This is a genomic window from Ekhidna sp. (assembly GCF_964218185.1).
GTDB lineage: Bacteria > Bacteroidota > Bacteroidia > Cytophagales > Cyclobacteriaceae > Ekhidna.
This window is the reverse complement of sequence record NZ_CAXPLV010000005.1, coordinates 921,641-979,311: the sequence shown is the minus strand read 5'-3', so window position 1 is coordinate 979,311 and position 57,671 is coordinate 921,641. Positions and strand designations below refer to the sequence as shown.

General features: G+C 40.3%; 42 protein-coding genes (2 of these 42 running past the window's edge). 16 read left to right on the top strand and 26 right to left on the bottom strand.

Going from position 1 to position 57,671, the window contains the following annotated elements; genetic code table 11:
* The 10 genes from ACEQZT_RS09900 to ACEQZT_RS09855 form a co-directional block, all read right to left on the bottom strand.
* Window positions 1-119, bottom strand: the start of a protein-coding gene (locus ACEQZT_RS09900; protein ID WP_370089275.1) for a hypothetical protein. 772 nt of this gene lie to the left of the window's left edge; the window shows 119 of its 891 coding nt (coding positions 1-119); the start codon lies at window positions 117-119; its stop codon lies beyond the left edge, outside the window.
* Between the two features lie 175 nt (window positions 120-294).
* Window positions 295-798, bottom strand: a complete 504-nt coding sequence (locus ACEQZT_RS09895; RefSeq protein ID WP_370089274.1) for a transposase — start codon at window positions 796-798, stop codon at window positions 295-297.
* Between the two features lie 360 nt (window positions 799-1,158).
* Window positions 1,159-1,392: a hypothetical protein gene (locus ACEQZT_RS09890; protein WP_370089273.1), complete on the bottom strand. Its 234-nt coding sequence runs from the start codon at window positions 1,390-1,392 to the stop codon at window positions 1,159-1,161.
* Complete coding sequence (locus ACEQZT_RS09885; protein ID WP_370089272.1) at window positions 1,389-4,835, bottom strand: ADP-ribosyltransferase; 3,447 nt, start codon at window positions 4,833-4,835, stop codon at window positions 1,389-1,391. Before ACEQZT_RS09885 ends, ACEQZT_RS09890 begins: the two co-directional genes overlap by 4 nt.
* A complete protein-coding gene (locus ACEQZT_RS09880) occupies window positions 4,835-9,754 on the bottom strand; it encodes a hypothetical protein (protein ID WP_372530152.1) in 4,920 nt (1,639 codons plus the stop codon). The genes ACEQZT_RS09885 and ACEQZT_RS09880 overlap by 1 nt, the downstream gene beginning before the upstream one ends.
* A gap of 104 nt (window positions 9,755-9,858) precedes the next feature.
* Window positions 9,859-11,535, bottom strand: a complete 1,677-nt coding sequence (locus tag ACEQZT_RS09875) for a hypothetical protein (RefSeq protein WP_370089270.1) — start codon at window positions 11,533-11,535, stop codon at window positions 9,859-9,861.
* 4 nt (window positions 11,536-11,539) lie between these two features.
* Window positions 11,540-12,937, bottom strand: a complete 1,398-nt coding sequence (locus ACEQZT_RS09870) for a PorP/SprF family type IX secretion system membrane protein (RefSeq protein ID WP_370089269.1) — start codon at window positions 12,935-12,937, stop codon at window positions 11,540-11,542.
* 8 nt (window positions 12,938-12,945) lie between these two features.
* Window positions 12,946-16,203, bottom strand: a complete 3,258-nt coding sequence (locus tag ACEQZT_RS09865) for a PKD domain-containing protein (RefSeq protein WP_370089268.1) — start codon at window positions 16,201-16,203, stop codon at window positions 12,946-12,948.
* Complete coding sequence (locus tag ACEQZT_RS09860; protein WP_370089267.1) at window positions 16,200-17,297, bottom strand: zinc-dependent metalloprotease; 1,098 nt, start codon at window positions 17,295-17,297, stop codon at window positions 16,200-16,202. The genes ACEQZT_RS09865 and ACEQZT_RS09860 overlap by 4 nt, the downstream gene beginning before the upstream one ends.
* On the bottom strand, window positions 17,294-21,751 hold the full coding sequence (locus tag ACEQZT_RS09855) for a PKD domain-containing protein (protein ID WP_372530151.1): 4,458 nt from the start codon (window positions 21,749-21,751) through the stop codon (window positions 17,294-17,296). The genes ACEQZT_RS09860 and ACEQZT_RS09855 overlap by 4 nt, the downstream gene beginning before the upstream one ends.
* Window positions 21,752-22,092: 341 nt before the next feature.
* Between ACEQZT_RS09855 and ACEQZT_RS09850 the strand changes: the two genes are divergently transcribed.
* Entirely contained in the window at window positions 22,093-24,072 is a 1,980-nt protein-coding gene (locus ACEQZT_RS09850; protein ID WP_370089265.1) for a fibronectin type III domain-containing protein, read from the top strand.
* 2 nt (window positions 24,073-24,074) lie between these two features.
* Here ACEQZT_RS09850 and nadD read toward each other — a convergent pair whose 3' ends face one another.
* From nadD to ACEQZT_RS09820, 6 genes are all read right to left on the bottom strand, one after another.
* Window positions 24,075-24,647, bottom strand: coding sequence for a nicotinate (nicotinamide) nucleotide adenylyltransferase (nadD, locus tag ACEQZT_RS09845; protein WP_370089264.1), 573 nt, complete (start codon window positions 24,645-24,647; stop codon window positions 24,075-24,077).
* On the bottom strand, window positions 24,647-25,213 hold the full coding sequence (gmk, locus tag ACEQZT_RS09840; protein WP_370089263.1) for a guanylate kinase: 567 nt from the start codon (window positions 25,211-25,213) through the stop codon (window positions 24,647-24,649). Before gmk ends, nadD begins: the two co-directional genes overlap by 1 nt.
* Before the next feature lie 56 nt (window positions 25,214-25,269).
* The gene (locus tag ACEQZT_RS09835) at window positions 25,270-25,518 is read right to left on the bottom strand and encodes an anti-sigma factor (RefSeq protein ID WP_370089262.1); all 249 of its coding nucleotides are present in this window, start codon (window positions 25,516-25,518) and stop codon (window positions 25,270-25,272) included.
* A gap of 62 nt (window positions 25,519-25,580) precedes the next feature.
* Window positions 25,581-26,171 (bottom strand): sigma-70 family RNA polymerase sigma factor, encoded by a 591-nt coding sequence (locus ACEQZT_RS09830; protein WP_370089261.1) that lies wholly within the window; start codon window positions 26,169-26,171, stop codon window positions 25,581-25,583.
* Window positions 26,172-26,442: 271 nt separating this feature from the next.
* Window positions 26,443-27,750, bottom strand: a complete 1,308-nt coding sequence (gene ahcY / locus ACEQZT_RS09825) for an adenosylhomocysteinase (RefSeq protein WP_370089260.1) — start codon at window positions 27,748-27,750, stop codon at window positions 26,443-26,445.
* A gap of 101 nt (window positions 27,751-27,851) precedes the next feature.
* Window positions 27,852-28,568, bottom strand: coding sequence for a biotin--[acetyl-CoA-carboxylase] ligase (locus tag ACEQZT_RS09820; RefSeq protein ID WP_372530157.1), 717 nt, complete (start codon window positions 28,566-28,568; stop codon window positions 27,852-27,854).
* Window positions 28,569-28,654: 86 nt separating this feature from the next.
* On the opposite strand from ACEQZT_RS09820, the gene rsfS reads away from it, so the two are divergent.
* The 5 genes from rsfS to ACEQZT_RS09795 are packed head-to-tail and all read left to right on the top strand — an operon-like array spanning window position 28,655 to window position 33,721.
* Window positions 28,655-29,032, top strand: coding sequence for a ribosome silencing factor (rsfS, locus tag ACEQZT_RS09815; protein ID WP_370089258.1), 378 nt, complete (start codon window positions 28,655-28,657; stop codon window positions 29,030-29,032).
* Window positions 29,033-29,083: 51 nt separating this feature from the next.
* Window positions 29,084-31,132, top strand: coding sequence for an ATP-dependent zinc metalloprotease FtsH (ftsH, locus tag ACEQZT_RS09810; protein ID WP_370089257.1), 2,049 nt, complete (start codon window positions 29,084-29,086; stop codon window positions 31,130-31,132).
* A 12-nt stretch (window positions 31,133-31,144) separates the two neighbouring features.
* Window positions 31,145-31,924 (top strand): UDP-2,3-diacylglucosamine diphosphatase, encoded by a 780-nt coding sequence (locus ACEQZT_RS09805; RefSeq protein WP_372530150.1) that lies wholly within the window; start codon window positions 31,145-31,147, stop codon window positions 31,922-31,924.
* Window positions 31,887-32,696 (top strand): hypothetical protein, encoded by an 810-nt coding sequence (locus ACEQZT_RS09800; RefSeq protein ID WP_370089255.1) that lies wholly within the window; start codon window positions 31,887-31,889, stop codon window positions 32,694-32,696. Before ACEQZT_RS09805 ends, ACEQZT_RS09800 begins: the two co-directional genes overlap by 38 nt.
* A 5-nt stretch (window positions 32,697-32,701) precedes the next feature.
* Window positions 32,702-33,721 (top strand): bestrophin family protein, encoded by a 1,020-nt coding sequence (locus ACEQZT_RS09795; RefSeq protein ID WP_370089254.1) that lies wholly within the window; start codon window positions 32,702-32,704, stop codon window positions 33,719-33,721.
* Here ACEQZT_RS09795 and ACEQZT_RS09790 read toward each other — a convergent pair whose 3' ends face one another.
* From ACEQZT_RS09790 to ACEQZT_RS09780, 3 genes are all read right to left on the bottom strand, one after another.
* The gene (locus ACEQZT_RS09790) at window positions 33,722-35,059 is read right to left on the bottom strand and encodes a TolC family protein (RefSeq protein ID WP_370089253.1); all 1,338 of its coding nucleotides are present in this window, start codon (window positions 35,057-35,059) and stop codon (window positions 33,722-33,724) included.
* Between the two features lie 96 nt (window positions 35,060-35,155).
* Window positions 35,156-35,866, bottom strand: coding sequence for an ABC transporter ATP-binding protein (locus tag ACEQZT_RS09785; RefSeq protein ID WP_370089252.1), 711 nt, complete (start codon window positions 35,864-35,866; stop codon window positions 35,156-35,158).
* A 55-nt stretch (window positions 35,867-35,921) separates the two neighbouring features.
* Window positions 35,922-37,169 (bottom strand): efflux RND transporter periplasmic adaptor subunit, encoded by a 1,248-nt coding sequence (locus ACEQZT_RS09780; RefSeq protein ID WP_370089251.1) that lies wholly within the window; start codon window positions 37,167-37,169, stop codon window positions 35,922-35,924.
* A gap of 380 nt (window positions 37,170-37,549) precedes the next feature.
* Here ACEQZT_RS09780 and ACEQZT_RS09775 point away from each other — a divergent pair, with 380 nt between their 5' ends.
* The 9 genes from ACEQZT_RS09775 to ACEQZT_RS09735 all read left to right on the top strand — a co-directional run bounded on the left by ACEQZT_RS09775 (window position 37,550) and on the right by ACEQZT_RS09735 (window position 48,572).
* On the top strand, window positions 37,550-38,227 hold the full coding sequence (locus ACEQZT_RS09775; RefSeq protein WP_370089250.1) for a TetR/AcrR family transcriptional regulator: 678 nt from the start codon (window positions 37,550-37,552) through the stop codon (window positions 38,225-38,227).
* The gene (locus ACEQZT_RS09770; RefSeq protein ID WP_370089249.1) at window positions 38,224-40,386 is read left to right on the top strand and encodes a peptidase domain-containing ABC transporter; all 2,163 of its coding nucleotides are present in this window, start codon (window positions 38,224-38,226) and stop codon (window positions 40,384-40,386) included. The genes ACEQZT_RS09775 and ACEQZT_RS09770 overlap by 4 nt, the downstream gene beginning before the upstream one ends.
* Window positions 40,386-41,720, top strand: a complete 1,335-nt coding sequence (locus ACEQZT_RS09765; protein WP_370089248.1) for an HlyD family secretion protein — start codon at window positions 40,386-40,388, stop codon at window positions 41,718-41,720. Before ACEQZT_RS09770 ends, ACEQZT_RS09765 begins: the two co-directional genes overlap by 1 nt.
* The gene (locus ACEQZT_RS09760) at window positions 41,717-43,171 is read left to right on the top strand and encodes a TolC family protein (protein ID WP_370089247.1); all 1,455 of its coding nucleotides are present in this window, start codon (window positions 41,717-41,719) and stop codon (window positions 43,169-43,171) included. The genes ACEQZT_RS09765 and ACEQZT_RS09760 overlap by 4 nt, the downstream gene beginning before the upstream one ends.
* Window positions 43,172-43,357: 186 nt before the next feature.
* Window positions 43,358-44,671 carry a sigma-54-dependent transcriptional regulator gene (locus tag ACEQZT_RS09755; RefSeq protein WP_370089543.1) on the top strand — a complete coding sequence of 438 codons (1,314 nt, stop codon included), beginning with the start codon at window positions 43,358-43,360 and terminating at the stop codon, window positions 44,669-44,671.
* Window positions 44,672-44,846: 175 nt separating this feature from the next.
* Window positions 44,847-46,025: a PAS domain-containing sensor histidine kinase gene (locus ACEQZT_RS09750; protein ID WP_370089246.1), complete on the top strand. Its 1,179-nt coding sequence runs from the start codon at window positions 44,847-44,849 to the stop codon at window positions 46,023-46,025.
* 32 nt (window positions 46,026-46,057) lie between these two features.
* A complete protein-coding gene (locus ACEQZT_RS09745; protein ID WP_370089245.1) occupies window positions 46,058-46,414 on the top strand; it encodes a four helix bundle protein in 357 nt (118 codons plus the stop codon).
* Between the two features lie 16 nt (window positions 46,415-46,430).
* The gene (locus tag ACEQZT_RS09740) at window positions 46,431-47,510 is read left to right on the top strand and encodes a glycosyltransferase family protein (RefSeq protein WP_370089244.1); all 1,080 of its coding nucleotides are present in this window, start codon (window positions 46,431-46,433) and stop codon (window positions 47,508-47,510) included.
* Between the two features lie 18 nt (window positions 47,511-47,528).
* A complete protein-coding gene (locus ACEQZT_RS09735; protein WP_370089243.1) occupies window positions 47,529-48,572 on the top strand; it encodes a hypothetical protein in 1,044 nt (347 codons plus the stop codon).
* On the opposite strand, the gene ACEQZT_RS09730 is transcribed toward ACEQZT_RS09735, so the two are convergent.
* From ACEQZT_RS09730 to ACEQZT_RS09710, 5 genes are all read right to left on the bottom strand, one after another.
* Window positions 48,569-49,057 (bottom strand): phosphoribosyltransferase family protein, encoded by a 489-nt coding sequence (locus tag ACEQZT_RS09730; protein WP_370089242.1) that lies wholly within the window; start codon window positions 49,055-49,057, stop codon window positions 48,569-48,571. The genes ACEQZT_RS09735 and ACEQZT_RS09730 overlap by 4 nt on opposite strands.
* Complete coding sequence (locus ACEQZT_RS09725) at window positions 49,050-49,541, bottom strand: Lrp/AsnC family transcriptional regulator (RefSeq protein WP_370089241.1); 492 nt, start codon at window positions 49,539-49,541, stop codon at window positions 49,050-49,052. The genes ACEQZT_RS09730 and ACEQZT_RS09725 overlap by 8 nt, the downstream gene beginning before the upstream one ends.
* 195 nt (window positions 49,542-49,736) lie before the next feature.
* On the bottom strand, window positions 49,737-53,234 hold the full coding sequence (locus tag ACEQZT_RS09720; RefSeq protein ID WP_370089240.1) for a PKD domain-containing protein: 3,498 nt from the start codon (window positions 53,232-53,234) through the stop codon (window positions 49,737-49,739).
* A gap of 137 nt (window positions 53,235-53,371) precedes the next feature.
* Complete coding sequence (locus ACEQZT_RS09715; RefSeq protein WP_370089239.1) at window positions 53,372-54,154, bottom strand: FkbM family methyltransferase; 783 nt, start codon at window positions 54,152-54,154, stop codon at window positions 53,372-53,374.
* 1 nt (window position 54,155) lies between these two features.
* Window positions 54,156-54,950: a glycosyltransferase family 2 protein gene (locus ACEQZT_RS09710; RefSeq protein ID WP_370089238.1), complete on the bottom strand. Its 795-nt coding sequence runs from the start codon at window positions 54,948-54,950 to the stop codon at window positions 54,156-54,158.
* Between the two features lie 211 nt (window positions 54,951-55,161).
* Here ACEQZT_RS09710 and ACEQZT_RS09705 point away from each other — a divergent pair, with 211 nt between their 5' ends.
* Complete coding sequence (locus ACEQZT_RS09705) at window positions 55,162-56,076, top strand: sulfotransferase domain-containing protein (protein WP_370089237.1); 915 nt, start codon at window positions 55,162-55,164, stop codon at window positions 56,074-56,076.
* A gap of 155 nt (window positions 56,077-56,231) precedes the next feature.
* On the opposite strand, the gene ACEQZT_RS09700 is transcribed toward ACEQZT_RS09705, so the two are convergent.
* Both ACEQZT_RS09700 and ACEQZT_RS09695 read right to left on the bottom strand, forming a co-directional pair.
* Window positions 56,232-57,461: a hypothetical protein gene (locus ACEQZT_RS09700; protein ID WP_370089236.1), complete on the bottom strand. Its 1,230-nt coding sequence runs from the start codon at window positions 57,459-57,461 to the stop codon at window positions 56,232-56,234.
* Window positions 57,462-57,469: 8 nt separating this feature from the next.
* Window positions 57,470-57,671 carry the final stretch of a glycosyltransferase family 2 protein gene (locus ACEQZT_RS09695; protein WP_370089235.1) on the bottom strand. The gene runs 629 nt beyond the window's last position, so the window shows 202 of its 831 coding nt (coding positions 630-831); its start codon lies beyond the right edge, outside the window — the gene reads right to left on this strand; its stop codon occupies window positions 57,470-57,472.

Sequence of the window (57,671 nt, the reverse complement as noted above, 5' to 3'; positions counted from 1 at the left end):
GCATCTACGTGTAGAATGGCACTTTCATCAGGTGCGGTGATACCTATGCCTACTCCGTCCTGAGCGATAGAAAAATGAACGAAAGCAACTATAAAAGCAGAAAAAAAGAAGTTTTTCATGGAAGGAGTTTAAACCGTTCAAAGATACTATTTCCACCCATAGAACCAGTATCTATCAAGGTATTTTTGGATTCCGAATTCACTTGATTGCACTCGTTACAAAACGAGCGCTAGCTGGGTTTGCGCAATGGGCCACTAGGTTCATCCCCTACCTGGCGCAAGTGTCCGCTTGTGCCTATTCTATAAACATAATTTCCAACAATCCTTTGCCGCCTACATAATCAACCGCACTGCTGTATTTCCAATGTTCCGGTTCATTGACAAATCCTGAAACCACAGGGTTCATATGTAGATAATTCAACCTTTCAGACATCATATCATTATTGCTCAACGCTATAGGTTGATTGTGCTGTTGCCAGAGCTGCCATCCGTTATTATTTCCATTTTGCTTGCCAGCTCTTTCCATCATCCAGATTATCCATTCTTTTCGGCTTTCACCAGGATGAGTTGAAATCTCTTGCCTTAACTCTTTGGAAGTAAAACTTTTGAAATCCCTAAGTATATCTTGCATCGGTTTATCCGTTGTGCCTATAATTAAATGGATATGACTTGGCATAAAGCACCATGCATAAACTTCTAAGCCTTTCTCTTTTTGGCAATGCCTTAGACTAGACAATAATACCTCTGAATACTCTGGCCTTATGAACAAATCTACCCAGTATACTGTGGCAAAACTCACAAAATACAGCTTAGATTGATCCCTGAATTTGTATTTGCGGCTCACACCATTAAAGTAATGCAACAATTAGTAAAGCACAAGCGGACGCTTGCGCTAGTGGGGGCAGAAAAAAAGAAGTTTTTCATGGAAGGAATTTAATCCGTTCAAAGATACTATTTGTACCCATAGAACCAGTATCTATCAAGGTATTTTTGGATTCCGAATACTTGATTGCACTCGTTACAAACGAGCGCTAGCGGGGGTGATCACGCATATGAAAGTAACCCGAGAGAGCGTTTACCTGCTCTCCATCTATGACAAGTCCGGACAGGAACACATCTCTGACAAGGAACTGAAAGGACTGCTCAAAGAGATACCGGGTCAGGATTTGCTCTCTGTACCGTCATTCTTATCGTCCTTAAAAACATCTTCCTTCTTTTCGTCTGGATGCTTATCATAACCCTGCATTTCAACTCTGACTTTACGAGCATGACGTTTCCGAGCTTGCTGCAAAGCCTCTCTTTCTTCAGGTGTCATATTTTTCACTCGCTCGTCAGATTCTTCGAACATTTTCTTTACTCTGTCTGAAAATTCTTTATTTGATTCCCCCATCATTCTACAAGTTTTATTGATATAAATTTCTCTCCATTTGGTAAAACATCTTCTACGTAATTTTCAACTTTAAATTTTGATCCGCTTTTGAATAAAATTTCTGACTCACTATAGCTTGGGTCAAATGAAGGCCCATATGCGGAGATATCTTCAATATCAACTCCATTTTTACCATTTATCTCTAAAAAGACCTTTGTCTCTCCTGTCTGGGCAAAATCATCCGCAAAAGATTTCGCAACGTCCAGATCTTTGCTTGTGGACATGAAAGCATCTTCGATAACCTCGCTTCCATTATCAAAAGCGTTCTTGTATTTAGCCAACACAGATTCTGGTAAAACAGTGCCTCTGTATACAGGTTGAGAATATTTAGGCAGCTTATCCATTGATTTATTCAAAGCTTTATTAAATGCATCAAACTGTTCCGTCATTGGATCAAGCCCTCTCAAAGCCCTGTTTAAGTCATAGTAAGCATCTGTCGTATAGTGATAAATCGAGGTAAGTTCTTCCACCGACATATCCGGAAACTTGCTCTTGATATTCGCTTCATCTACAACCCTGCGAGCATTGACAACATCGGCATTATCAAAGAATTTCAGGAAGTCAATGTCGGTTCTGTTAGGGCTATTGGAGATAACCTTCCACGCCTCTACCAGTTCTGGATTGCTATTGAACGAAGATTTTAAATGCACTAAATCGTCATCTAGTTTCAATAAATCCTCATCGCTCCATTTGACTATTTTGCTCCATAATGCATCAGATAGATCATCAAAATTTTTGAGTCCAAGTGATCTAATTCTCTGAATAGCTCTGGCTAGGTCATCAAGCTTACTTTTGCTTAATGCTTTGATTCCATCCAAAATCTTTTCAACTCTTTTCCACTTGCTCAGTTGACCAACTGCGGGAATAAATGTACTTCCTACGGGTATTAAGAGCTTTCCCTGCTCATACCTTGCAATATTATCAGTTCCTGAAAGTGTTCCCCAATACTCTTTTAAGCTGACCCACAGTTGCTCGTAGGTTTCTCCTTTGGTTATTAGGTTAAAAAACTCATTGACTGGCTCTATTGTCTCATATGCTTCCTCACATTCATCCCATACGCCTTCTATCCATTCTTTTTCTTTCGTGTAGTACTTTTCCTTTAGCCAGCTTATAGCTCCACCTTCTTGTTCTTCTTCTACTAAACGATTAATGATGTATTTATACCTTGCCTTAGTAAGATTGATTGTGCCTGGCTGGCATGAAATATACCAGTAAGAATATGCGTAAGCTAAATCTCCAATCGCTTCAGGTACCTCTTTTATCATCTCAATCAAGTCGAGAATTCCTTTAATCTCCTGGTAACCACCATCAATAACTCCCGACCACATTGGAGCATCTACAACCGAATACTTATAATCATCATCTAAATTCCAATCGCGCCAAAAGCAGTAAGGTATTATTCCCTCTCCTTTATAACTGGCGAAATTTTCTTCGTTGCACTCCTCTAACCATTCGACAATTTTTTGAAGTTTTTCAACAAATTCATTTATTGCGCCCTCTTCACCGTATTCACCTTTAACATCAAGATATAACGCTTCTAGGACTGCATAATACTCGCCATCCATAATTGAGTTGGCCACTTCTTCATCTCCTTCAATAAAAATGGCCTCCTCTACACTCCCCGGAATATTCACATAGTTGATCACCACATAGTCTTGTCCGGCAGCCAGTCCTTTTGGAGCGCCGGTGGGTGTGCGGGCCAAGTAGCTCTCCATGCTTACATCCTGGCTGTAGTTAATCACTACAAAGGTTGGTATCTCCTGTCCGGCCTGGTAGGTTTCTATGTTTGCTATGATCTGCGCCCGGTCTTCCAGCGGTACAAGCGGGCTTATGTAGTAGTTTGCTCCTTGCTGATAATCCGGCGGAAAGGTCTGGGGCGGGTCAATGGACTCAAGAAAAGTGGCAAAGGCACTTTCACCGGTGGTGCCAGCCAGTTCACCCAGGTTGTTGTCCAGGAAAGTAGCCACTATGTCTTTCATGGCTGTGCTGTCTTCCCTGCTAAGGCCAGTTATGACAAACTGGGCCAGCAGCTCTCCGCTGTTTTCTACCAAGGCATCTACCAGGTCTTTTACTTCCTGATCATTTTCATTTAATACTTTATCTATATAGGAAACCAGCTGATAGGCTTTTTGCAATCGACCCACAATGTTTTTCTGCCTCCTCAATGATGTGAAAGTCTTAGTGCGCACTTCACTCTGGTAGAACAAGCTGGTGTCCGTGAGTGCGGTGGGTTCCTTCAGCACGCTGAGCTGCCCACCCGATCCTTCCAGCGGGAAGTTGCCATCCTCCACTTCTTCCAGGTTTGAGGTGAGTTCAGAAGTAATTCGTGTGGAGTCAGACTTTAAGTTGGCGCGGTTTTGCATGGCTGTTTCCAACCGTGGTGCCAATTCCTCTAGCAATAACTTCTTGAGTAGATCTCTAAGGTCCTGCCCCAGGCCTTTCACGCTCAGGGTAATGTTCACTTCATCACTGCCTGCTCTGGCCTGGATGGCATAGTCACCTCCTACATCTATCGGAAAAACCAACCGGTTGCCATCAATGCTTGCCTTGGTGGTTTGTTCATTTTGCGGACTTATGGTCCACTCCACCTGCCTGGAAGGGGTGTTTTGCTCATCATCGATGGCCACAAGGGTGACGGTGGCGTCTTTGAGTACGGCCGTTTCTATCGTTTCACCGCTCTTGTAGAATTTATCCTGGTAGCTGATCAGCAAAGGTGGCAGGTAATTTTCTTTCACCACCTCCTGCAGCGTGTTTAAGCCGGCCAGCATGGCATCCCTTATCTGCCTTCCGGCATCATTTCTTTTGGTCGCCGAAGTGGTGAGGGATGCTAAAAACGGGTTGGAGCTGTCCGTTTTATCCAGGTTGTATTTGCCGGCTTTTATTTCATTGCTATATCGCACTGAAGTGGCAATGGAATATCCGGCATCATTGTCCCCACTTAGCTTATTGGTGACGATGATGTATGGAGCTGTTGTGTTTTCAATCTTGGCTCGTAGAGAGTTGTTTAAATGGCTGAAAATCGGTTCAAACCTTGGGTCCGCTTTTGAGACATCCATCTCACCCACGAAATAGACTCTGATCCCGGTGGATTGAAAAAAGAGCTCCGCATTTGTTCCCAGCTCACTGGTATTGAAGGTATTGAGAATCTCACGCAGGATTGCATTGTCAGCATAATCCTTGACAAAAGCATTGAAAATGTTATCAACATCCGCAGCATTTTCACCCGAACGATGAATGTGTGAGAGCATCACCCAGTCTGTGAAGTAGGAAAAGAACCGCTTGGTATCCTCTCCCGCTTTTTTATTGGCATCTTCCAGGTCTTGCGCAGGTGTAGATACACTGGTGCTAAGAAGTACCATTGCCAGCAACAGGCGTCCGATATATTTCAAATGATCGTTTATCTTCATCAGATTTCTTTGCTAAAGCTTGCGTTAATTGATTTACTGAAGAACAGCACCTGGACTCTTCCTCGAAGGCTACCTTCAAGGGTTGTGGGCTTAGGTATGAAATAAAGTATAAGATCTCCGCTGAGAGATATATCTACCAGTGTTGTAGACTTCCATTTAGGGCGTATACCTATAACCTTCTTGTATTCCATTACAAGTCTTGCATACACATCTGCCCATATTCCGAGTTTTGCGAGTGCCAGATCCGGGGTATACTGAACAGCAGCCAGTATACCAAAGGCAAAGCCTGCTTCAGCCGCAAAACGAACTTTCCAGATAATCACCGGAATGGTAGGTGTCTGTGCTCTTACAGACCACTCTACCCCAAGCCCCAGCTCTGCCTGGTTTTGGTTGATATCCAACCAGCCCGTAGGTGACCAGCCCACACAGCCCGGCACAAACCTAAGTCGATCATCACGGCTTCCAAGAGCCACCCTCCACTCGCCAGGCTTCACATCTACCAGGATGCTACCTTCAGCACACAATACATTTGGCTCATAAAGCTCTACAGAAGCATAGCCGAAGAAGTGCTTCTCTGCGGAGTTGTACTTGATCAGAACGACTCCCTGTATAGCCGCATTTTCATCTATACGGACGACATCAGGAGCCTTATTTCTCATCTGAATGTCTCCATCAAACTCAAGTGTATAATCGCCGTTCTCTTTTGTGTTGATTTCCCCAGCCACTGCCAGTCTCAGGTTATTCCCTCCCTTGGTATCGAAGAATACCACATTCATGAATGCTCCAAATCGCATTTCAGGATCAGGGACTATGCCTCCATTGTCTGTCTCTGCCATGTGATGGTATAAGCGACCGGAAACGCCCACCAGATTTGCAATCCCCATATTAACAGGGTTTTTGAGTGGCTTCACCGTTCGGTCTATCGGGTCGCCCAGCTTATATGGCTTGCTCTCCCCATCACCCTCATCATCATTACCTCTTATTTCTACAAACCAGTAAGAGTTATCACCCTTAAGACCATTGATGTAGGTAGCATTGAGAACGAAAGGCTTTGGCACTTTTACCTTCATATCAATATCTCCACTCCATACATTACCATAAGTTGGGTCGCTCGGCCTATACTCCACCCATCCCTCAAGATCTACTACCGGTGTTCGCATTTTCAACGGCAGAGGATCTACGGGAAGAGCATCCTTAATAGCTCCGGCGTAATCTCCATCGGCCAGCTTACTACCTATACCGGCAAAATCAATCGGATTTTCACCAGCAAGAAACGGAGGCAGACCAGCCTCTGCTAAGTATTCTTGTGCCAAATCTGCCGCTTTATCTTTGGCTAGTTGTTCTAGCGACTTGAGAATAATGTCCTTAGATCTTCCACTGATTTCAGAAGCGACACCTTTCATATCAATGCCCTGAACAAAATCAGAAGCCAGTCCTTCAATCGTAGATTGAAGATTTTCGGGACTTATAAAATTCGCTACATCTTTGGTTGTTTCGGTAGCCAACTCCATTAGCCCGTCAGCATATTTGCTTGCAATGTCTCCACCGTCAGCATTGCCCTTGAGAGTTGCGTAGATAGCCTCTGTACTATTCTCAATCAAGTATGCATATACCCGCTGCATGAATTGATCTATGAGAAGCGTCTTTACTGGATCTGTCACATTGTTTTTGACAGATTGATCCAGCGAGCTTGTGATTTCATTTTTAATAGCCTGCTTTGTTGCAATCCCAATCTCATTAACGATTGGTGCTACATCAATTTGGCTGTTTTGGAGGGAGTTAATCAGCTGCTGAGTAACCTGATCTACCAGATTATCTACTGATCGGTTAACAAATGATTTAGCTTTATCCGTTTCCTTTAGAACTGCCTCCTCAACCTTTTGGTTGAGGTCATTCATCGTCTGATCCAGCGGCTCCAGATAATGTGATGCCAGCACAGTCACAAATCCTTCTACAACCGGATATAGCTTATCTTTTTTCTGCTTATTGTTAGCTTCGGAGGCTTGGTCACCATTTTTAACAATGTCATCAGGAGCGTATATTTCTGTTCCCGAAGCGAGGCTTTGCTTATACGCTTCTGCCTCCTCTTGTAGCTCTCTCGAACCTTCGTTAAGTTTTGCCAGTAAGCTTTCTTCATAGGCTGCAATCTCTGATTCTACCTGAGCTACGACCTCCTCATAAGAAGGCCCCTCATCAGGGAGTGATGCAATGGAACCATTCGCTGAAGTAGGAACAAATGGATTTTCCACCGAGCTGTATACATTGACTGTTGGTTCGGCATCCGGCCCACTCACATCTTCACCAAGAACTATATCTGCTGTTGTGGCAAAGAAATACCTACCATCATAGCTTCCAGCTCCAATTACATCTATTGTAACCGGATATTTTTGGGCACTCATCAATGCATTTTTCCTCTCCTCAAGAGCTACAGTTCCATTTTTTGCTGAAAACCCTACCGAATAGTCTCCCCATACTTTGAAATCCCTTAGGCCTTTAAGCTTGACATCCATCCCCGGCCAATCCATGTCTATGTTCATGGTAATCCGTTCATTCCCTGAAAGAACAGCCCGATTAATTTTGACATAGATCTCTTGCTCCAGGGCTCCTTTATTGAAGTAAAAATCAAAGCCTTCAACATCGAGCAAAAAGCCCTTTTCAAACCCCAGGTTGTTGATTGGGATTTCGTATCCGAACCGATTGTCAAGACTCACAAAAGGTATCAGGAAATCACCTCGCAGTTTGCATTTATCGCTGACTACATTCTTCTCAATTTCAAGATCAAGCGAAAGTGGATTTGATGGAAATGTCTGAAACTTCAGTCCATCTTCAAGGTCATTATAGTCTGTATGTAGCTTAAGTGTTAATCCATCAGCATTTATGTAAGCAAATCGCTCACCACCATCCTGTGTATAAGACTGTCTGAAAGGTACATCAAAGTTTAGCTGACCTTTATGATCTGGAGACTTTTCGTAGGTCAATGAATAATCAACCAAATCTATGCCTTTCCACTCCAGATTTCCCTCATGAATTCCGGGAGACTGTTTGTCTGAAAAATCAATTACATAATTTGACGACCTAAGCCAATACAGCGTGTTTTGTATTGGCTGTATGGCATTGACAAATGCGTCAGGATTTCCATAGATATAGAAAAGATCGGGAGCATTATCAAACCTAAAGGAAGCTCTGGTATCCTCCATTCGTCGGACAACATCGGGTACGTACACATCACCGTCAAATTCTAACTTGAATTGGTCATCATTGATAAAAACCAGAGAGGATTGCTTTAGATCAATGGTGAAATCATACGGATCTAACAAATCAAACCTGTTAGCATTTTCAGGTAGATTGATAACCGTATTGACTTTAAAGTTGTTGAAGTTTGCCCATTGTTCTATTGAGTGAACAACAGGTTTTTCTGATGATAGAGTAGCAAATGGGAGATCCCAGAAAAATGTCCCGAAAGCAAACAATCCCTCGCGGTTGAGCTTGTACTTTTGAATTTCAAAAGTACCATCCTGGTTATCCTCATATCGTGGCTTGATAGTAATATTTCTTGGTTGAGGTATATCGAATTCGATAGTGCCACTCTCTAATACCCAGAAGCCTCCATTGTCTACCAATGAAATATTTTTGAATGTCAGGTTTGTCCATTGATCGACAGCAGGTGTAACTCTTACCGCTCCACCCCCTGAAATATTGGTTACATCTTTTCCGTTGATATAGTCCACATTGACCCGGTGATTTCCTGCATAGAAAAATTCAACAAGGCTTGGTCCATTCATCAAGCCAATCTCACTCTCAGCAACTATCTGTTCGCCTGTAAAGGCAGTCACTTTCCAAGCGTATTTTTCCGACTTGCCAAGGTTTGGTAGATTAATGGATCCACCGAAGTTGTTAAATGTTGGTGGCTGTTGGTAAGAAAACCATGGCTCATTTGCAACATAGGCCTCTTCCGCACTTTGGCCATCTTTCAATTTCATAACCTCAACCAAATATTCAACCGGCTGATTTGCTCGTTTGTTGTTAGGCGCTCTCCAACTCAGGTAAGGCTGCTCTTCACTTCTGAATCCACCATCAAATTCCGGCCAGGCTAGCTCAATACTTCCACCTTCCGGCCACCCATAGCTGAAGTAACAGAACTCACTTTTCCCCTTGTTTTTATATGAGTCTCTTCCATCAATAGAGCTAGCCTTGATCTGATAAACATATGTCTTACCAAGATCCAGCAATGGCTGGCCAGGACCATAAATGAAAGTCGGTGATGAGAGGTTTGAAGTTGTGAAAACCTGAAGAGCTTGTCCGTTGGGAACGGCAACCATTGGATCAGCGGAGGGGTCGGTCAGCTGCCAAATGGTAAGATCATAGGAAGTACCCATTTGGGCATTGGGACTTTGTGTATTGAATAACTGCCATTGAATTGGAAAAGATGTCAGCTGTGGATCAACGATGTTACCACACTGAGGTGATATGATTCTTGGAGGATCGTTTAGCTGAATCCACACATTGGTACATGTTTCTCTGGAAAGTGCATCTCCTGTTTCATAGTCAAGGACTTCCAGGCAAAATGAATACAGACCTTCCGGCAATCTACCGTTTTGACGCACCAGATTTGCCCCCGACCCAGAAATCTCCAGATTGTTAAAATTCAAATACTCCTGCCAATCCGTTGAAGTGAATTGATGAAGAACTCCTGGCTGAACCGTGATTGGGTCAATTGGAGTAAAATCATTTCGGGTTCTGATGCGAACATCAGCACTTTCTATTGTAAGGCGTAGTTTAAACGTCCAGGAAGGCTCATTGAAATCGTTAAAGACAATGTTTGCGACTAGCTGATTCTTACCAGGATCCGTATAATCTTCCAGAAATAATGAGTATGGGGCATTAACTACAGGTGAAACATTAGCAGGGAATCTCTCCACCTGTCCATAAGCGGAATTGGATAATGCAATAAAAAAGCATAAAATACTCCAAAAACAAGTTCTAATAAGGTTAGGCTTTTTTGTCATTTTATTCCATTAATAGCTTAGAACCTAAATGCATAATTGATATTCCCACGCATTTCTTTGGCGCTCTCATTACCTCCTTCAGTTACAGACTTGCGATCTGTATAAAAAGCATTGATCGAAATACTGTGATGTTTACCCATTGAGCTGCTTGCTGTCCATCTTACTGTGCCAATTCTGCTTTGAAGAGTTCCCTCCAGGTAACTGTTGAATAAATTAAGTGCTAGATTCATTTGAACTTTGTTCTCCCACAATGATCGCCCTATCCCAACTCCCGGCCCAAACGAAGTAGTCTCAGCATCCATGGTGTTATTTTTATTGAAATTGGCAGAAACATTCACCCGCCAAACTGTATTCAAAACAGTGGAAAAGCCTGCGTTGGCATTCGTAAATGTGCTTTGATTTCCATCACTATCTGTTGCATCTTGTAAAGACAGGGTTCCGAATACATTACTCTGCCTAGAATCGCCCAAACTATAATTTGCTGTCAAAGTGCCATTTCTGGTTACCTGAAAAAATTCAAGAGTATCTGAAAGCAGATCTTCTTGTATCAGAGATTGACGAGTGTCCGTGCTGAAATTTGAATAAGAAATGGATGTATTCAATCTTTCACTTAATGCTACACTAGCCGAAGAAGAAAAGATGAATCTTGAAACTTGAGCAGCCAATTGATTGTCGAGATTGTTTCGTTGAATACCAGCATTTGCTGAAAGAGATACTTTTCCCTGTAAGAATGGCAGGGCTATACCCCCGGAAATATCCTCAAGATCATTATTGAGGAAAGAGGAGCCATGCGTAGTAAACTCAGGATCAATTCTTCTATAAGCCAGGTTAAGCTGGAAAAGGTTGCCATTAAAAGTAAGTTTTGAAGAAACTGCATTCTTGAATGAGGAGCTTTGGTTAGCGTTGAAAAGGCTTCCCAGGTTGTCTCTAAAACTAAATTCATCAACCGTTCGCGCAATTTCAGTCTTATCACGTGTCAGCATGCTATGCGCATAGTCAACTTCAAAGGTGAAAACGCTTAGAAATTTAAATTTTGTAACGAATCCTAAAACCAAATTCTCTTCAGGCTTAAGATCCAGACTGTCAGGGATATTTATTGAATGCTCATCATCAGTCGACTTGAAAAGAATTAAGTGGGCGGAAACATCATCTTTTTCATACCCTGTTTTAACTCCATATGCGATCCTTCTGTACGTTGGCTCAGCGAAAACTAATCCATCTCGAGCAAAGCGCTCAACGGGTTTTGCAAGACGACCATACATTGCACTTGCCCTCCAGGGAAGGTTTTTAGGGGTGTATTCTGCCCCTGCCCCAAAAAACATCGTTCCTGCAAGTGTAAACTGAGAAAATGTCATACTTCTATGCCCAAAATGCCCAGTTACACTCTTGTAAGATGGGCTTAGACCGAACCTGTTAAAGGGTTGAGGTTGGTTAAAGTTCTTCTGCTGTTGGCTAAGAGTAAGCGAAAATGGGACCTGGACTACATTGAGAAAGTTAAAATTAAGATTGGCATTCAATTGCCAGAAATAAGGATCTCTCTGACTATCCATACCAATTGCGTGATAAAAGGTATTGTTAAATGAGATTCCTCCGGAATAAGTCACAAATTTTTGATCCTTAATTGTCTCAAGATCCTGTGAGTACCCGATTATATTCAAACCTAACAGAATAAAAATAGCGATATGGTATCTCAAACCACTATTCATTTTCCTTCATGTATACCCAAGGATTTCCAACTATTATTTCATTCAAATCGCCATCATCTAATTGCTTAGCTTCACTCAACGCCTCTGTCAGAGAATCATATTCATTGGTGTAGATCAGATAGAATGATCCGGTCTCATTTTGAATGACTTTTGTGATCAAGCCTTTCTCCTTTCTGAGTAAACTCTGTGCGCGCTTAGTGTACTCCAAAGTTTTGAAAGCAGAGATAATCACATAGTACTTGGCATTTTGCGCATTATTAAGCTCTCTCGTCGCTTGAGCAATCAGCTCCTTTAATTCTCCCTCATAACTCACTACTCGTTCCTTAAGCTTATTTATCTCACTCTCTTGTGCTTCATGCCTATCTCTACTTTCTTCAAGTTGTTGCGAAAGTTTTTCATTTTTATATCGCAGTTCATCCAATTCCTGCGATTCAGCCGTATTGGCTTGTTGATAACTGCCCGAAGTTGATGGAAGTGAAGATCCTCCTCTACCTGCAGTTCCTCCTTTTGAAAATCGCCAACCTAAAACCAACTCATGTGTTGCTCCTCCTATTTGATCCAGATCTGAAGTTGGAATTTCATAGGTATATCCAAGTCTTATCTGTTGCACGTCAAATCCAGCCGAAAACGCCCATCCTATTTCATGTCTGTAACCAACGGCAGACCATAATACATCCCTGTATTTTCCCACAATACTACCATCATATTGACTAGGCAAACCTTGAGCTGCGCGTATAACTACAATAGGCTCAACCCTAAAATTTTCATTAACTCTGAAATCGTGACTAAGTGTAGTGATGTAGTGTCTAACAAGATTATAGTTTAGACTTCTAAACATGGATGCATCTTCATAAGAAATTTCATTTTGCAAAAGTTGATCCGCGGCAATCCCTATTTTCAATTGTTTCCACCTATAAAGCAACCCTGCGCTTAACTCAAAAACTGATTTTTGATCGATTCTGCTCAACAAATTAGGATCATTCATATCCTCTGCTACAACCCTATCAAAATTTATCCTGTTTTGTAGCAACTGAAATGTCATACCATAAGAAAGCTTATGATCCGGTGCTAATTTGAAGGAATAGGAAGATGTAAGTCCTATGCTGGATCGGCTCAACACGTTGCTGACATCATTGTAGAAAGTTAGGCCTAATCCTATTGGCTGACCATCCATTTTGCCATCGATTGTCAGAGCGTGTGTTTCAGGTGATCCTTCAATGTTGACCCACTGTTTTCTATAAAGAAAATGCGCCTGCGTACCAGCATCACCGGCTGCTGCCGGATTATACAAATATGGATTCATATAATATTGGCTATAAATTGGGGTTTGCTGAGCAAGCACTTGTGTTGCTGTCAACAAGGCAGCCACCCAAAATAAAATATATCTCATCTTCATTTTCACCTGTTTCTTAGAATTGTAATTGCTCCGCTGTAATTCACCTCAGTTCCGGGAAAGGTGATGTAGTAATAATATGTTCCATCAGGAAGGATGTCTTTGCCTCTTGTTCCCTCCCAATCATTCTGATAATCTGAGTCTTCGAATACAAGTCCACCATATCTATCATAGACTCTTACCTCCACCCTATCAAATGCATCGGCATTAGGGATAATCCATTTGTCATTTTGCCCATTTCCATCTGGGGTGAAAATGTTATTTGCAACTACCCTATAATCCTCTTCGAGTGTGACTAAAACCGTGTCAGTATTTTGGCAACCAAATTGATCCGTTCCAACAACCACATATTCTGTGGTTTCCAATGGTCGAGCAATAGGATTTGAAATGTTGGAATTGCTCAATCCAGCAATAGGACTCCATTGATAACTTACTGCACCCTGAGCCTGTAATTGAACAGATGCTCCGCGACTGATAGTCGTGTCCTTGCCAGCACTAATTTCCGGAGGACTGTATACCAAAACCTGCCTGCTAATTAAATCTTGACATCCAGCACTGGATACAGCCAAAAGGCTTACGGTAAACAGTCCTGAATTTTGATAAACATGAGATGGATTTCTGGCTACTGAAGTATTACCATCTCCAAAATCCCATTGGAAGGTTGTTGTGCCGCTATCATCGATTGAGCTATTGGTAAAAAGTGATGGATCGCCTAAACAAACGTCCGAGGCTGTAAAGTTTGCAATTGGAACAGCTTCAACCACGGCTTCTTTGGTCACTGAGTGAGTACATCCATTAGTAGACTGAACTGTCAAAGTAACATTGTAAGTCCCCGGATTTAAAAATTGCTTTGAGGGGTTTTGTTGAGTAGAATTGGTTAAATCACCAAAATCCCACAAGTATGATTTTATTGAACCAGTCGATTCATTTTCAAAAAGAGATAGTGAACCGTCACAAACATTAGACACTCTGAAATCTGCTACCGGAATCTCATAAATCACAATTTCATCCGATACGGTAGTTTGACATCCATTAGTCGTTTCTACTGTCAACGAAACAGTATATGACCCATTTAGACTATACGAGTGAATTGGTTCCCTTTGAGTTGAAGTGGATCCATCACCGAAATCCCAAAAATATGAAGATACCCCTGTTTCATCGGTTAAATTGGAAAATAGAATTTCTTCATCAGCACAATCATTTTCCGCAATAAAAATTGGGGTTGGATTACTGTAAATATCTACTCTTGACTCAGACTCTCTTACACATCCATCATTAGAGGTTACCTTGAGTGATACAATATAAGAACCCGGTGATTCGTAGGGATGAGACGGTTCGAAAAAACTAGAAGTATTTCCGTCTCCAAAATTCCAATTGAATGTAACCCCAGTTCCAACAGATGTATTATCAAAAACAACCTCATCTCCATAACAAACAGAGGTAAAACTAAAACTTGAGGAAAGTTCCTGAAAAACCTCTACGTCCTTTTCTAGAATAGTAAAACATCCTCCTAAATTATTTCTTGCTTCCAGCGAAACAGTATAAACACCCTCACTAGCATATTCGTGGGATGGATTTATCTGATTACTGGTACTGCCATCACCAAAGTCCCATGTATAATTGAGGTTCCCCTCTACTACTGAACTTTCGTTAGCGAATGTGATAATGTTTCCATCACATGCTCCAGAGTAAGAAAAGTTTGTAGCTGGCTTAGCATAAACAGTGATTTGCTTGGTTACCTCATCTTCACAGCCATTTTCTGACTTAGCAGTTAGAGTCACATCATAAACCCCAGGATTGGCATAACTATGAGATCCTGTGACTCCTTTAGAAGAAGAACCGTCTCCATAATCCCATTGATATGATGCTATTGATCCACTTGCAATGGTTGATGTATTTACAAATGCATTAGACACACTACTACATCCGTCAGTCACATTAAAATCTGCTACCGGATGATCCCAAATTGTCACTTGATCTGAGTATGTAGATACGCAATTATTACTAGTCGTTGCTGTTAGTTCTACCGTGTACGTTCCCGAAATGGTATATGTATGGGTTGGACTTTTTGAAGTAGATGAGTTTCCATCTCCAAAATCCCAGGAATAACTGTATGTATCCCCGGCCTGGTTAGTCAAGTTATTAAATAAAACCGAGCTTTCAAGACAGTTATCTGCAACAAAAAATGTAGGAGATGGATTGTTATAAATATCAACTCGTTTAGAAAAAATATCAGAACAATTATCATCTGATGTCACCTCCAAATTGACTATGTAAGATCCAGGCTGCTCATATTCATGAGTCGGTTCGAATGTTGTAGAAACATTTCCGTCTCCAAAATCCCACTGAAATGATAGGTTTGTACCAGTTGAATTATTAACGAATACTGCATTGGATCCAAAGCAAACTGGATTCACATCAAATGAAGAGACAGGATTACTATTTACTGTTACATTTTTATTGGTTACGGTTTCACATCCATTTGAGCTAGTGGCTGTCAGCGAGACAGTAAAATCTCCAGAAGAAGCATATTTATGCGTTGGATTGACTAATGTGCTACTATTACCATCGCCAAAATCCCATATATATGACAAGTTACCACTGCTAATGCTGCTTGTGTTGGTGAAATTCATCTCTTCTCCCAAACACACATAGGTAAAAACAAAATCGGCATTGGGTTCTTCGTAGATAGTTACTGTTTTGGTAATACTATTTCTGCATCCAAGATTTGAAATAGCAGTAAATTCCACCTCAAATACACCTGTGGTCGAATATGTATGACTTCCATGCTCTCCAAACGAAACACTTCCATCTCCATAATCCCATTCATAACCCGTCACACTACCTGAAGAGATGCTTGATGTGCTTGTAAAAGTCTGATTAGTTAGCAAGCAGTTATCTGCCGAGGTTATATCAAAATCAACCGTAGCTACGGGCTCAACAGTCACGGTGGCAACAAACTCATCCACATCACCATTTGAGTCCACAACAGTCAATCTTACATCATAATCTCCAGCCTCAGAATAGACATGCGAAGGGTTTCTCACGTTGGAACTTGATCCATCATCAAAATCCCAAGCCCATAAAACAATGGTACCTACACTTGCTGATGATCCATCAATAAAATCAACTGCTACATATTGACACTGGGTACCGCTAACGGAAAAAGATGCAGTCGGCACTAACTTGGAAGCAGTATATGCAATATGGGAAAAAGAAAGCGCGATCGCTACGATCATTAACTTCAAAACTCCTGCTTTCATTTTATAATAATTTTCTCTGTCGTTAGGCTTTTATGATTGGTTATTTTAAGGATGTATGTCCCTTTTGGTAAGTGACTTAAATCCAAAAGAAAGTCATCCTCAATGAGATAATTTTCCAAATGCTTTCCCTCCAATGAAGCAACATTTGCTAAAAGCTTATCTCTAGTATTTTTTCTGATTTTGTAGATTCCGCTGCTACTTGGGTTGGGGTAGATTCCAATAAGCGAGCTTGATTGATCAGCTCTTAAAATCAAATCGGAATTCGAATGAATAAATTCTGGGTAATTAGAGCTGATATAAGACCGCATTTTTTCAACCTGACCAGTTGTGAAAAAGAGAAGACACTCATCAGTGGAAGTATTCATGAAATTTTGAAACATATCCAGGGTTCCACATGAAGTGAAATTCTCAGAGCAACCCGAATGGGCCGATGATTGATTAGGGGTATCTTCAATTCCATCATCACTGTCGCACCCGCCTAATCCCCACAAATGCTGAAGGGAAAGAAAATGCCCAAGCTCATGAGTGAGTGTTCTCCCCAGGTTATAGGGTGCTGCTGCCTTTCCTTTAGTACCAAAGCTTTTAAAGTCTACAGCCACACCATTTGCATGGTAGAATCCGAGTAATCCATCGGCTAAATTGGCCACCCATACATTCAAATACTTCTCAGGACTATATGGATTGGATCCACCTTTTTCAGAGGAAAATAAATCCGAATCTTTAAAGACCTCAACCGATGTAACTTTCCTAATGATTGGGTCAGTCGGAGAACTGATAATTTGATCCGCTTTAACGAATTCGATTTTGGCATCAGCAACACTTCCATTAAATTCATCTATAACGCTTCCAATATCAGAGTTAATTGCCCTGAAATCCTTATTAAGAGTTGCTAGTTGGGAGTCAATCTGCTCCAAGGTAATGTTCTGATTTTCATCGGAATACACGATGTGAAAAACAACAGGAACGTAATACACTTCCTCTGAATTCTGAGAAGCTCCCAAATCCAAGGAACCAAGCAAGGTCAGGGAGTAAGCCAGGGTTAAGACTATCCAATTAGGCCGAAGTGAAGCGATATGTCCGTTGACGCCTTTCATTTTGGCTTAATAATTTTTATCAGACGATGATTACCTCCAACCTGAACACTTAATAAATAAAGGCCAGCTATTTGATCAGACATGTTTATCGGTATATTAAGAGTGGCTTCATCATACTTTTGCCTAAACACTTCATGACCAGAAAGACTAAAAATTCTTACTAAAATTGGAGCATCCTTCGACAGTTCCAACTCAATATTGACTTCATCCTCTATCGGGTTAGGATATGTTCTAAGCTTAAGAATTTCAATTAACTGGTTTTTAACCAACTCTTCCTCAAAACGAGACTCAACAACGGTAATAGTTTTACTAACAGAATAACTACAACCTCCATTTGTAATAGTAAGAGTAATTTCATAGTCACCAGTTGATGCATATTGATGAATGGGATTTACCTGCGTACTAAACACCCCATCCCCAAAAGACCATGATTGGCTGTCCGGAAGAGGATCAGTTAGTTGAATAATGTTTACCAAATCCCCTACTCCAACCACACTTGGAATTAAGAATGATGGTTCTAATAAATCCGTCGTTTCAACAACCTGCACTGTATCTCTTTGAATACATTCACCTTCTACCTCAAGCCAATACGTTCCTGCTTCATCTATCATTACGACTCTCTCAGAAGAAGTAAAACCATTAGAAGATCCCCACAGATATCGATTCGCAGATATGCCAGCATCAATTTCAATTCCCGTAGAACTACATAATTCTAACTGAGCTGGTAAGTTTAGTTCTCTATCATTTGTTAATGACACCTCTAGAGTATCCCTGTCTGTACATCCTGATTCATTTGCGACTTCCACCCAGTAAGTTCCTGAAGATCCAATCATAATGGACGAGGTTGTGGCTCCTGTCGACCATAGGTATTGACTAAACTCTCCCGGCGTTAATTCAACTTCTTCACCGAAGCACAACGTGAAATTTTCTCCAAGATTAGGGTTTGGCATTGATTCAACAGTTATAAAGACTTCATCCTCACTTGAGCATGAATTCTCCGAATCTGTTACGGTAACACCATATAATCCAGTCTCAGAAACCTCAATGGTGGGTGATGTTTCTCCTGTCGACCATAAAAAAGAGGCTGTTGGGAACTCATTAGATCCGATGAACACAGACCCGCAAGCTAAAAAGTCCTCTCCCAAATCAATGTTTAAGTCGGCATTAAGATTAACCTGAATTTGCTTCTGTCCAATACACCCAAATGAATTCGTTATTTCTAGAATCAGATATATTGGATCCTCTGAGCTAGAGATGACTTTGTATTCCTGATTCGTGGATAAGGTTGCTCCTGATACTTCATCAATCCATCTAAATGTCGATCCTGTATTTTGTGCATCTAGCAACAACTCACCTCCACAAGTGGTAACTACATCATTTATAGGAATCTGTGGAGACAACTGCACTTGAAAATTATCCGAGAATACCGCATTGCAACCATCAATTTTAGAGGTTACTGAAAGAGATACATTAAATACCCCTCCCGAACTATACTGTTTATATGGGAATGGCTCGGTTGAATTAGTTCCATCGTCAAAATCCCAATAAAAGTCATATGCAGTGGGATCTCCTTCACCCGCTTGGCTGATAAACTGAACTTCTGACGATCTACACAATTCATTACTACTCAATCCATGCTCCATCCTAAATGAAGCATCTACTGAACCTGCACAACCGAGATCGCATGGAGTTACTCCACCACCCGGATCAGATACTTCATCATCTTTGACCACTACAGAAATGGAATCTCTTGCGAGACAGCCACTTACATTTTCAACTTCAACCCAATAGATTCCTGAAGAGCTTACAACAATGTTAGAACTTCCAGTTCCGTCAGACCACAAATAACTTGTATGCGAGCCCGCATTTAATGTAAGCAACTCACCTTCGCAAATTTCCCGATCAGAACCAAGATCAACAACCGGATTATTAGCAATGGTAATTGTAATCTCATCCGTTGAAGTGCATCCACCTTCACTTATCTCAACTGAATACGTTCGTGACTCAGTCACTTCAATAAAAGGGGTGGTTTCACCAGTGGACCACACAAATGAAGCCAGTGGAAATTCATTGGTGCCAATCACAGCACTTTCACATGCTGTGAAGTCAGCACCCAGATCCACATTCAAGTCTGTATTTAAATAAACCTGAATTTCCTGAGATATCACGCAACCAGAACCATTTGTAATCTCTAAAATGATTGGAATTACATCCTCAGAAGCCGAGGTAACTTCATAGGTTTGATTTGTAGACAATTCTGTTAAGGAATAACCATCAAGCCATCGATAAGTGGAGCCCGGATTTTCTGCATCCAATGTAATATTGGATCCACACGAGCTTACTATATCGCCATATGGGGTTGTGGGTGCATTTGATATATCAATTGCTTGTGTACTACTAACAGTACACCCAGTAGTTTTTGACGTAACAGTCAACTCAACAGTATATGTTCCTGCTGATATATAACTAAATATTGGATTAGGGTTTGTAGAGATTGTCCCGGTCCCATCGCCAAAACTCCACAAATAATCATAGGATGATTCATCGGCTAGAGCTTGATTACTTTCAAAGAGAAGAGAACTGTTAGTGCAACTCTCAATAGTCGCTAACCCACCTTCTTTTATTACAAATGTCGGATCCGGTTCTGCATAAACGGATATCATTTGGGAATAACTATCCGAACATCCAAACCTTGTGGTTGTTGTCAAAGTAACTATGAAATCAGTATCATCCGACACTATATATTCATGAGATATTTCTCCGAATGTCTCAACAATCGATGATCCATCTGGTGTTAGATTAACGATCGTACCATCTCCAAAATCCCATGAAATGGATGGTATCTCCTGATTTCCTGCCAGGTTAGTAAAAAATACAGATGATGACGGGTCAAAGAAAAAGCTTTCTCCTGAACATCGAGTGGAGATAACTGAGCCTGATTTACTTGTTTTTACATCGAACAAAGGTATTGATCTTGGCCGAATGGTAACTGTCTCCTGAGTAGTCCCGATACATCCATATTCGGATTCTACTTCGAGAGTAACCGTATAATTACCTGCAACTTCATATACATGGCTTGGTGATTCAAGCTCAGAAAAATTACCTCCATCCCCAAAATCCCACAGATATCTTACAATTTCTCCTTCCGTATCAGGAGTCATATCGGTGAAGGTCACCGTCTCACTATCACAAATATTCCCTGCTGTGTAATCAAAATCAGCGGGAGGTGGACCCCACACATTTACTTGTATATCACGGAATGTTTCACAACCCTTATTGTTCCTCAACCTAATCTTATATATACCTTCATCATCAGGGATAATTCCTACTTTGTCAAAATCATCCAATGTATCCACTCCAAACTCCCACAAATACTCATTGTCATTTCTATACTCAACAATGAGGTCATCCCCCTCACAAATATTTATTTCAAAAATTTCTTCGGATTTGTCAATTGCTGTAGTTGCAGTGATTGCTTCCAATGTATTTGGCATGTGCTCAGGGTCACAGTCTGCCTGCGCTATCGTGAACCAATTAATATTATCAACTCCGCCTTTGAGCCCTCTTAGATTAACATTTTTCACAATTAATGTATCGGAATTAGATCCGCTGATGAAATCCCCATTTAATTTCAACCAGGAATTCCCATTATCATTGGAAACATATAACGCCAATGTTGAGGTCGGTAAAATCGGTGTGATTTCATCCTGAAAGTAGTTGAATATTAGTTCATCCAACGGATCTTCATCCGGGAGATCAGGCTCATAGAACTCGAGCCGATAAAATCTTGAAGCTGTATTTCCATTGGCGACTTGGGTTGGTGAATCGAATCGCTCGTATCGAAATATCTTTAACGGCTCGCCTCCTGGTTCTCCTTGAATATTTTCATCATTACTAGATATCCCAAAACCCAAACCATATAGGTTACGAATAGAGAAACCCATGACACTATCAGATGCTGATTGGATACCATTCAATGTTGGGCTTGTTGCTCTAATAAATCCATTTTCTAAGACAAGTTTGCTTGTTGATGTTTCCCCTTGAATGATCCCATTGGCTTCCATCAGGATTATATAATCTCCAAAATAAAGGTTACCGGAGGTGGACCCAGCAAAGAAGATGGTGCTATCAACTTTCAGGTTTTGATTTAGATATAAATCTCCTGAAATTTTATCTAGAAATATGGACGGTATGTAGGAATCATTACCAGAAATTAGTTGATCACCATCCCCTACGAAAATGATTGGTCCTGGTCTTCCTTCATCCAGAAACATCTCGGTGGTTGAGTTATTCACCAAATCCCCTCCAATTCTGAGTGTCCCTGTATTTCGAATAGTTGCCAGATTTACATCCACAACTTCATTTAAAACAAAGTCTCCACTAACATACATTTCAGCGCCAGGCTGAATATTTATTGTAGTTCCCCAATTGTTCAAATCAGTTTGTGCGAACAAAAGAGGAGATAGTAAAAAAAGAAATAGAGACAAGCTAGTTTTCAAGGCTGGTGCATATTACAATTTTCCGCGATGACTATGTGAATTTCACCCAGTATAGCTCCAGAAGAGGTGATTTTTGAAGGTAGAATGGTTGATTTTTATCTGCTAAATATAAAAATCGGCCATCTCCAAATTTGATGCTTTGGTGAAAAATCATAGGTTACGATGGTTCTAAATAAGGCACAAAAATATATTACTTTAATTCTATTCATAATTTTTTGAAAAAAAATCTATATGATCGCGGTGTAAACAAATTGATGAGGGCTTAAATCACCTTTACATCTACCTTATTTAATCATATGAGATTTAATATCCTTCTTATTTTCATATTCGCTCTAAATAATCTTTTTGGTCAGGAAAGTAGAGTGCTTGTCAGAAATTCTCCATCAAATAATAATGAAATCAATGCACTAGAAATTAAATGGTATTCAAACGAATTTCCATTTTATAAAGAAGGGTGCCATGTTTATCGCAGGCAGGCAGGAACTGTAACTTGGGAGAAAATAACAACAAATCCCGTAGCTCAGATTGCTGATTTTGATACAACTCAATACTATCAGGATGATCCTGATATTGGATTTTATACCGAAGTTGTAAAACAAATCACCCCAGAGCAAATGGAAGATGCCGGCCTCCTGTTTGTCAACATTCTTATCAAGTCATTCGGAAGTCCTCATTTTGCTGAGTTTATAGGCAATATCTATATAGACGATGATGTAATAAATGGCCTAAGCTACGAGTATAAGGTAAACAAAATTGTTGAAGGTAGAGAACTCTTTCTAGGTCAATCAAAACCAATTCTTGCCGGAATCTACAACCCGGAGAAACCAGTTGAAGGATTTACTGTTGAACAACAAGATACAACCTTCGTGATAGATTGGGAGGTAGATCCGGAGTTGTTTTATGCAACTAACCTTTACCAATACACCGACTCTCTTGGGGAAGTGAAAGTAAACCCAAATCCACTGCTAGTTTCTGAAAGGAGGGATACTTCTGGTGTTGTGGGATATCCTTCTCCCAAATTTGTCATTAGAGATCTTAAAGTAGGTGAAACGTATACCTATACGATCGCAGGACTAGATTTTTTTGGAGCGGAGACCCAGAGAAGTGAGGCGATAACATTAAAAATGAAAGATATAACCCCACCCCCACCCCCCACAAACTTTTCAGGTAAGGCTGATTCTATGAAAGTTCATCTAAATTGGGAATTCCAAAAAACCGAGGATTTCAGGGAAGTGAAGCTTTATCGTTCAATGTTGAGCGATGGTCCGTTTGAAGTTATTTATAACTCAAGCACTTCGATACACTACACCGATTCAATATCTATTCCCGGACCTTACTATTATTATTTGACAAGTAACGATATCCATGACAATGAAGCGAAATCCAGAAAAATATTTATTGAAGTTCAAGATGTAATCCCGCCTTCTCAACCTCAAAACCTTACCATTGAAGCAGATACAGGAAAAATATTACTTCGATGGGATGCCAATCCTGATCCCGACCTTAAAGGATATTTGGTGTATCGGACTGTAAATAAAAATATCAACATGAACTATGTCTTACTTAATAGTGAGCCCCTAATTGACACATATCTAGAGCAACAACTACCTAGGCAAACTAAAAATGATTTTTTTTATTATGTAATAGCTATTGACACCATGTTTAATAGAAGCAATCCATCAGAATTTGTATTTGCTCAAATGCCTGACATAATTGCTCCAGAAAGACCGCATATTAAAAGGGTCTATGAAGAGACTGAGTCTAACGTGATAGAATGGGTGTTAAACGTTGACAATGACTTGATGGGTTATCAGGTTTATAGATCTGACTCCTTAAATGGCCCTGCATCTATTATAAACACATCAGTTATTAGTAAAGATATTGGAAGATTTACTGACAGAGCAGCTCAGGGAGGCCGTACATATTATTATATGCTTGCTGCCTTGGATAGTGCCGGCAACCAATCTGAATTATCACTTCCATTTAGCTCTTTCAGGAGACCTAGGGGCAATACAGAAAATCACACAATAAAAGTTAAACACACATTCAATAAAAGAAATAAGACACTATCCCTAAGGTGGGAAACCACCAAAACAGATATATTGGGCTTTGTTATATTTTCGGGAACAAGTGCCTCGACACTCAAACCATCTACAGGGCTAATAAATCAAACCTCCTATAAATTGAAGCATAAAGAAAACTACAAGTATGAGGTTAGGGTCTACTCTAAATCAACTGAACCAATCAGGTCTGAGTTGATTAACCCCAATGATTAGGATTATCTAAAAAAACCCTTGCTCTTAATCAAGGCCTCTACCGAATCCGGAACCAGGTATTTGATCGATTTTTCCTCTTTGATAAGCTTCCGGATTAGCGTGGCAGATATGTCTACCTCTGGCGCTTCTATCATCCTCACATTGCCTGACTCTGAAAGCTCACTTGGTTTGGAGTGTGGGCGTGGGTATACAATCAATCCAAAATGCTCTAATATTTTTTCATGATTTTTCCATTTGGGAAAAGATTCCAGATTATCCTCTCCGATAATCAAATGAAATTTTTTATCCGGATGCTTATCTTGAAGAAGCGTCAGCGTATCTATCGTGTAGCTGGGACGAGGCATGTTGAATTCAATGTCACTGGATCTGAACTGATAATCATCGGCGATTGCTGCATTCACCATATCCAGTCTATCAAATTCGTGTAAGAGGTTTTTGTTTTTCTTAAAAGGATTTTGTGGACTTACAATAAACCACACCTCATCTACTTTGGTTGTTTCTTTCACCAAACTGGCAATGATCATGTGTCCCGTATGAATGGGATTAAAAGATCCGAAAAACAGCCCTACTTCCATCAATTTGAGATAAATGATTTTACGATATTTTCAGCCTCAGCAATGGCCACATCCAGATTTTCATTGAGCACTACCTTGTCAAAGTGTACCTCCTCTCTCATTTCCTCTGCGGCTTTATTCACTCGCTCATTGAGCACTTCTTCGCTTTCAGTATTTCTCATCTGCAGCCTCTCCCTGAGCACATCCTCTCCTTTTACTTTTACGAAAACAGAGATGGCCTTATCTCCCAAAATCTCTTTTAGTTTCTTCCCTCCTTTCACATCCACATCAAAAATCACGTGGTTTCCATCTGCCCAAATACGCTCTACCTCACTCCTAAGCGTACCATAAAAAGTATCCGTATATACTTCTTCCCACTCCAGCAATTCACCAGATTCCTTTTTGCTTTTGAAGTCCTCTATGGAAAGAAAATAATAATCGCGCCCATCAATTTCGGTTGGGCGTTTTAATCGTGTTGTGGCCGAAATGGAAAATCTCAGGCTAGGAATTCTATCCAGCAAACTATGTACGATGGTGGTTTTGCCTGCTCCAGATGGAGCAGAAAATATGATAGCCTTTCCTTCCATCGGGCGAATTTAAACCTGAATGAATCTAAGGCCAATTTCTATCGAACATACTTCATCTAAGAAACGATTTTACTTCTTATGTCATCGGCCAGTTCGCTTGGCACAGCCTTATTATTAAGCTTAGTTTTCAGAAGTTGTCTGATTTGCTTTTCCACATTGTAATGGGCAAAACAGACCATGCACTTTTCAATGTGAGTAAGAAAAAACTCTTCCTGATTTGGAGTGGCTTCATTATCCAGCATGAGGTTCAATATCCTCAGGCACTTCTCAAAATCACTACAACCACAATCGGGACAATCGGACATTTCTGGTACGTGTTTTTTTGGTGTAAGTATGAAATGATCTGCACTCGAAAAAAGTTCCTGACTTAGTTGTATCCCATGGACAATGCGTACGTTCCTAGCTTTTCTCTCAGAAGATTTCTCGCTCGGTGCAGTCTTGAACGGACGGTACCAATTGGGATGTCCAGAATTTTAGCCATCTCCTCATACGTAAATCCTTCCAGATCACACAGGATCACTACCGTTCTAAAGTCTACAGCAAGTGAATTAAGCGCATTGCTGATTTCATCACCAATCATGTCTTTGGTGGTTTCTAATCTCAGATCGACTGTTGCGTTGCTTGGCGTGTCTTCTGAATTGTAGAACTGCTCTACTTCCTGGTAGTCAACCTTGGCAGGCTGCTTGCTTTTCTTTCTATAGTCATTGATGAAACTATTTTTCAGAATTCGATATAGCCAAGCTTTAGCATTTGTTCCTTCCTGAAATGAATTGATGAAGCGGTATGCTTTCATATATGTATCCTGTACCAAATCCTTCGCATCATCTTCATCAAAAGTGAGACGGTATGCAAAATTGTACATTGAATCTATGTGAGGCATGAATTCACCATCAAAAACCTGAACTTTTTTTGCTTCTGAATATGCTCTTTTTACGGGAGTATCTACTTGATTGGTCATTCTCTTCACTAATTTACGTGTATGTACATCAATACGAATCTCATTTAGATTTGTTCTAAATAAGTTAATTCTTTTATTGAAACTTTAAAAAAGAACTCGTTTCACTCTCAATTGTTCGTCGCACGACAAAGCGCGTTGAACGAGTGTAACTACTAATGAGCCAAAAGCCTGCCAATTGGAAAATCCTGACATTGAGGCAGAGTAAATACATTAAAACAAAAAAAGGATCCTCCTTTTAAGAAGAATCCTTTTAAAATGAGAGTTTCGTCTCTTAGTATCTGTAGTACTCTGGCTTGAAAGGTCCTTCCACTTCCACACCAATATAGTCTGCCTGCTCCTTGGTAAGTGAATCCAGCTCTACCCCAATTTTCGCTAAGTGAAGTGCTGCAACTTTCTCATCCAAATGTTTTGGAAGCATGTATACTGCATTCTCGTAGTTTTCATGGTTTTGCCACAACTCTAACTGAGCAAGGGTCTGATTCGTGAACGAGTTTGACATTACAAATGATGGGTGACCAGTCGCGCATCCAAGGTTTACTAATCTTCCTTCAGCAAGTACGATCACATCGTTTCCATTGATATTGTAAAGATCTACTTGAGGTTTAATCTCTATATGAGACTTGCCATGGTTTTTCTTCAACCATGCCATATCAATTTCATTATCGAAGTGACCAATGTTACAAACGATTGCTTTGTCCTTCATTTTCTCAAAGTGCTCACCTCGGATGATGTCCTTATTTCCAGTAGCAGTCACAATAATATCAGCTCTTGAAACTGCATCTGACATTTTCTTCACTTCAAAACCGTCCATTGCCGCTTGTAGCGCACAAATTGGATCAATCTCAGTAACTATCACTCGCACGCCTGCTCCTCTAAGGGAAGCAGCAGAGCCCTTACCTACATCACCATATCCTGCAACTACCGCTACTTTACCAGCAAGCATCACATCGGTCGCTCTTCGGATCGCATCTACCAATGACTCTTTACATCCATACTTATTATCAAACTTGGACTTGGTCACAGAATCATTCACGTTGATTGCTGGCATAGGAAGCGTTCCTTTCTTCATTCGTTCATACAGCCTATGAACACCTGTCGTTGTTTCCTCAGAAAGTCCTCTGATGTCCTTCACCAATTCAGGGTACCTGTCAAGCACCATATTGGTCAGATCTCCCCCATCATCCAGAATCATATTCAAAGGCTTTCCATCTTTAAATGCAAAAAGCGTTTGCTCAATACACCAATCGAACTCCTCCTCGTTCATGCCTTTCCATGCATATACAGGCACGCCAGCTGCCGCAATCGCTGCTGCCGCATGATCCTGAGTAGAGAAAATATTACATGAAGACCAGGTCACATCTGCTCCTAACTCAACAAGTGTTTCTATCAAAACAGCCGTCTGGATTGTCATATGAAGACACCCTGCTATCCTTGCACCAGCAAGTGGCTTACTCTTTCCGTATTCTTCACGAAGAGCCATCAAACCTGGCATTTCAGCTTCGGCAAGCTGTATTTCTTTTCTTCCCCAGTCAGCAAGGGCAATGTCTTTAACCTTAAATTTTTCCGTCGTTACACTCATTATTTGAATATTTCTTGAATTGTTGTTTCGATTTTGGGCTGCAAAGATATAACCTTATAAAATCATTAAAGTTTTCAATGTGAAAATCAATTTCTCATGGACTATCCAATAAACTCCACCTCTTTGATCCCAAAGGATTGGAGTCGACCTTTTGAATTGATGTTTAGCCTTCCATGGCTGTCTATGCCTACAATCTCACCATCAAACTCGCCATCACTAGACCTAAACCTCCTCAACTCACCACGCCACATTAAGAGGTTTAGATATTGATCCTGGATTTTACTTCGATCTCCATTTTTCAACTTTAAGTACCATCCTTCCAGATGAAGAAGCAGCTCCTCCATGACCTCTTGAACTTGATATTTCTCTCCTGCAGCTAAATAAACCGAAGTGGCAGTCTGTATGTCAAAACCACTTTGATTAACATTTAAACCAATCCCGACAACCGAATACTCCAACATGCTTCCCCTCAAGTTATTCTCAATTAAAACTCCGGCGATTTTTCGATCTTCGACATAGACATCATTAGGCCATTTGAGCGAGATACTTTTATGAATAAACCCCTTCAATGTGTCTACGATGGCAAGCCCTGCTATCAGGTTTAAGTAGTACTGGTCTTGGGGTGATAGAAATTTTGGTCGAAGCAAAACAGACATAAGAACGTTTTTTCCTGGTTCTGCTACCCAAATATTACCACGCTGACCTTTTCCTTTTTTTTGATAATCAGTATAGATAACAGTGCCCTCCGGCTCATTCGATTTTCGAGCCATCATGACCAGTTCATCGTTCGTCGAATGACATTGTGGCAGGAAAACCACTTTTTTACCTAAGAATAGAGGTTTGGCAAAGATTTTATGCAATAGAATTAATGTAAATTTGAGGCAAAATTAATTGTAAACTATTAGTGAATCAGAAGGTAAGTAAAGACGTCAGCTCAGAAATATTAAGTGAGTGGGTGGTAGAAGGGATGTTAGACAAAAAAGCGATGGACGTTGTGGTGATGGACTTGAGAGAAGTAAAACATGCAATTGCTGATTACTTTGTTCTCTGTAGCGGGAACTCTGACACTCAAATTGATGCTATATCAGACTCAATAGAAGCTCAAATACATAAAAATTCGAAGCAAAATCCATGGAAGCGTGAGGGGCAGCAAAACAGAGAATGGATTCTGCTGGACTATGTAGATGTAGTTGCTCATGTTTTTAATAAAGAGAAACGAACATTTTACGGACTTGAGGAACTTTGGGGTGACGCAAAAATCACTCGAATAGATTCGAACTAATAACCAACCGCCTCGTTTAGCTAAACAAAAATTCACAGAAGCAAAGAAAGAATGCCGGATAAGAAGAGAAAAGACGCACCCAAACCACGACCTGGATTTCAGGGGTGGCTTATTGGAGGACTACTAGCGCTAGTTATAGGATTGACCGTATTTTCCAATGACAGCAGTGCAGTGACCACTACATTCAGATCATTTGAGAAGATGGTCCGATCCAATGATGTGCAAAAAGTAGTGCTTATAAAAAATCAGGATTTCATTGAAATTACACTTAAGCCAGAAGCACTTAGCAATACCAAGTATAAGATTGAGCTTGAACAAAACAGAAGTCTGCTAAGCTCTGGAGCAGGACCACACTATAAAGTGGAAATTGTTAGCATTGAGAAGTTTGTGAGAGACTATGAGGAGCTGATGGCTGATTTGCCAGAAGATCAGCGCTTCGACTACAAAATTGAAGAGCGAGGAGACTATACCAATATCTTCTTCAATTGGGGTTTCCTTATCCTTTTAATCTTCGGATTTTGGTTTTTGATGCGTCGAATGACTGGAGGTGGTGGCCCTGGTGGGCAGATTTTTAATATTGGAAAATCAAGAGCTTCTCTGTTCGATGCAGAAAACAAAGTGAAAATTACTTTCTCGGATGCGGCAGGTCTTGAAGAAGCCAAAGAAGAGATTAGAGAGATCGTTGAGTTCCTGAAGAATCCAAGCAAGTTCACGAAGCTGGGAGGTAAAATTCCCAAAGGTGCATTGCTGGTAGGCCCTCCGGGGACAGGTAAAACCTTATTAGCAAAAGCAGTAGCTGGTGAAGCAGGGGTGCCATTCTTTACGCTATCAGGATCAGATTTCGTGGAAATGTTTGTGGGTGTGGGTGCTGCCCGAGTGAGAGATTTATTTAAGCAGGCCAAAGAAAAAGCTCCATGTATCGTTTTCATAGATGAAATTGATGCGATTGGTCGTTCAAGAGGAAGAGGTCAGATGCCCGGATCCAATGACGAGCGAGAGAATACACTAAACTCCTTGCTTGTAGAAATGGATGGATTCTCAACGGATGTAGGAGTAATTATTCTCGCTGCAACGAACCGTCCCGATGTACTTGACTCAGCCCTCCTTCGCCCAGGTCGTTTTGATCGTCAGATTAGCATTGACAAGCCGGACATTGTAGGTAGAGAAGCAATATTCAAAGTTCACATTAAGCCTATCCAAATTTCAAAAGATGTTGATAGTAAAAAACTAGCTGCTCAAACACCTGGTTTTGCTGGAGCTGAAATAGCAAACGTTTGTAATGAAGCTGCTCTTATTGCAGCAAGAAAAGACAAGGAAAAAGTTGATATGACCGACTTTCAGGATGCGATTGATCGCGTGATTGGAGGTTTGGAGAAAAAGAACAAAATAATATCTCCAGAGGAGAAAAAGATTGTTGCGTACCACGAAGCTGGTCATGCTGTAGCTGGGTGGTTTCTGGAGCATGCAGACCCATTGGTAAAAGTGAGTATTGTACCAAGAGGGGTGGCTGCACTTGGGTATGCACAGTACCTTCCTAAAGAGCAGTTCCTTTATCAAACCGAGCAATTGATGGACGAAATGTGCATGGCCCTAGGAGGACGTGCTGCTGAGGATATTATCTTCGGAAAGATCTCAACTGGAGCACTAAGTGATTTGGAAAGAATTACAAAGCTTGCCTACAGTATCGTTACTGTGTATGGTATGAATGACAAGATTGGAAACGTGTCTTTCTACGACTCGAAACAGTCGGACTACAACTTTACCAAGCCATACTCTGACGCTACTGCTGAGCTGATCGATAAGGAAGTGAAAGCATTGGTCGATCAGGCATATGAGCGAACAAAAAACTTACTTCTTTCTAAGAAAAAAGAGCTTGAGATTCTTGCAAAAGAATTGCTGAAGAGAGAAATCATCTTCCAGTCTGACCTTGAAGGTTTGATCGGAAAGCGGCCTTTCAAAACCCAGACAACTTATGATGCCTTCACCAACGGAACTACCGATGAAGAAGAGGAGAAAAAGTCTGAAGATATTGACAAGGTGAAAAATGATGTAAAAGAAGCTGTGGAAAAAGAGGAATCAACCACAGCAGAAAAAAGCTAATAGCATATGAAGGTGAGTCCTGAGATAGGCTCTTTTCGGGAGCTGCCTTCAAATAAAAAAGTCTATTTCGCTAGCGACTTCCACCTGGGAGCACCCAATGAGGAAGAAAGCCTGGCTCGAGAACACAAAATCATTAAATGGCTGCAGCATATATCAAATGATGCTGCAGCTATTTTTTTAGTTGGTGACGTATTTGACTTTTGGTTTGAATACAAGTCAACTGTACCAAAAGGATTTATCCGATTTCAAGGAAAACTTGCTGAGTTGAGAGATCGAGGGATTCCGATTATACTATTTACCGGAAATCACGACATGTGGTTGTTCGACTATTTCCCTTCCCATCTTGACATTCCGGTCATTAAAAAACCTATTGAATTTAAGATTGGAGATACAGCATTCTTGGTAGGACATGGTGATGGTTTAGGGCCCGGAGATCATCTATTCAAAATTACTAAAGGCGTATTTTCTAATCGCTTGATGCAGTGGTTCTTTCAATGGATTCATCCGAATATTGGAGTATGGGTAGCTAAGTATTGGAGCAAGAAAAGTCGCGACTTTAGTGATCAGAGAAATCAACCTTTTGATGAGAAAAAAGAAAGATTACTATCCTACTGCAAATCGATTGAAAGCTCCGAACATCATGACCTCTATATTTTTGGTCACAGACACCTCCCACTTGAGCTTAGCGTTTCAGATAATTCCACTTACTTTAATTTAGGCGAATGGATGAATCATTGCACCTATCTGGAATTTGATGGAAAAGAGACCACACTTAAAACTTTTGAAGGCTAGCCTTCTTTTTTTTCTAGCATTAAATACCAGTGCTCAAGAATGGGATTTAACTGCGTCAAAAAACATAAACCAGCAACCTGTTTCTCAAGCGGTCGATTTTCAGGGCAATATCTATTTGGGATTCGCAGACGGTAGGCTTTCAAAGTATGGACCTGATGGGGAGTTCCTTCAAAACTTCTCACTTTCTAATAATTCGGCAATCTCGCTAATAGATGCACAAAACAATCTGAAACCTTTCCTTTTCTACTTTGACAATCAGACAATCACCATCCTTGATCGGTTTTCAACTATCCCCAAAATTTATCATCTGGCTAATTTCGGTGTAGAGTTTGGAATGATGGCTTGTCCGGCACCTGATGGAGATATCTGGGTGATTGAAAACAATCCCCAGCGACTGAATAAAGTGAATCTGCTTCGAAAAAGTACTGTCATTGAGGCTCAGATTTCACTGGGAAATACTATTCGAATGATGCAGGCTTATCAGAATTTCCTTTTTGTTGCAGATGAAAAAGGGATTCACTTTTTTGACCAATTCGGGGGATTTGTGAGATCAATTGAAATTGAAGACCTACTCAACTTCCATATCAAAGATGGAAATCTGGTTGTATTTACCCGAAAGGAAATGCTTTCTTTCAGCCTATCAAAAAGTACCGTTCAGAATAAAATCAATCTGCCAGAGCTACCCTTTCAAGCAGCCTTTAAGATGGAAGAGGGATATCTATTTGTTGAAAATAAAAGGCTATCTTTCTTCAAAGCAGTACTTAAAAACTAATTGCTATGCACGCTGGTAAAAATTTTGGACTCCTCGAGGCTATCATCTGGACAAGACGAGATATTTATAAGTTTATTATTGTTTCATCTATTCCTACCATACTTTACGCATTGCTGGGATGGACATGGCTTAGTATCCCATGGCTGCCACTTGCTCTTATCGGCACTGCTGTAGCTTTTATTGTGGGATTTAAAAACAATGCTACCTACGATCGGATGTGGGAAGCAAGAAAAATATGGGGCTCCATTATTAATAACAGCCGCACATGGGGGATCATGGTGAAGGATTTCATCACTAATAAACATGCCACTAAAAAGCTTAGTGAGCAGGAGTTAAAATCGATCCATCAGCGAATCATTTATCGCCATCTCGGATGGCTTACGGCTTTGCGATATCAGCTTAGACAAGCAAAAACGTGGGAGTCGATGAGCTCAAGCTACAATAAAGAGTACAAGAAATATTTTAAGGTGCCCGAAGAAGAAGTCCCTCTGGAGGATGAATTGAAAAAGTATTTAAACAAAGATGATCTTGAGTATATACTAAGCAAGAAAAACAGAGCTACTCAAACGATCAACAAACAATCTTCTGATTTGAAAAACCTATTAGAAGGTGGATACATTGAGGACTTCCGGCATATGGAGTTGCAGAATATGCTAAAAGCTTTCTATGACGACCAGGGTAAAAGTGAGCGGATTAAAAATTTCCCTTACCCGCGACAATTCGCCACGCTAAACCTCTACTTTGTCTGGCTTTTTGTAATTCTCCTCCCCTTTGGTATGCTTTCGGAGTTTGATAAGTTAGGAGATCACTTTGTTTGGCTGACTATTCCTTTTGCGACTCTTGTTTCATGGGTGTTCAAAACCATGGAGCGTATTGGGGAATCCACAGAAAACCCATTTCAGGGTGGGGCCAATGATGTCCCCATCTCTAATATTGCTCAAGTCATAGAAGTAGACCTTCGAGAAATGCTGGATGAGACTGACTTACCGGAAGTCACCGCTCCGATTAATAATATCCTGATGTAATTATTTACCTCTAAATAAATCAAGAATTTGTTGGCGGAAAACAATTGAATACTTAGCATTGACCAATTGAAGTTCAGCTCTATTCTTATTCGTCAAACTCTCCTGGTAAGTATTAAAATCTGTATTTCCTGTCTCGAAACGCTTCTTTATAAATTCAAATATGGCTTGCTGTGCCTCAAGATTCTCTTTTGCTGATTGATAGGTTGTCTGCGCATTCAGCATGTCCAGATAAACTCTTTGAACAAGATTTGTAACTGTATTTTTAGCCAATTCATAATCCAGTTCAGCATTCAGCACCCCCACCTTTGCAACCTGAATATTTCTTCTAGTCTGAAACCGATTGAATATTGGAATGTTTAGTGAAAAATTTATGTATTCGAATTGATTGAATTCCAGCTGATCTTTAAATGCAGCGTCAGGTTCAAAATCACCTGTCTCCGGATTTCTTGCTCCATTGGAGGAATAATTTGATCCAATTCTTCCAAAAGCAGAGATAGTTGGATACTGACTTGCTGAGGTTGCCTTATAAGAATATCGAGCTGCTTCTTTACCAGCGTCTGCCTGTTCAATGGCAGGGTTGATATTAAGTGCATCTGAAAGGACTACATCAAACGGATCCAAATCCGTCAAAAGATCATCTTCCTGTATATCAGCTGGTGTTATCTCGAAGTTATCCGCCGGGTCTAGCTGCATCGCTTGTATTAAAGTCAATTCACTTGAAGAAAGCGTATTTTTAGCATTGATCAAATTTTGCCTTTCATTGGAAAGTTGTGATCGCAAATTGTAAACAGCATCCAAATTTCCTACACCCACAGAAACCCTTTTCTCCTCCCGATCCAACTGCGCTACAAGGAGATTCACTCTATCCTGAGCAATTCTTAAATTCTCTCTGCTTAAAACAGCATTCAAGTAGAAGGTCATAATGTCCGACTTTACTGTTAGTTGAGCATTATCTACTGCCGCCTCAGCTGCTCTTTGCTCACTAATTCGCTGCTTTAAATTGTATTGATTTGAAAATCCATTAAACAGAACCGCAGATGATGATATGTTCGGATTTGAGCTATTTGTAGTGGCTGACACTTGACGCGCTGCATTCTGATCAAAGAAGTTACCAAAAAAGTAATCATAGTTTATCCCTGCACTTAGTGTTGGGAAAAAATTCATGATTGCCTGAAATCTATTAGCTCTAGCACTTATCTCATTGTTTCTAGCCCGCTTTAGATCAATGTTTTTTTCCATTGCAATGGAAATACAATCATCCAATGTCAACTGTCGAGAATCTTGTGCTACGCCAATAACTCCAACTGTAAATAATATTCCGAAAATAAATTTTCGCATGGTCTTAAGGTCTTTGATAGGTTTTCAGGTACAGTCTCCCCATCCACCCCATACGGGGCGGATAGAGTAAACTGATAAGTGTAAATATGAAGAGAGTTACACTAAAGCTTCTTTCGCGTTGATGTTCTCAGATACGATCTGACCATCAAATAAGTGAACCACTCGGTGAGCATATTCTGCATCTACCGGAGAGTGAGTCACCATGATTACTGTAGTCCCAGCTTCATTCAGCTCAGTAAGCAAGTTCATCACTTCTTGTCCGTTTGCAGAGTCCAGGTTACCTGTTGGCTCATCCGCAAGAATCAATTTTGGCTTAGCCACAACTGCCCTGGAGATAGCCACACGCTGCTGCTGACCGCCTGATAGCTGCTGAGGGAAATGATTTCTTCTGTGCATAATTTTCATATGCTCCATCACTTCCTCTACTCTTTTCTTACGCTCTGCCGCAGAATACTTCAAATAAATCAATGGAAGTTCAATGTTTTCAAAAACAGTAAGTTCATCGATCAGGTTGAAGCTCTGGAATACGAAACCAATGTTCGCTTTTCTCAAATCCGCTCGCTGACGCTCCTTGTAGTTAGAAATTTCCAGGTTGGTAAAATGAAATTCACCTTCCGATGGGTTGTCCAATAGTCCTATTATGTTGAGTAGTGTTGACTTACCACAACCGGACGGCCCCATGATAGCGACAAACTCGCCTTCTTTTATTGTGAGGTTGACACCTGCAAGAGCCGTGGTTTCGATCTCATCCGTGTAGTAAAATTTCTTTAAGTCTTTTGTTTGAATAAGTGCTTTAGCGTTTTCCATGATTTATTGAGTTTAGTCTTTGGGTCTATTTAAATACTTTGTTTTTTCTAATTGGTTACTTTATCACCAGAATATCCTTGTCTTCATAACCTCTGTATGAAGAGACAACAACTTTTTCTCCAGGTTGCAATCCTTCCACAACTTCGTAGTATCGCTGATTCTGTCTGCCCAGTCTAATGTTCCTGCGAACTGCCTCGGTCTCATCCTCATTCACTACGAATATCCAGTTTCCTCCTGTAGTTTGATAAAAGCTACCTCGCGGAATTTGCACTGCAGTGATATTTTCACTCAACTGCAATCTGATCTGAAGTGTCTGCCCTCTCCTTATTCCATTCGGAATGGTATCGAAAGCCATGTCCACTTCAAAAAGGCCATTGTTCACTTCAGGATACACTTTTGTAATCGCTAGACCGAAATCATTTCCGGCAAAAGTGAACGTGCCATTCAAGCCCGCATATATTCTAGATATATAATGTTCGTCAATAGTTGCACGAACCTTAAATCCATTTAAGTCATCGATCTGTCCAATGTTCTGTCCGGGAGCAATTGACTCTCCTACTTCCACATCTACAGTGGACAATCTTCCCTCAATTGGTGCTTTGATATAAAGGTTATCCAGATTTCTTTTGATCATCTCCAGATTCTCCCTCGTTCTTTGCAATGTTGCCTCCGTCTGCTTAATCTGAAGTTTAGCATTTAATGAATCGAACTTATTCGTTTCAATTTGAATCTTACGATTGTCCCTAAGTCGATCGTACTCCCTTTTTAGGTTTAAAAATTCCTGCTCCGATATGATGCTATCGTCATACAACTTTTTTCCACGCTCATAGGCATCCTTTGCTGCGTCAATTTGATAATCAAGCTGAAGTAAACTTCTTCTTAATTCAAACTGATTTCGCTGAAGCCCCAACTTTGTGTTTTCAAGGTTATTCACAAGAATAAATGCTTGCGTTTCCTCCCTCACAAAGCTTTGAAGTAGATCATTATTAGCTAGTTCCAAAATGGTATCGCCCTTTTGAACAAGGATACCTCCATCATAATGCTTTCGAGATACAACTCCTCCTTCTATCGCATCCAATCGAATGGTCTTGATTGGAAGTACGTTTCCATCTACCGGAATAAATTCCTGAAAATCCCCCTCATGCACCGTAGCAATATTGATTTTATTTCTTTCTACGTTTAGTCTGGTTCCGCCACCAGAGAGGAAAAAGTTATAACCTATGAAAATGACTAGTAAAGCTGCTCCAGCGTATATGGCTATTTTCTTTACGGTCCACTTTTTCTTTTTAATCTTTCTGTCCATTGACAATTTGGTCGTTTAGGTTTCGCCACGCATTATGCCAAGAAAAATGCCATTAATTGTAATCAGCTAAATTTCAGCCACTTACATGTAATTTGTAAAAAAGCGTATGGTTTAGCGTGTACAGTTTGATACAGAAAACTGTTCGCTTTCGATCACAATTTGAAAGGAAGTTGAAATGTTGAAGGGAAGTCTTTGCCGAAAAGGCATAAAAAAAGGTTCAGGAGGACTAACACCTGAACCCAAAGGTCAAAAACTCAAAATAAAAAGGACTAATGACTTCAATGTTAATAAAAGTTCAACTTAAAAAAAAATGAAAACCGATAAGAAAATAAATCGTTGTAATAGTATTACTATTGCAGATAGTAGTAATATACTATCCGATGATTGCAAAACTTCAAATTCAACTTAATTCTGCACTCTATCTGAGGGATCCTCAATCGAGTGATCTTGGACAAAAAATCATACAAGAAAGCATTTTTCTGATAGATGAGATGGGTTTTGAGTCTTTTACATTCAAGAAGCTGTCTTCTAAAATAAGCTCAACAGAAGCATCAATCTACCGGTATTTTGAAAACAAACACCGTCTTCTGGTTTATCTCATTTCATGGTATTGGAGCTATGTTGAGTACCGAATCAACTTTGAAACCAACAACATCAGCGATCCAAAGGAAAAGCTTAAAATAGCAATTAGGCTAATCTCAGGTAAACTTAAAAACGATCCCAACTTTCCTGGAGTGGATGAAGGAGCATTGCAACAGATAGTCATAAATGAATCTGATAAGACCTACCTAACCAAAAATGTGGATGAGATAAATAAGGAAGGGGTCTTTACAGGCTATAAGTCTTTATGCGAAACGATTGCCTCATTTATGAAGGAGATCAACTCGCAGTTTCCATATCCAATCTCTCTATCCAGCACATGTTTGGAAGCTGCTCATCAGCAAATATTTTTTGCTCAACATCTCCCACGATTATCAGATGTAAACAAGGACGGAGATATCTATGAGCAGAATTATCAATATTTATTAACTCTCATTTTCAACTCTTTGAAACAATGAACAATCAACAAATCATAAGGTGTCTTCAAGAATGCTCCACGAAGCTGGACATCCCCTTGAATATTTCGAAGCTTGAAAGGGTAGATATAATTTCAAGGTTCTATGAAGACAATGAGCTTGCCGAGTTTCAAAGAGATTTAATAGAAGCGGGAAATGAAAGCGGGATCGTGCTGCTCGAAAAACACATGGAGCATGATGTTTTGCTACAGTTCATTTCCGATAGCATCTCTCCAACCATTGTATTCATAGAACAAGAAGGCTTCCTTCCTGCATTTATTAGAATGAAGAAAAAGGAAGTGATATTAGAGTTCATCACTCCTACCGGACAACTAAGAGAAATACGAACTCCTGATTTCAACAAACTAAAATTTTCCACTAACTCGCAAGGGGAAGTTTTCACCCTGACCGCATTTGCTTACCAAAGTTTCAATGCTGAAGGCGAGTCATCATTGCTGACTCCAGTAAAAAGACTTTTCAACCTATTGTCCGCAGACAGAAAAGATATCTTTTATGTGTATGTATATGCTGCACTGATTGGACTAGTCAGCTTAACACTTCCACTTGGCATTCAGGCTGCAGTAGAACTCATATCCGGAGGGGTAGTCTTCAGTTCAGTTTATTTATTGATCACACTCATCATTTTAGGCGTATTGGGGACAGGGGTTTTGCAGGTTCTTCAAATCACCATTGTAGAGTATTTGCAAAGAAGGGTTTTCACTAAAGCTGCCTTTGAATTTGCATTTAGAGTACCACGAATAAAAATGGAATCTGTGCTCAATCTGCACATGCCCGAGCTCATGAATCGATTTTTTGATGTACTCACCCTTCAGAAGGGGTTACCTAAAATATTGATCGATCTCTCTATGGGTGCGATCCAGATCATTTTTGGCCTTCTCTTATTGTCATTTTATCACCCATTCTTTATCATATTCGGTTTGGGGCTATTAGGGCTTCTATTCCTGATTTTTTACCTGACCGGACCCAAAGGATTAAAAAGTTCGATTCAAGAATCAAAATACAAATACAAAGTAGTCTACTGGCTAGAAGAAATGGCACGTACGCTCTATTCTTTCAAGCTGGCAGGCAACACCATTTTGCCTCTCAAAAAGACAGATTATTTTGTAAATAATTACCTCAAGCACAGAAGCTCCCACTTCAAAGTGCTTATTTCTCAGTATTCATTCATCCTCCTCTTCAAAGCTATCGTGACCGGAGGCTTGCTTATTCTGGGTACGATCCTGGTGGTTCAGCGAGAGATCACATTGGGCCAGTTTGTGGCATCTGAGGTAATTATCATTTTGGTCTTGAATTCTGTGGAAAAAATCATCATGTACATGGATGTTGTTTACGACATGCTTACTGCCGTTGACAAGATTTCTCATGTGACAGACCTTCCTCTTGAGGAGCCTGGCGGAATTGATATTCCACATTCGCAAATGGAATCCGGGCTCGCTGTGAAACTGGAAGATGTTTCGTACACGTATCCTGGTTCAAAAAAACCATCCCTTCGCCATCTCAATATAGACATACCTAAAGGGGGAACGCTCTGCATAAGTGGTGGCAGTGGTTCTGGCAAGACAACTTTAACTAACATCATTGCTGGAATTCATCAAAACTATCAAGGCATACTTACTTACAACGACTTATCCCTTCGGGATTTAGATTCAACCTATATCAGAGACAGAATCGGAAAAAATGTATCCCAGGAAGATATTTTTGAAGGTTCTGTGTTGGAAAATATTTTGGTTGGGAAGCCAACATCTGATATAGAACATGCACTGGAAGCAATAAAAGAAGTTGGCCTTTCTAAGGATATCAATGCATTAGAAAATGGCTTGAACACCCAGATATTGAGCGGTGGAAAAGGGTTTTCTACGTCATTTGTAAACAAGCTGGTACTAGCGAGGTGTCTAGCCAAAAGACCAGCCATGCTCATCCTCAACGACTTCTTCAGCAACTTCACCAAAGGTGAGCGACTCAAACTGATTGAGATGCTCACGCGAGAAGGCAAGAAGTGGACTTTGATAGTAGTATCCAATGACCCATTAGTAATGGCCGCTTGTGACAAAGTACTCTACCTGGAAGATGGCGAAGCAAAAGCCCTGGAACCCTTTGATGACTTGATTAAAAGAGAAGAAATTATAAAAGAGATCTACTGATGGACCATTTAGATAAACTCTCCCAAACACATCTCTACTCCCTGCGAACACTAAAAACTCCGGGGATTGGAAGAATGGTGGCCAAAGTGCTCATCGTGATCACTATAATATTCATCCTATTCCTATTTCTACCATGGCAGCAAAACATCAGAGGAAAGGGAAAGCTGACAGCCTTAAGTCCACAAAATAGACCTCAGCTGATTCAATCAGCTATTGCCGGCAGAATTAGCCAGTGGCATATTATAGAAGGTGATTTTGTGAATCGAGGTGATACGCTTCTAAGCATCACGGAGATTAAGGACAAGTATTTTGATCCTAATTTGATTTCGAGGATGGAGGAGCAGCTGGAGGCAAAACGAAATTCTCAAGAGGCCAAAACAGACAAGACGATTGCACTCCGCAATCAGATTGCCGCCCTGAGAAAAGCACTTGTGGCAAAAAACAGTCAGGCAAAAAACAAACTCAATCAAGCGGTACTGAAATTGGAAGCAGATAGCCTGGCCTTTGTGGCAGAGCAGGTGAATTACGAAAACTCTGCAAGCATTTTTGAACGAAACAAAAAAAGGTATGAAGCTGGAAACATTACTTTGACCAAGTTTCAGGAACTTGAATCAAAGTTTCGAATGAGTGCTGCAAAAGTGCTAAAAGCTGAAAACGAATGGCTCCAAAGGAAAGCAGATCTTGCCAACGCTGAATTGGAGCTTACCTCCATTGAAGCTGACTATACTGACAAAATAAGCAAGGCGCAATCAAACCTGAATGAAACCATCGCCAGCCTTAATGAAACCAAAGCCCAAATTTCTAAAATGGAAAATGAGCTGTCAAATGTTCGAATTAGGCGAGAACAATATCAAATCATAGCTCCTCAAAGCGGATATGTGGTAAAAGCTATCAAAGTCGGGATTGGCGAGACAATCAAAGAAGGCGATGCTGTCGTGACAATCTTACCTGAATCAGATGACAAGGCGGTGGAGATGTATGTAAAGGCCATGGATATTCCACTCATCTCAAAGGGTAAAAAAGTTCGTGTGCAATTTGATGGTTGGCCTGCTCTGCAATTCTCCGGTTGGCCCAATGTTTCGGTAGGAACTTTTGGCGGTGTGGTTGCTATCGTGGATCGAGTGCAAAGCAACAATGGAATGTTCAGAATTCTCGTAAAACCTGATCCTGACGATGAAAAATGGCCAGAACAGCTTCGTTTAGGTTCAGGAATCAAAGGTTGGGTAATGCTAAACAATGTACCAATTTGGTATGAAATCTGGCGACAGATGAACGGATTCCCTCCGATGATTTATGAAGACGGTGAAACTCCAAAAGAAGAAATGAAGAAATGAAAAAGTTGACAATTCTTCTTCTGTTATTTTCTCATAATCTTTTAGGCCAGGACTCCCTCTCTGCAGATACAACCTACCTATCGCTGGAGGATGTGATTAAAATGACGCTTTCCTATCATCCGGTGGTGAAGCAAGCCAATCTACTTGACCAAACGGCTGAAGCTGTGATCAGGGAGGCTAAAGGTAACTTGGATCCCAAGATTCAGGCCGACTATAGCTTAAAAGACTTCAAGGAGAAGGAATATTACAATCTTCTCAATACCTCCTTTAAAATCCCAACATGGATCGGGGTAGACCCTAAAATTGAATTCAGTAAAAACAGTGGAGAGTTTTTAAATCCTGAAAACTACATTTCATCTGACACAGATTATGAACAGGTTGCCGTTGGCCTAAACGTACCAATAGGGAAGGGATTGTTTTATGACGAACGAAGAAACGCCATTCGAAAAGCTGAAGCATTTTCGCAAATAGCAGAAGCCGAACAAACTAAAGAGATCAATAAGATTCTTTTCACCATTATAAAAGACTATTGGAATTGGTACATGACTAGCCAAAAGCAAGCCCTAATGCAGCAGGCAATAAGCCTGGCTCAGAATCTATTCAATCGTACGCTCATCGACTATGAATTTGGGGAAGCCTCTGTTGTAGATACCCTTCAGGCTAAAATAAATTTCCAAAAACGCACGGTAGATTATCGGAAGGCTACACTTGAGTACGAATTGGCAAAGCTAAACCTGGCCAAGCACATGTGGTCTGAAGATCTCACACCACTGGAAATTTTGCCTAATGTTCTTCCGGATTCACTCACCCTTTTTGAAAGTCTGCAGCAAGACAACCTCAAAGACGCCATTAAATTTGCAATGACCAATCACCCCGAAATCAATAAGCTAGAGGGCAAACGAAATCAATTGGATGCTGACATGAGATGGGCTCGAGAAAGCATTAAACCTCAGGTAGATCTTTCCTACTCGCTTATTGATGCGCCACTTGATCCGGAATTTAACGCGCGTTCGGTAGAGTTTGGTGAGAATTATAAAATGGGAGTAGATTTTTCATTTCCTATCCTGCTACGAAAAGAGCGAGGCAAACTGCAGCAAACCAAACTAAAACTCCAGAGTAATGAGTATCAATTGGCACAAAGTCAGGTTAATTTAAAAAATGAAGTCCTTGGAGCATTCGCACAAAGTGTAGCTTACCAGGACTTGCTTGTTCAATACTTTGGAGTATCCGAAAACTACCGCAGGCTGCTCGAAGCTGAAATTATCAACCTTCAAAATGGGGAGACAGATCTCTTCAAGCTTAACATCCAGCAGGACAAATACATCGAAGCACAGACTGACTACTTTGATGCTTTCATCAAGCTCGAGAAAAGCAAAGCTGAATTTCATCACACGGTAGGGACTCCACTTTTAGGATTGTCTGATATGTTCAGTATCGCAACAAATCAATAGATAACTGTTCAATTTCGAACATTAAATTGATTACATTTAGCCTAAAAAATGCCAAAAGAGCGGTTTCAATCTCTTGGCACAGTTGTGGCCCTTTAGTTGACAATTAAAACCCTAAACCAAGTGGAAGAAGAAATAAACAAGATATTAATCATTGATGATGACGAGGATGTGCTACTTGCCGCCAAGATGCTCCTGAAAAAGCATATTAAAGAAGTGGTAATAGAAAAGGATCCCCGAAAAATTCCCTTTCTTTTAAACAATGACAGTTTTGACGTCATTCTCCTGGACATGAACTACAGTCAGGACACCACCAGTGGCAAAGAAGGTTTTTATTGGCTAGAGCAAATTCTGGAAAAAGATCCTGAATCTGTGGTTATTTTGATTACTGCTTTTGGTGATGTAGAAATGGCTGTTCAGGCTCTCAAGGCAGGTGCAACTGATTTTGTCTTGAAACCGTGGCAAAACGAAAAGCTCCTGGCTACTCTATCTAGTGCAGCAAAATTGAAGCACAGCAGAAAAGAAGTTTCCAAGCTAAAGCAAACAAGCAAAACCTTACAAGCAGATAGCAGCAAAGCCTTTAAAGATATTATAGGCGAGAGCGATGCAATCAAGAAGGTTTTTAAGCTGATAGACAAAGTGGCCGCTACAGATGCCAATGTTTTGATCCTTGGTGAAAACGGAACCGGTAAAGAGCTGATCGCACGTGCTATTCACCAGAAATCCCTCAGAAAAGATATGCCTTTCATAGGCGTAGATATGGGTGCCATCACCGAATCTCTATTTGAAAGTGAGCTGTTTGGTCACAAGAAGGGATCATTTACAGATGCTAAGGAAGATCGGGCCGGAAGGTTTGAGGTTGCTTCTGGAGGTACGCTTTTCCTTGATGAAATTGGGAACCTCAGCCAGCCATTGCAGTCCAAGCTTTTAACAGCAATTCAAAATCGAAAAGTAACTCGTATTGGCAGCAATCAGGAGATTCCTATTGATATTCGATTAGTGAGTGCTACCAACATGCCTGTGTATGAGATGGTAAATGCGAATACTTTCCGTCAGGACCTACTCTACCGAATAAATACTGTAGAAATTCACCTCCCTCCTCTTCGGGAGCGCATGGAAGACATGGAACAGTTGGCAAACCACTTTGTAAAAATGTATGCCGGCAAATATCGCAAGAGTATTGATGGAGTAGCTCCATCAACGGTAGGCAAGCTCCAAAAATATCCTTGGCCTGGAAACATCAGAGAATTGCAACACGCAATTGAGCGTGCCATCATCATGAGTGACAATTCTCAGCTCATGCCCGAGGATTTTTTCTTCCTCGCTCAAAAGCCAGAAAGCAACCTTTCATTGGAACCAGACTCTTATAACCTGGAGGACATGGAAAAGATTGCGATCCAAAAGGTAGTGAATAAATACGAAGGAAATATTTCAAAAGCGGCTAAAGAGCTGGGCCTTACCCGTGCCTCCCTTTACCGAAGACTAGAAAAGCATGGTTTATAAGTCATTCAGGTTTCAGTTAATAAGCAGGCTGATACTCCTCCTGCTTTCCATGTTTTTATTTACCCATCTGTATTATTCAGAGTCGTATTTTTTCACAAAATTCTTGGTGTTCTCACTGGTTGTTTTCCAGGGCTGGTCCATTTATAATTTCCTTGAAAAGTCAAATCGAGAAATCGTGCATTTCCTGGAAAGCATCCATTATGACGATTTCACAAACACATATCCTGAGAAAAATACAGGATCGAGCAGAGATTTGCTCTACCATGAATTCAATGAAATATTACGAAAGTTTCGAGAGATAAGGGCGGATAAGGAGGCACAACATCAATATCTGCGAACGATCGTACAGCACATTGGGATAGGCATAGTCACTTTCGATTCTGACGGTGAAGTGCAAATCATGAACAATGCCGCGAAAAAATTGCTGGGGATCAAGATGATCAAAAACATCAACCAGATATCCAGAAACCACCCCAACCTCACAGAATCATTTTTAGATCTGAAGACAGGCGGAAGAGACCTGATTAAAATAACAAAAAGTGAGGAAGAAGTACAGTTGGCAGTCTATGCCATAGAACTTTCCCTTAGAGGGAAAGCTTTCAAACTCATCTCTATCCAAAACATCCAGTCAGAGTTGGAAGAGAAGGAAATGGAAGCGTGGCAAAATCTGATCAGGGTGCTAACGCATGAAATCATGAATTCGGTAACTCCTATTTCGTCATTGGCTGCAACTGTAGAAACAGAACTGGCTGAATTTCTAGAAAATGGTACGAACATCAATCAAATAGAAGATGAAACTATTGAGGATTTCTACCTTTCTGTAAAGACTATTCATAACCGAAGTGAAAGTCTGATCAAGTTTGTTTCTGACTTTAGAAATATGACGAGGATCAAACTTCCTACACTGGAAAGCACAGAAGTAGAAGACATGATCCAGCATGTTTTAATGTTGTTAAGACCAGATATTGAAGCAACAGAAATCACTGTGAACTGCTCAGTGAAACCCAAGCTTACTATCAATATCGATCGCGAGCAAATCGAACAAGTACTTATCAATGTGGTGAAAAATGCTGTTCAGGCACTAGAAGCAGTAGAAAAAGAAAATAAGTCACTGACCATCACCGCCATGCCCAATGAAGGCGGAGGCGCATTTATCTCCGTGGCTGACAATGGAACAGGCATTGAGGAAGAAGCGCTGAAGAAAATTTTTATCCCATTTTTCACTACCAAGAAAAACGGTTCCGGAATTGGGCTAAGCCTATCCAAGCAAATCATGCGAAAACATGGGGGTAACATAAGCGCAAAGTCCCAGATTGGAGAAGGCACTGAGTTTCTACTTAAGTTTGCTTCTTAGTAATCAGTTTTAAAGTACTAAGTCGTAAGCTCTTGGGAGTTCAAAAGTTTGAAGATTTAATTGCCTGGCAAAAAGCGCAAGAACTAGCAGTTTTGATCTACTCTCTATTTGATTCAAATAGGGATTTTGCTTTTCGAGATCAAATACGGAGAGCTGCTGTGTCAATTTCAAATAATATCGCAGAAGGATTTGATAGAAGTAGTAATGCCGATTTCATTCGATTTTTATATTTCTCAATAGGATCTGCCAGCGAGCTGAAATCAATGCTTTATTTATCTAAGCGATTGAGTTATATAAACTCATCCGAGTTTGATCAGTCGATCGAGAAAACAAATGAGGTTTCCAAGATTATTCGAGGATTGATAAACTCACTAAAACCTAAACCCTGATTACTTATTCCTAAAAATGAAATACATTTTTATCATTCAGGGAGAGGGAAGAGGCCACATGACTCAGGCTATCTCGCTATTCCAGATTTTGAAAGAAAATGGTCATGAGGTTAGCCATGTCATCGTTGGGAAAAGTAAACGAAGAGAGCTTCCACAGTTTTTCATTAATCAAATAAATGCACCCATCACATCGCTCGAAAGTCCAAATTTCGTCACAGACAAAAACAATCGATCGGTAAATATTTTCAAGACGCTGACAGTAAATCTCAGAAAGTATCGCACATTCATCAATAGTGTCAATCAGATTGACGCCATTGTAAAAGAAAGCAAGCCCGACGTGGTAATAAACTTCTATGATTTTCTGGGTGGATTATATTTCATGCTAAAGAAGTCTCAAGCAAAGCATATTGCGCTCGCACACCAGTTCCTGCTTAATCACAGTGAGTTTGAATTCCCCAAGGGAAGGATTTATGATAAATCATCCCTCCTCTATGGCAATAAGTTGGCCGGATATAAAGCGCAAAAAATTTTAGGGCTTTCATTTCAGTCCATGCCAAATGAATCTCAAAAAAAACTATTTGTGGTCCCACCACTTTTAAGAGACAAGGTTAAAGAACAATCAATCTCTTCTAAAGATCATTTTCTGGTGTACATGGTCAACCACGGTTATTCCAAGGAAGTTTTGGAATTTCATAAAAAGCACCCTGACATTTCTATTCATTGTTTTTGGGACAAAAAAGATGAGCCAAAAGAGCTTAAAATTGATGACACCCTCACCTTTCATCAATTGGATGATGAGAAATTTATTCACTATATGGCGTCATGCCAGGGATACCTGACCACCGCAGGATTTGAATCAGTTTGCGAAGCGATGTACATGGGCAAACCTGTACTGATGGTGCCAGTGGAAGGACATTATGAGCAAGCATGCAATGCGATGGATGCTACAAAAGCTGGAGCTGGAGTGTCCAGTGAAATTTTTGACTTAGAGGTTTTGTTGAATTATCTTCCACAGCATAAAGATGTTGGTGACGATTTCAGAAATTGGTGCAATCAGGCGCAGGATGTTTTTCTGAAAGCACTCACAGAGATTTAAGAAATTCAAGCTGCATTCATGGCCATAATAAGTAAGAAAAAGGAGATTTTCCCAATTAGTAAATCTCTCCGATCCTACATCAAAAAGTATGATCGCGAGATAAATCTCCCCATTTATTATGGTGACTTGCTGCGTTATGACAATTCCATTCCCCTTTATGATAAATCAGGGAATGATACACTCTGGGAAACTGTGTTTTTTCCTCAGGGAGACATGACACATATCAACGCATCTCTGAAGAAAGTATATGCCATCATGAAAGCTGATGGAGACCTTTCGGTAATGGATCACCTAATTATAGATCGGGTGGATCTCTGCGCATATGGAAACACACAGCCGTTTAGAGTCAGGGTAGTCAATCAGATCAACGACAACTTTGACTATTTCTACATCAAAAATGCAGATGCCTCAAGGATATATGGTTTGGAGTTGGAGCACCTGCTTTCTCCAAATAAAATAAGCTATGTGGTAAATAAGGAAACGCTTATTGAGGAGCACATCATTGGCGTACCCGCCGAGCTATTTATTAAAAAGTATCTGGGTAGCTCCAACCTCAATGAAATCCGGCTTGCCAAGGAATTTGTTAAGTTCAATGAACGATGCTTTGTCCGGTTGCTAGGCGACATGCATAGCAGCAACTTCGTGGTAGACATTACACCAGATTTCGAAGACGTAGAGTATCGTCTTCGTGCCATCGATTTTGACCAACAATCTTATGAAGGGCGCAGAGCCATCTACTTACCTCAATACTATACCCAGAACAATCCCATCATCAAGATTGGCCTGAAGCATATGACTCCTGAAACGGTGAGGCAGTATCAGCGAGAAGAGCGATCAAACATCGCCAATAGATTGAAGGTGGAGCGAAAGCGAGTAGATGATCTACTTGCAGCAATGAAAAAAGATAAACTCTCGAAGCAAGAAAACATTGAGAAGTTGCGTAAAGAGCTATCAGAGTTCTATGAAGAGAAAGATTTTCTCACCTGCGAATGTATGGGTGACCTGGTGGACATGAGCTTGCAGATGCTTACTCGAAAGCCGAATCTGTATAAGGACTATTAATTGAGAAACACACCATTGCCCGGCCTCACCTCCACATGTTCCTTGATGGTGGTGGAGAGCTCATATCCTTTATAATTGGCGTAGATAGGAAACTTACCGTGAGTTCTGAGCACCAGCACCGCCGTTTCTACCTTCTTCACTTTTAGCGTTAAAAGCTTTGTAAGACTATAGGCAAGTGTTCGCCCGCTATTCAGCACGTCATCACATAGAATGACGGTCTTGTTTTTCAAATCAGAGACATCCCCATCAATGAGGATGTCTTTGTTAAGTGGATTTTCTTTATCCAGCGATATGGTATGACAGATCGATTTTTTCCCGCAAATCTCTTCTAGGGTTTCATTTATAGAGTCAGCTAGCTTTCGCCCACCTGAATCCACTCCCACCAAGACTACCTCCTCATTCATGTTATTTTCATAAATCTGGTAGGCGATCCGACGGATGATCTGATCTACTTTAGGCTGGGATAAAATTTGATTATCACTCATTTTCAGGCACAGGCATTACTTTGCTGTCCTTGAAAGTAGAGAGTATTATCATAGATTGCAAGCCATCTACCACCTCAATCTCAGATACTTTTTCAAGCATTAGTTTCTGATATGATTGGATATCACTGGAGATGATCTTTAAGATGAAATCCCCTGATCCGGTAATGTGATGGCACTCGATCACCTCCGAAATGGCATTGATCTCGTTGATAAATGCATCGATGTTTTTCTTGTTGTGACCTTTGAGTGACACTTGAACAAAGGTGTGTACACCCAGACCTACTTTATCTGTATCCAGCTTAGCGTGATAGCTTTTGATAATACCAGAGGTTTCAAGTTTTTTCACTCTCTCTAGGGTAGGTGCAGGTGACAGTCCAATGTCTTTAGAAAGTTGAGCGTTGGTGATTTTTGCGTTTGACTGAAGTATGTCCAAAATCTTTCGATCGATTTTATCCAGCTTAATCCGCGATGATTGTATTTTCATGTGAGTTATTGATTACTAGGCTCATCGAATTCGCATGGATACCCGTTGATAAAGTGAGGGGTTAAAGTGCATGCGCATTTCATAACAAAATTTTATTCGCTGCAAATTTAATACGATTGATAAAAGTTTCGGCAACCGTTTAAATAAACTACAAACCTTTAACAATTAATTGACAGTAGACCCTAATTAAGGAGATTAAAGTTTTACAACTTTTCGCTTAAAACTGAAACCCGCAACATCTACGGTCACAAAATAGATTCCTGGATCCAGTGTGCTCATGTCAAAAAAGAAATTGTTGAGTCCTTTCTCAGCTTGGAAAACACTACTCGAATACACTTTACCGGCCGAATTGAGAAGAGTTAGTGAAGCTGTACCAACTTCCGGCACAATCACCTTCAACCTGAACTGATCAGTGACGGGATTGGGAAATGGATCCTCTACCTGAACCTGAGGTTTTAGCGTGATACACTTTTCATTATTCACTGGATTGGAATCAAAATACTGTAATTCTTCATACTGAGAAACCAACTTTACGCAGAAGTAAGACGGTTCAGAAACGGTTAAGGGAATACCAACACTAAGGATTTTGGTATAAGACTCGCCCACCCCTATAAAGGCTAAAACATTCTCACTAACCCTAAATCCATTTTCAAGAACAATCTGTATCTCAGTTGTATCGATGGGCAGATTACTGAAATTCAATATTTCGATATAAATCTCACCCTTATCTTTTTTGCTGATAAGTTCAAAATCACCAATTGCTAAATCAACCTCTGGTAGTGCTATCAAAATCTCCTGATTGGTTGTATCATAGCAACCAAGACTATTCTGCGCAACCAAACTAACCGTATGACTTCCTTCTTCAGAAAAACCAGTATTGAATAAAGATTCATTGGTACTAGCTACTGAACCATCCACCAGCCACTGGTAAGAAACAGCACCAGAAGAAATATTCGTAAACGTCAGCACATCATTTGGAAGTCCAAAGGTTCTTGATGAGGTAAATGAGGATGCTGGCGCCTCATTGATTTCCAGTGTTTGTGAGGAATTGATTACACAACCTGAAGCAGTTTCTAATTGCAATTCAAGCTGATAGGTATCATTTCCAAGGCTTTCGAGCAGAAGTTGAGTTCCATTACCCACATTCACTCCATCTAGCATCCATCTTCTTGAAATCACCGGATCTGCGCTTGAGGTGGATTGATCTTGAGCTCTGATCAACTCATTATCGCACTCTCCCGAAACAGAAAAGTTGACCGCTGGAAGTTCAATGATTTCAACTGTCTTGGTGATGATTTCAGAACAGAAATTTTGACCTGTGACTTCAAGGGAAACATCAAACAAGCCAGCCTCGGTAAAAACATGGCTAATATCCTGGGTGCCATAGTTTGTACCATCAACGGTCCACAGCCATGAAACGATAGGGTTACCAGAAGTGACAGTATTATCCGTAAAAACAGATGCTTCACCTTGGCATCCAATGCTTACATTAAAGTCTGGTTCCGGGGAAGTTAAAACTTCAATTTCCTCACTATAGCTAGACTCACAACCATTTGAACTTTGAACATCAAGTCTTACGTCTACAATACCTGTGGATTCAAAAACAATCAGAGGACTTTGCTGCGTAGACACTTCCACATCATCTACATACCAAGTCCATGACACCAAATCAGCATTATCTACTGTGGTAAGATCAAAAAATTGGATACCATCCGCAGAAGTACATGGTACATCAAAATCGAAATTAATAATTGGGCTATCAGAGACCGAGATTTCAACAACCTCGCTATCCTCGCAACCTTCAGCATCATATGCAGTCAATGTCACGAAATGACTTCCAGCCGTTGTGAAAAAGTGATCAGGATTTTCATCTGTGGAGGAAAACCCATCACCAAAATTCCATTCATAGGAAGTGGCATCTAAGCTCCCATTCGTGAAAGATGTAGCCTCCCCCTGACAAACGGAAGTAGCTGTGAATGAAGCCGTAGGGCCTGGTGTGATCATAAGCGTCTGCTCCGTTATTTCGGTGCATCCGGGTATGCTGGATGTTAGTCTTACTGTTTTTTCACCCTCGGTTTCAAAAGCATAAATAGCGTCTTTGGTAGTTGCAGTTGCTACCACCACTCCAGATGGTTCATCTATAAACTCCCACAAGTATTCTAAGGGGCCTATATAAGCTCCATCACTTGTGGTATTTGTAAATGTGAAATCTGCATTGATACACGTTTGAGCTGAGGAGTACGTGTACGAGGGAGAAGGAGGTGAATCATAAATTGTGATATCCTCTTCATAAAAGTTGTCGCAGGAGCCATCGTTGACATCCACCCGCACGGTATATGTACCAGTAGACATGTATTGATGTGTCGGGCTCTCGTCATTTGAAACCGGAGACCCGTCACCAAAATCCCATGAGTAGGATGTAAGGCCGGGAGTGGAGGGGGTGAAGGTCAGCGACGAATTCACACAGACATTATCCCGAGTGTAGAAAATAGTAGGAGCAATGGATGATGTAACGGTAATTGACTGACTGGAAACAGCACTGTTGTCATTTGCATCAAATGCTCTCAATGATACCTTGATTGAATTGGATTGATTATAATAAATGCCTTTAGGCTGCACTTCAGTGGTGAAGGGAACATCTGCACCACAATTATTTTCATAGTTTATCCGATAGATTCTCCCTCCAAAATCTGTGGCAAAACCTGCCTTTCTACTGCTGTCTTGCTTAAAAAGCAGACCGACACTATTGTTGTTATTTGCAGGATCTATATCTCCATAGTCTGTCAAAGTAGGGGTAGTTATAGACGGGTCAGTCCCAAACTCCATTTTCACGAGATTCCCCGTCCTGGTAGTGTAGAATCCATAATAAAGCCCTCCATCCTCCACAAAATCCATCCCTCTGGGATCACTTAGACCCAAAGAGGAAACATCAATTTCAGTTATAGTAGCAGTTGAAGAGATTTCAACCCCAAAATCTGCATGATATATGCGATCAGTATCGGTATCACCCCATACACCATACCAGTTGGACTCCTTTTCTACCAACCCTATTCCCCAAATTCGAAGGTAGCCCCCAATACTTGATGATGAAGGCGTGTTAGTAATGTCCGTGCCAAAGTCTAAAATAACCAGTTCATCACGTGAGGAGATGACTCCCTTAAAACTTACCCCATCAAATACTACCCGTATATAATCAGAATCTCTGATTAGCCCTGAAAAATCACCCAAGCTAACAGCAGTGGGGGTCTCATTGGATATACTGTTACCAAAATCAATTCGAATAAGATCATCCGTCCCTCCATTTACCGCAAAGCCGTAATATTCTGATCCATCGTAGATGATATCCAACCCCTGAGGAGTGCTCAAGAGGCCAGAAGGATTAGATATAATAACTTCTGAGGTTGGCTCATTATTAATACTTGATCCATAGGAAAATCGAACGATTCGATTGTTGCTTCGTGAGGTAGAGAAACCATACCATGTTGTTTCATCTTTCACCAATACATGACTGTATGGACTACCCGATACGTTTTCAATCTCTTCCGTTGATGGTGCGATATCAAAATCACCTGTACAAAAATCCCACTCATACGCTATTGCATCGGTTGATGTATTCTGTAGCGTTAATGATTCGCCTATACAAACAGTACTTTTACTCACCGAAAATGAGCTTACAGGGGTTTGTCCACTCATGACAAAGCCAATAAGAACTCCTAATGAATAATATAAAAATCGCATAAGTCCACTAAGGAATAAATGTAAGTAACGAAAAGATAGCTAGTGATATATACGATATTCGACGAACAAACTTTTTGATGCTTTCTATACGATTATATCCTTTTTTTTAATGCGAAATAGTTAGAGTTCATAAATACTTCGTAGCGTTCATTGTATGTGATTTTATATATTCCATCTTGAAGAACCCTATAAATATTGTAATCTCTCAATATATCAAAGAATTCTCGGAGGAATACTTTGGATATCAGATGTGCAATTCCAAACTCAAATTGAATGCATTTAATTTTTCCCGCCTCTATCATCTCTTTAGCTCCAAGAAGCACTTCCTTCTCATGACCTTCTACATCCATTTTTAAAAAATCTATTTCTTCCACTCCATTTTCTTGACAATATTTATCCAGAGTCTTTAATTGTATTTCTTCGGATTGATCAAGATTAACTCCTAAGTGAGGGTGGCTGATCTTATGAATAGAAGCCCACCCTGTACCCTTTTGATCAAAATACAAAGGAGCTATTTTAGCTTCGCTGCTTAGACCAAAATTATTTAAACGCACCTTATCAACATCAACGCTCTTTAGCCGCTTTGTTAAGGCACTGAATGCTTCAGGCGAAGGCTCAAAAAAGTGAAGCTTATGATGACTCCCAATTTCATTCACTAAATGACTTGCATAATCACCATCGTTGGATCCTACATCAAATATCACCAGACTATCCCTTTGCAAAATGGAGGGCAGTGACCTGATCAGATTAAGCTCACCACTTGATTCCACAAATGCCGCCATCCCATAATTCATACCGCGAAGTGAAATCCTGAACAAGCGTTCATAGACTGGTTGCAGCCATTTTCGACCAATCAATAAATTTTTTAGTCCCATATTATTTGATTAAACCTAATCTAAATCCCAAATGGTAGAGTAGTACTTTCCAAAACGCTTGCTTTTGATAATTCATAATTTTTTGAAAATCGTAATGAACATCCAAGTTAGAAGGGTCAAGATCAATCAGTTCTTTTAAACCCGGCAACATATCCTCCCAGCTTTCCAAGTTCCAATGATTAAAATACTGCCCATTTCTTTCAAGACTTGCCCTTCTGTCTTTCCATCTTTTTTCCATTTGTCGCTTATTTCTACACGGATAGTGCTTAATCCGGATTCGCGCCTTATCCTGAATCCCCATTGGCTTGGGCCAAATTTCTTTTTCTGACCAAACCATACCCGGTCTGTGACGGATTAAACGTGGCTCACTCCAAGTATAATTTGCAGCCTTGACAAAGTTAGAGGGGTTAAAACCAATTTCAGTATAGTCTTTAGGATAGACATCTAACTTATTACCTAAAACAAAATGTCCGGCAATCTCATTGTTTTGAATAAATTCCCTTGGGTTATCAAGGTAATGCTCATCTCCATCCTGAATAACCCACCAATCTGAATCAGTCATTTCATCCTTGAACGCCTCAAAAATTCTAGCTCTAAAACCATCAGAGTAAGGACCTTCATCACGTTCAAAGGGAATTACTTTTGAAGATGGGGAATTATTAACGATTTCCCATGAGTTATCTGAACTTCCATTATCCAAAACAACAATCTTGTCAGCCCATCTGATAGCATTATCCAAGGTAGCACTTATAATGTCACCTTCATTTTTAATGACAATGATTGCAATTATTTTCATTTAGTTCTGTTTTAAAATATAATTCAGGACAGTCGTGCATTAATAAATAATTACTAGCATTGAGCATATCGTGTTACAAGTCTACCTAATATCATATAGAAAACGACCGTAATTTAGCTGCCATACTGTTTTAGGATTCTTAGAATACTAACCAGCATACGAATCCACAGCAGCAACTTACAAAAAAAGCTCAGTCATCGACGCGTAAAGTATGCGAAAAGAAAAAATCGACCTCATGATTGTGGGGGCCCAGAAAGCTGGAACCACCTCATTAAAAAACTACTTAATGCAGCATTCAATGGTTGCCGGCCATGAGACCATTGAGTTTAGTTATTTTGCAAACCCACAAGAATATCAGAATGGAATTGAAAGAGCGTTTAAGTTACATTTCGGCGCAATCAGTACACAACAAAAAGTAATAGCTAAAAATGTTACACTTAGCCTCAGTGAAGATTCTTTAATCAGACTTCAAAAATTCAACCCCAACATTAAAATAGTGTACTTAATACGAAATCCTACAACAAGAGCCTATTCAGGATATAATATGGCTTTTAGAGATGGATGGATCAGAAGACCCTTCTCGGACATATTAGATCTAATACAAACCGGAAGATCAGATGATATCATGTACAGGCATTTTATCGAACCTGGGCTGTATGCGAAACAATTGAAAACAATACTCAAGTATTTTCCTGCAGAGAATATTTCACTCTATTTATTTGAAGATCTGGTGGATAAACCTACGGTCATATGCCAACATATTTTTAAAATCTTGGGATTAGATGACCATATCATACAGAATGGAGTTCATAACAAAACTTATGTTTCCAAATCCCCCTTTTTAACTAAATGTATACTTACACTCAGTCAGCCTGATAATAAAGTAAAAAAGGTCTTAAAACACATCTTTCCATATCCGATTTTCTTATCCCTTAAAAAGAGATTGCTAAACTTTAATAAGACAGAAAAGGCATTTCCGCCCATGGACAATCATCTTGAAAAGGAATTGAATACCTTCTATCGGTTGCATAATGAAAAATTAAGGGGTCTGCTACGGAAGACTAAGGGCATAAGGTTTATGGCAAGCGAAAAAAATAATTGGCTATTAGATGAAAGAAAGTATTAATTTGAGATTTAGGTTATGATCAGCTCTTGAGCACTCCTGAAAAACCTATCGGGAAATTAATTTGATATAACTGAATAAGTCCATTTGGCAAGATGAATCAATCAAGTAAAGGTCTCTTTAGAAAAGGGCGGAATGGTTTTTTTACTCAAAAAAAATCAGCCTTCATTCTGATAAATTTCCAGCAATAATTTATCTATTCTTTCTTTTGACCTGTATTCAAGCCCTACTATTCTACATTTCTCTCTGAGTTTATCGGGAGAAGTAGAAAACAAATTATTTAGTTTCTCAATCACTTCTTTGGAAAATCTGATATCAAAGCCCTCAACTTCTACTCCCACTCCTTCTGTCCGGGCTACTTCATCATCCTCAGATATTCCACGTGAGACAATATATGGTAAACCACAAAGCAGGAACTCGGCCACTTTGGTAGGCGATCGAAATTTCTGAGCCGGAGTTGGAGGGATAGCCACTATTCCCATATCTGAGGCAGCTAAATAACTGGGCATTTCATTCATGGGAACGAATGGTCGCAACAAGAAAGAATCCTTCGAAAGACCCTGAGCTTGGAATTCTTCCTCCAATATTTCTAAATCAAAGTTCGTAGCAACCAAAAAAAAGGCATCCTCAAATAGACTTTTAATCTGGTTGCATAAAGTCACAAAAACCTCGGGAGAGTAATAAAGTCCTTCAAATTTTCCGGGATAAATAAAAACCTTTCGTTTTTCTAGTTTTAGCTCCCGTCGTATCTCCAGACGTTTAGATACGTTAAATTGAAACTGATTTTCATCTACTGCTGTCGGAGCGCGAAAAATCTTAGCTTTTGAGCCTAATACTTGTAACCTTTCCACCATGTGCCTAGTGCCTGTAAGGATGTAGTCAGCGTGCAATCCGGCTAGCTGCTCTAGCCTGCTCATCACTTTATATTTCAGTCCGTTTTTCTTCCATAAGCCCAGCTCTACCTGAAATTCACTATGTGGTTCATAGGAATAAACAATCATTTTCATTCTCAATACTTTCGCTAGCACAACACCCATGGCGGCTGACACATTTGCGAAACAAAAAAGAATGTTTAGCTTGTACCTTACCCTCAGCAATAAGACTAGGAAGAACGCATTGATAAAATCCCAGGCCTTTTTCAAGAGTAAAAATCGACCTGAGTGGAACTGTAAAGGATGCCAGTCAATACGGTATTGAACAAGCTCTTTTTTGATGGAAGGAATATCTGAGGCCGCAACCTTAAACTCGCTTTGCTCAAAGGTGACCAGGTGGTACATCCCGTCTTTGGTGTTTTGGGAGAGGGTTTTTATGTATTCTAAAATCAAATTTTGGAATAGCGGATCATTGAAGCTATTGTAAATCAGGAGTAAAGTATTTTTTCTACTCATAGCACTCGCTATTTAAACAAAATAACCATTGATCTAACTGCGTTCATTAAGTCTTTACCATCAAATAAATGTGATAAGAACATGATCTTAGTCACTTTCAATTTCAGCCTTAGCATTTGCCAGATGGAAATCTTGTTGGGATGAAATTTCCACAGCTTGCTTAAAAGAAGGCGATACCCCCTTTCCAGGCCTAACAAGTTGGTCATAGCG

Coding starts and splice junctions, on each gene's coding strand:
- ACEQZT_RS09715 (WP_370089239.1), bottom strand. CDS start 54,154: ATGGGACTAAAAAATTTATTGATTGGTCGAAAATGGCTGCAACCAGTC.
- ahcY (WP_370089260.1), bottom strand. CDS start 27,750: ATGAGTGTAACGACGGAAAAATTTAAGGTTAAAGACATTGCCCTTGCT.
- ACEQZT_RS09850 (WP_370089265.1), top strand. CDS start 22,093: ATGAGATTTAATATCCTTCTTATTTTCATATTCGCTCTAAATAATCTT.
- ACEQZT_RS09725 (WP_370089241.1), bottom strand. CDS start 49,541: ATGAAAATACAATCATCGCGGATTAAGCTGGATAAAATCGATCGAAAG.
- ACEQZT_RS09755 (WP_370089543.1), top strand. CDS start 43,358: ATGCTCCTGAAAAAGCATATTAAAGAAGTGGTAATAGAAAAGGATCCC.
- ACEQZT_RS09865 (WP_370089268.1), bottom strand. CDS start 16,203: ATGAAAGCAGGAGTTTTGAAGTTAATGATCGTAGCGATCGCGCTTTCT.
- ACEQZT_RS09795 (WP_370089254.1), top strand. CDS start 32,702: ATGCACGCTGGTAAAAATTTTGGACTCCTCGAGGCTATCATCTGGACA.
- ACEQZT_RS09885 (WP_370089272.1), bottom strand. CDS start 4,835: ATGAAGATAAACGATCATTTGAAATATATCGGACGCCTGTTGCTGGCA.
- ACEQZT_RS09720 (WP_370089240.1), bottom strand. CDS start 53,234: ATGAGTGGACAAACCCCTGTAAGCTCATTTTCGGTGAGTAAAAGTACT.
- ACEQZT_RS09790 (WP_370089253.1), bottom strand. CDS start 35,059: ATGCGAAAATTTATTTTCGGAATATTATTTACAGTTGGAGTTATTGGC.
- ACEQZT_RS09740 (WP_370089244.1), top strand. CDS start 46,431: ATGAAATACATTTTTATCATTCAGGGAGAGGGAAGAGGCCACATGACT.
- ACEQZT_RS09860 (WP_370089267.1), bottom strand. CDS start 17,297: ATGAAAGGCGTCAACGGACATATCGCTTCACTTCGGCCTAATTGGATA.
- ACEQZT_RS09835 (WP_370089262.1), bottom strand. CDS start 25,518: ATGTCCGATTGTCCCGATTGTGGTTGTAGTGATTTTGAGAAGTGCCTG.
- gmk (WP_370089263.1), bottom strand. CDS start 25,213: ATGGAAGGAAAGGCTATCATATTTTCTGCTCCATCTGGAGCAGGCAAA.
- ACEQZT_RS09710 (WP_370089238.1), bottom strand. CDS start 54,950: ATGAAAATAATTGCAATCATTGTCATTAAAAATGAAGGTGACATTATA.
- ACEQZT_RS09780 (WP_370089251.1), bottom strand. CDS start 37,169: ATGGACAGAAAGATTAAAAAGAAAAAGTGGACCGTAAAGAAAATAGCC.
- ACEQZT_RS09800 (WP_370089255.1), top strand. CDS start 31,887: ATGGAAAAGAGACCACACTTAAAACTTTTGAAGGCTAGCCTTCTTTTT.
- ACEQZT_RS09870 (WP_370089269.1), bottom strand. CDS start 12,937: ATGAGATATATTTTATTTTGGGTGGCTGCCTTGTTGACAGCAACACAA.
- ACEQZT_RS09730 (WP_370089242.1), bottom strand. CDS start 49,057: ATGAGTGATAATCAAATTTTATCCCAGCCTAAAGTAGATCAGATCATC.
- ACEQZT_RS09700 (WP_370089236.1), bottom strand. CDS start 57,461: ATGAGTAGAAAAAATACTTTACTCCTGATTTACAATAGCTTCAATGAT.
- ACEQZT_RS09830 (WP_370089261.1), bottom strand. CDS start 26,171: ATGACCAATCAAGTAGATACTCCCGTAAAAAGAGCATATTCAGAAGCA.
- ACEQZT_RS09765 (WP_370089248.1), top strand. CDS start 40,386: ATGGACCATTTAGATAAACTCTCCCAAACACATCTCTACTCCCTGCGA.
- ACEQZT_RS09890 (WP_370089273.1), bottom strand. CDS start 1,392: ATGATGGGGGAATCAAATAAAGAATTTTCAGACAGAGTAAAGAAAATG.
- nadD (WP_370089264.1), bottom strand. CDS start 24,647: ATGGAAGTAGGGCTGTTTTTCGGATCTTTTAATCCCATTCATACGGGA.
- ftsH (WP_370089257.1), top strand. CDS start 29,084: ATGCCGGATAAGAAGAGAAAAGACGCACCCAAACCACGACCTGGATTT.
- ACEQZT_RS09770 (WP_370089249.1), top strand. CDS start 38,224: ATGAACAATCAACAAATCATAAGGTGTCTTCAAGAATGCTCCACGAAG.
- ACEQZT_RS09735 (WP_370089243.1), top strand. CDS start 47,529: ATGGCCATAATAAGTAAGAAAAAGGAGATTTTCCCAATTAGTAAATCT.
- ACEQZT_RS09785 (WP_370089252.1), bottom strand. CDS start 35,866: ATGGAAAACGCTAAAGCACTTATTCAAACAAAAGACTTAAAGAAATTT.
- ACEQZT_RS09760 (WP_370089247.1), top strand. CDS start 41,717: ATGAAAAAGTTGACAATTCTTCTTCTGTTATTTTCTCATAATCTTTTA.
- ACEQZT_RS09775 (WP_370089250.1), top strand. CDS start 37,550: ATGATTGCAAAACTTCAAATTCAACTTAATTCTGCACTCTATCTGAGG.
- ACEQZT_RS09705 (WP_370089237.1), top strand. CDS start 55,162: ATGCGAAAAGAAAAAATCGACCTCATGATTGTGGGGGCCCAGAAAGCT.